Origin of the sequence: Tsukamurella ocularis (assembly GCF_965138335.1) — a bacterium.
Taxonomy (GTDB): Bacteria; Actinomycetota; Actinomycetes; order Mycobacteriales; family Mycobacteriaceae; genus Tsukamurella; species Tsukamurella ocularis_A.
The window spans coordinates 1-41,057 of the sequence record NZ_CBCSDV010000035.1; the positions used below are offsets into that span (position 1 = coordinate 1).

Genomic DNA, 41,057 nt, shown 5'->3' on the forward strand with positions numbered 1-41,057 from the left:
CCGCGCCCCCGCGGCCTCAGCCCCGCCCGCCGGTGTTGCCGGATCCGCCCGCGCAGGACCCCGCTCCGCGCCGCGGCCGGCACTCGGCGGACTGAGGCGCCCGGGCGGAGCGATCAGCTCTGGAAGTTGAGGTACGCCTTCGACGGCGTCGGGCCGCGCTGGCCCTGGTACTTCGAGCCCACCGACGAGCTGCCGTACGGGTTGTCCGCCGGGCTGGTGAGCCGGAACAGGCACAGCTGGCCGATCTTCATGCCGGGCCACAGCGTGATCGGCAGATTCGCGACGTTCGAGAGCTCCAGCGTGATGTGCCCGGAGAAGCCGGGGTCGATGAAGCCCGCGGTCGAGTGCGTCAGGAGGCCGAGGCGGCCCAGCGAGGACTTGCCCTCGAGCCGGCCGGCCAGGTCGTCGGGCAGGCTGCAGACCTCGAGCGTGGAGCCGAGCACGAACTCGCCGGGGTGCAGCACGAAGGGCTCGCCCTCCGCGGGCTCGACCAGCGACGTCAGCTCGTCCTGCCGCTGCTTGGGGTCGATGTGGGTGTAGCGGGTGTTGTTGAACACCCGGAACAGGCCGTCCAGCCGCACGTCCACACTGGACGGCTGCACCATCTGCGGATCGAACGGGTCGATTCCCAGGTGGCCGGATTCCACGTTGGCGCGGATGTCGCGATCGGAGAGCAGCACGGGTTCAGCGTAGGGCAGGCCGCGCGGGCCGCGAGCGTTGCCACGGGTAACGATCCCGGGCCGCGGACCGACCACAGAGCATGAAGCCCGCACGGATCGTGCTCCCCGCCCTCCTCGCCGTCGCCCTCTCCGCGTGCGGATCCGGGTCCGACGGTCCGCCGACCGGCACCGTTCCGCCGCCGGTCACGGCCTCCGAGACCCCCGATCCCGCGCTGGGCACGGCGTCGGACACCGTCGATCCCACCACCGCCTCCCCGCCGGCGCGGACCGTCGCCGACCCGGCCGATCAGTATCGGCCCGCCAACGGCCAGGGCGTGTACTTCTTCACGCCGACCCGCAACATCGCGTGCGGGCTCGACTCCACGACGGTCGGCTGCCAGGTCTTCAAGACCGGCGTGATCCCGCCCGGCGCCGATTGCGACCACGGGACCATGCCGCGCGACCAGCTGTCGAAGGGGTACGTCTCCCAGGCCGGCGGCGCGTTCACCCCGTCGTGCTTCAACCAGGGCCTGTTCTTCATGGTGGTCCCCGAGCAGAAGACGCTGGAGTACGGACACAGCGTGACCGCGGGCGGCATGACCTGCGCCTCCGAGGCCAAGGGCGTGACGTGCCGACGGGGCGATCGCGGCTTCTTCGTCTCGGCGCAGCGTTTCGAGCAGTGGTGACGGCCCGCAGGCACCGCCGGTGCCCGTGCTAGTGTTGCCGGTACGCGCGACGCCGTCGATGACGGGGCCGCGACTGCCGATGTAGTTCAATGGTAGAACTCCTGCTTCCCAAGCAGGTAGCGCGGGTTCGATTCCCGTCATCGGCTCCATTATCCTGAGTCGGCTCCACGCGATCAGGGCGTATCGCATCGGCGCCCCGCCGACTCGCCTGACACCCTCGAGATCATCTCGCGCCGGTCATCGCATGCGGGCGGCCCCCTACTGAACGGCAAGGTCTGGGCAAGTCGCGCTGTGTAACGTCGGCGCCATGACGGGCTTTCACCTTCGTCGCCGACCGATGATCCCGCTCGTTTCGGCCGCGGTCGCCATCGCCTGCTGCGGCGGATGCGGAAGTCCCATCGAGGGAACGCCCGTCGGCGACCCGTCGGCCACGCCCAAACTCGCCACAGGGAACTTCGCCACCACTCCGGCGGTGATCGGCGACGCGGCGACGACACCGGACGCGTGGCTGCAGGAGAGTTGGCGGATGGCGGACGGCGTCCCCACGCCGTGGTCGATCGACCCCGCCCTCACGGCGGCAGCCACCGGCTTCGTCGGCCTCGGCCTGGTCGCGCCGGTACAGCTGCAGTCCGTCGAGAACACGAAGGGAATCGCCGTCTTCAGCCTGGGCCAGATGCAGACGATGTACGGCATCCCCTTCCTCGGCGGGTTCATCACCGCGGGCGCCGACGGCACCCAGTCATCGAAGGTCTCCGTCGGCTTCCTCCATTACCCCGATGGGCCCACCGCGCGCCGCGCTGCGGATGCGCTCACCGAGAACACGCCCGTCCTGCCCGCCGGATTCGCCGCGCTCGAGGGCGTTCGATCACTCGGCGTGGACCGCGGCCCGGTGTCTCGTGTCGCTGCGGTTCTCCAAGACGGCGAGAATCTGCTTGTGGCAGCGGGATCGGCTCCAACCGTCGAGCGGGCCACCGAGCTCGCGGGGAAGGCCCTGTCGACCCAGCGCATCAAGATCCGCGACTACCGGCCCACCCAGTACTCGGGGATCCCTCCGTTGCGGGTGCCGATGGACCGCGACGGCGTCATGTCCCGCATTCTCACCGGCACGGGTTCGCCGCCGGAGGCGTACAAGCAACTGGGCCTCGCCCCTAATCGGTCGCCGTTCGACGGGTACCGATCGATCTACGCCCACACCATCGCCAACGTCGCCGAACGCGATCGCCTCGACCGATTCGCGACGACGTTCGGCGTCGACCTCATCTCCGTGGCGGAGGTCCCCGCGTTCGCCGTGTTGTACCGAACCCGGGAACCCGCCGCCGCGACGCTGCTGATTCGGGATCGTATTCCGGACGGTGAGTTGACCAGCACCGTGCCGGGCCTGGCCTCCGACGCCGCCCGATGCACGGTGGAGGAGAAGACCAATCGCATGACCCGGTGCTGGGTCGCGTGGGGCCGGTACGCCGTGACCGTGGGTAGCGGCGATCCCACTCTCGCGAAGCAGGCCGCCGCAGCGCAGTACTCGATTCTCAGGGCGGCGGGCTGAGCCCTGCCCGATTCGATCGCGTCACGCTGCAGCGGGCTTCGGGATCCCGCTCCGCGCCACCTGATCGGCGTAGAACTGGGCGTTGGTCACGATGAGGAAGGGCAGGATGGCGACCTGGCCGATCACCCACCCGACGGTCGTGAGCAGCAGGCTGGTGGCGGTCTGGGACGCGAGATCGGTGCTCCGGACACCGGCGGCGAGCGAGAACGGCAGGCTCACGGCCGTCGAGACCACGCCCAGCAGCAGGTAGGTGCAGATCACCCGCCCGAGCAGGCGCCAGTACCCGCGCCGCTGCAGGGCGAACGCGCGCCACAGCGCGTCGACGGGCCGCAGCTTCTCGAGCACGAGCATCGGTCCCGCGATCACCATCGCCGGCAGCGCGGCCATCACGACCACGGCGGCGAGAGCGAACAGCACCGTCGTGATCAGACGCGCCGACTCCGGCCCCGCTCGCACCGCGAGCGCGATCGCGGTCGCCGCCGCCAGCACGACCGGGGCGAGGACGACCGCCACGTCGAGCGCACCGAGGCCCAGGGCGGCGGCGAGGCGCGGCCGGGCCTGTCGCCACGCGAAGCGGAGCGAGGTCTTCTCGCCCGCGAGGTGCCGGGCGGTGACGACGGAGCCGATCGCCGTCACGGCGATGCTGACCACCATCCAGACGATCATCACCAGGAACGTGCCGGCCGGGTACAGGCCGAGCGTCGTGGCCACCTGGAGGCTGTCCCGGTCGGCGGCGGGCATCCAGCGCGGGTTACCGATGAGCGGCAGGCGGGCGAGCACGCCGAGAGCAGCGATCGTACTGAGGAGGACGGCCGAGAGCCCCAGCGTCGGTGCGGGATTCGCGCGGATCACCGCGAGGGAGGTGCGATAGACGCCGACCAGCCCGCGCGGCCGGGCGGCGTTCAGTCCTTGTCCTCGGCCGAGTCCGGATGGTTGCGCGCGTCCATCTCCTTGGCCCGGCGCCGCTGCTCGTCGGCGCGCTCGCGGCACCGCCGGAGGAACTCGTCGTCATCGTCCGGGTACTGGGCGATGTGCCGGCCCGGGCGCTCGTACTCGGGGAAGCCCGTGGTGCGCGACGGTCCGCCGCCGCCCGCGACGGCTCCGACGGGGCGCCCGAGCAGGAACCAGATCAGCGAGCCGGCGAGCGGGATGAGGATGACGATGATCAGCCAGCCGCCCTTCGGCAGGTGGCGCACCCGGTACTCGTCCGAGACGATCACGTCGATGAGCGCGGCGACCCACAGCAGCATGACGATCGCACCGAAATACGGCATCTTGAACCCCCACCCTTAGGAAAACGGATAGCCGATGCTACCGCGGACCTCGAATCCGAATCGACCTATTGTGGCAGCGTGAGTGATCTCAGTTGGCCCGCGGCCCGTGTCCTCAGCATCGGGAAGCGCTCCGGCGCCGTCCCCGGGCACCTCGAACTGACCGATACGCACCTGCGGTTCCGGCCCTCCGGGATCGCCGCGAAGCTGGAGGGCACGCCCTTCGCGGTCCAGCTCAAGCACGTCGCGGGCGCCGGGATCATCGAGGAGACGGTCGGCCTGTTCAAGCGGACCCGGCAGCGCCTGTGCATCACCCTCGGTGACGGCTCGGAGCAGCTCTTCGACACCGGCCGGCCCGACGAGGTGGCCGAGACCGTCCGCGCCCGCCTCGGAGGCGCGGCGTGATCGGCGTGATCGGCGGAACCGGGCTGTACCGGTTCCTGCCGGGCGGGAGCGAGCAGCGCACCGTCGACACCCCGTACGGGCGGCCGAGCGCCCCGATCACCGTCGGCGAGGTCGCCGGACGCGAGGTGGCCTTCCTCCCCCGCCACGGCCGCAGCCACGAGTTCTCGCCGCACTCGGTGCCGTACCGCGCGAACCTGTGGGCCCTGCGCAGCCTCGGGGTGCGCAAGGTGCTCGCGCCGTGCGCCGTCGGGAGCCTCGACGGTGCCGCCGGGCCCGGCACCATCGCGATCCCGGAGCAGCTCGTCGACCGGACGACGGGGCGGGCGTCCACGTACTTCGACGGTGGCGGGGTGCACGTGAGCTTCGCCGACCCCTACTGCCCCGTCCTGCGGGCCGCCGCCGCACCGCACGCCGACCGGGCCGCCTCGACGATGGTCGTCATCGAGGGGCCGCGCTTCTCCACCCGCGCCGAGAGCCGCTGGTACGCGGCGCAGGGCTGGGACCTGGTGAACATGACGGGGCTGCCCGAGGCGGCCCTGGCCCGCGAGCTCAAGCTCTGCTACGCCTCGATCGCGCTGGTCACCGACCTGGACGCCGGCATCGAATCCGGCGAGGGAGTCCGCACCGAGGACGTGCTCGCCGAGTTCCGCGCGAATCTGCCCCGGCTGACCGACGTGCTCACGAAGACCATCGCCGCCACCGATCCCGCCGCGCCGTGCGACTGTGCGGCGGGCGAGCACGACCTACCTGAGGGGCTCGACCCGGTCCGGATCTGATTCCCGCAGTTCTTGCAGGTTGGGGCGATGCGCGCACGGCGTGTCGCCGCCGCAACCCGGAGAAGTCGGGCGACTCAGCCGTGCGCGAGGATCTTGGCGCGGGCCGTGGCGCGTTCGTCGGCATCGATGACGCCGCGTCGCGCGAGGTCGTCGATCTCCGCGAGCCGCTCCTCGATCGACCGCTCCGCGCCGAGTACGCGGCTCTGCAGCGCCTGCACCTGCAGGTCCGTCTCGAGGGTGAAGATGTCCTGCCCCTTCTCCTTGGCCGCGCGGTAGTTCTTGACCCCGGTCACGATGATCAGCGTCAGAATGCTCACGAAGAACACCGCGAAGATCACCATGCCCGCGATGAAGAACCCCGGGATCCCCGGCGATTCCACGGTGACCTGCGGCGTGTACGGATTCATGCGCCGACTATAGCCCGAAATGCGAAATCCGCACGATCTGATTCGATAGTGCGGATTTCGCGGGACGGCTACGCCGAGCCGAGATAGCGCTCGGTGTCGCGCTGCAGCCACTTCACGACGAGACCCACCGGGAGACCGCTGAGGCCGATCACGCGGTCGCCGCCGATCGGCTCGATCAGCAGCGTCCACGTGAACACCGAGCCGCCCTCGGGGTGCGCCTCCACGCGGTACTTCTCCGCGAGCCGCGCCAGGCCGGGGGCGGTGGCGGACTGCACGTAGAAGGCCTTCTCGCACAGCGTCTCCGACTCCTCCCAGGAGTAGAAGAGCTCGTCGGCGCTGATCCCCGGGCCGAGGTGCACCCGGCGGGTGGAGCCGGCGGCGAAGGGCCGCGGGCTGGTCCACTCGATCTTCCGGATCCCCTTGCACCAGTGCAGGGGCCGGTCCGAGGTCAGCTCGCCCCACACCCAGGAGACGGGGCGCGCCGAGCGCACCGAGAACTCGTACACGCCGGGACGCCCGGCCTGCAGTTCGGCGGGGAGGACGGGCTTGAGAGCGGGCATGTCGGGCTCCTGGCTTCTACGGGGTCAGACGGTGTGCGCGTCCGCGACGTTGAGCGCCTCGTCGATGATGGCGAGGCCCTCGCGGGCCTCCTCGGCGGAGACGTTGCACGGCGGCACCACGTGGATGCGGTTGTAGTTCGCGAAGGGCAGCATGCCGCCCTTCTTGAGCGCGGCGACGGTCTCGTTCATCGCCGGGCTACTGCCACCGTACGGGGCCAGCGGCTCGCGGGTCTCGCGGTCGCGGACCAGCTCGATCGCGAAGAAGACGCCCTCGCCGCGCACGTCGCCGACGGACGGGTGCGAGGCCTTGAAGCCCTCGAGCGTGGGCCGGATGATCTCGTCGCCGATCGCCGCGGCGTTCTCGACCATGCCCTCCTCGGCCATGGCGTTGATGGTCGCGACCGCGGAGGCGGTGGCGAGCGGGTGCCCCGAGTAGGTGAGGCCGCCCGGGTAGGGCTTGTCCGCGAAGGTCGCGGCGATCTCGGCGCCGATGGCGACGCCGCCGAGCGGCACGTAACCGCTGTTCACGCCCTTGGCGAAGGTCAGCAGGTCGGGGACGACGGGGCCCGCCGCGGTGGCGGCGTGCTCGATGGCGAACCACCGACCGGTGCGGCCGAAGCCGGCCATGACCTCGTCGGCGATCATGACGATCCCGTACTTGGTGCACAGCTCACGGACGCCGGCCAGGTAGCCGGGCGGCGGCACCATGATGCCGGGGGTGCCGGGGATCGACTCGAGGATGATCGCGGCGATGGTGCCGGGGCCCTCGAGCACGATGGTGCGCTCCAGGTGCTCGAGCGCGCGCTGGCTCTCCTCCTCCTCGGTGGTCGCATAGAAGGAGGACCGGTAGAGGAAGGGACCGTCGAAGTGGGCGACGGACTCGCCGCCGAAGTCGCTCGCGAACCGGCGGGTGTCGCCGGTGACGTTGATCGCCAGCTCGGTGCCGCCGTGGTAGCTGCGGTAGCGGCTGAGCACCTTGCGGCGGCCGGTGTGCACGCGGGCCATCCGGATGGCGTGCTCCACGGCGTCGGCGCCGCCGTTGGTGAAGAAGACCTTGTCCAGGTCGCCCGGGGTGCGCTCGGCGATGAGCCGCGCGGCCTCGCTGCGGGATTCGTTGACGTGCTGCGGCGCGATGGTGCAGATCTTCGCGGCCTGCTCCGCGATCGCGGCGACGACCTTCGGGTGCTGGTGGCCGATGTTGGTGTTGACCATCTGCGAGCTGAAGTCGAGGAGCTTGCGCCCCTCGCCGTCCCACACGTACGAGCCCTCGGAGGCGAGGATCGTCATGGGGGTGATCTGCGCCTGTGCCGACCACGAGTGGAAGACATGGGCGCGGTCGAGCTCGTAGGCGCGGGCTCCGGCGGCGATGGCGTCGTCGAGGGCCCGGCCGTCGGGCAGCGTGTTCGTCATAGCTGTTACTCCAAGAAAATGTCTGCGGCAATGCCGGCTGGCGATATCCGCGGGTATGCGCTGCTCACCTGGTCACGTCACGGTGACTGCAACGATACTCGCCGCGTTCGGCCCGATTCCGGCGGCCGACGCCCCGGCGGACCGTCGGATAGCTTGGCGGTATGACCGAGACGAGCACGGACCGACAGCCCGGCGGGCTCACGGGTTTCACCGACAACCCCGTCAACGCGGCGATGGCCCGCGTGCTCGACGACGTGCGCCGCGAGGAGCATCCGGGCGCCGTCGCCGACTACATCCCGCAGCTGGCGACGGCGGACCCGGAGGCCTTCGGGGTCGCGGCGGTGTCCGTGCGCGGGCACAGCTACGGCGCCGGGGACTACCGCACGACGTTCACCGTCCAGTCGATGAGCAAGCCCTTCGTCTACGCCCTGGCGCTGGAGGCCCTCGGCGTGGAGGCGGTGTGCGCGCGGATCGGGGTCGAGCCCAGCGGCGAGGCGTTCAACGGCATCAGTTTCGACCCGTCGGGCCGACCGGAGAACCCGCTCATCAACGCGGGGGCGATCGTCTCGACGTCCCTGATCCCCGCCGCCGACGGTGCGGAGCGGTTCGCCGCGATCCGGGACGGCCTGTCGCGCTTCGCCGGCCGCGAGCTCGAGCTGGACGAGGCCGTCTACCGCTCGGAGTCGGAGACCGGCTTCCGCAACCTCGCCCTGGCCGCGCTCGCCCGCTCGACGGACGCGCTGCGCGTGCCCATCGAGGACGCACTCGACCCGTACTTCCGGCAGTGCTCGCTGCTGGTGGACGCGCACGACGTGGCGGTGATGGGCGGCACCCTCGCGAACGGCGGGGTCAACCCCGTCACCGGCGAGCGGGTGGTGAGCGCCGCGGTCGCGCAGCACACGCTCTCGGTGATGACGGGGTGCGGCATGTACGACCGCTCGGGGGCGTGGTTGGTGTCCGTCGGGATCCCCGCGAAGTCCGGCGTCGGGGGCGGCATCGTCGCCGCCACGCCCGGCGAGTACGGGATCTGCGTCTTCAGCCCGCCGCTCGACGAGGCCGGCAACTCCAGCCGCGGCGTCGCCGTCCTGCAGCGGATGAGCGGCGAGTTCGGCCTGCACCTCCTGAACCGGTCGATGACGCCGGTGAGCGCGGTCGCCTCCGTCACGACGGACCCCACCGGTCGCGTCGTGCTGCGGCTGCGCGGCGAGGTGGACTTCGTCGCGGTGGAGGAGGTGGTGCACGAGGCGCTCCGGCTGGGGCGCGCGCAGAGCGGCAGCACGATCGTCCTCGACCTCACCGACGTCACCCGCATGTCGACGGTGGCGGCCTACCTGCTCAACCAACTCGGTTCCGACATGGGCTACGGCGTGCGCGTCGTCGTGCAGGATCCGTCGAGCCTGTGCGTCACGACGTCGGCGTGAAAGCGGCGCTCAGCGCGCGGTGACGGTGACGCGGTGCCACCCCGTGGCACCGTCGGGGGCCGGCGGCGCCTTCGCATCGGTCTGGCCCCGCCCGGCCGCATCGGTGGCACGCACCTCGAGGACGTGCTCGCCGCGCTCGAGAGGCAGGGAGACGCTCCACTGCCGCCAGGTGTCCGGGCCGACGGTCTCGGCGAGCTGCGCGGTCACCCAGTCGCCGGAGTCGGCGCGGACCTCGACGCGGCCGATGCCGGTGTGCTGCGCCCAGGCCACCCCGGCCACCGTCACCGGGCCGGCGGAGACGGAGCCGCGCGGCACGTCGATGCGCGACTGCACCTTGATCGGGCCGCGCGCCGACCAGCCCCGCGGCGTCCAGTAGCCCTCGTCGGCGGCGAAGGTGGTGACCTTGAGCGAGGTCACCCACTTGGTCGCCGAGACGTAGCCGTACAGGCCCGGGACCACGAGCCGGGCGGGGAAGCCGTGGATCACGGGGAGCGGTTCGCCGTTCATACCGATCGCGAGCAGCGACGCGCGGGCGGGATCGCGCAGCACGTCCAGCGGTGTGCCCGCGGTGAAGCCGTCGACGCTGCGCGAGAGCACCATGTCGGCGCCCGCCCGCGGTCGCGCCCGTTCCAGCAGCGCCCGGATCGGGTAGCCGAGCCACAGGGCGTTCCCGATGAGATTGCCGCCCACCTCGTTACTGACGCACGCGAGGGTGGCGTGGTGCTCCTCCAGCGGCAGCGCGAGCAGCTCCTCCCAGGTGAGGGTGAAGGGCGCATCCACCATGCCGTGCACCTGCAGGGACCAGTCCTCCGGGGCGAGCTGGGGCACCCGCAGCGCGGTGTCGATGCGGTAGAACTGCGCCGTCGGCGTGACGTAGGGCGTGAGCCGGTCGATCGCCAGGTCGGCCCCCGCCGGGATCGGCGGTGCGACGGTGCGCGGCGCCGGCAGGCGGAGCGTCTCCCGTGCGGCCTTCACCGCCGTGGATCCCGCCGAGAGCAGGCGCGCCGCCACCAGGGCCACGACGGTGCCGCCTGCGGCCGCCCCGGTGACGAGGAGGAACCCGCGCCGGTCCACACCGCCGCCGCCCTTCGCCGACTCCGACTCCGGCTCGGGTTCCGGCTCGGGGGCGAGGCGCCGGATCGCGCTGCGCAGCAACAGAACCGACACGGCGATGCCCACGACGCTCGGTACCGCCCAGAGCGCCGTCGCGTCGGGGCGCAGTACCGCGAGCACCGCTCCGATCACGCCGACGACGCCGATCAATGCCGCGCCCCACGGCGGGCGGCGCAGTTCGAGCACGCCGGCGAGCGCCGCGCCGACGGCGATCACCACCGCCATCGTGGTGAGCAGGACCGCCTTGTCGGCGGTACCGAAGGTCTCGACCGCGAAGTCCTTGAGCCACCGGGGCGCGGCGTCGATGACGGCCGCTCCGCCCGCGAACAGCGTGCTGGCGCCGGGGGCGATGATCGCCGCGACCAGCTCCGCCGCCGCCAGGCCCGCCACGCCCGCGACGACACCGGCCAGCGCCGCCGCCCATCCCGTTCGCTGTGCGGTCGGGGTCTCGGTCTCCTCGGACACGTCGGTCATGGATCCAGCGTGGCACGCGATTCCCCCGTGCGGGCCGATCGCGCGGACAGCTCACGGTTCCGTAAGAATTCGCTGCGCCGCGAACGACGAGGGCCGCCGCAGCCCTTCCGGCTGCGACGGCCCCGTCGACTCGAATGCGCGGGTCAGCCGCGCGACTCCACCACGGAGTAGGTGCCGTCGGCGTATTCGGCACGGATGAGCTTCTTGTCGAACTTGCCGACCGAGGTCTTGGGCACCTCGGCGACGAAGGCCCACCGCTCGGGGATCTGCCACTTGGGCAGCAGGTCGGTCAGGAAGGCGCGCTGCTTCTCGGCGTCCGCATCGGCGGCGTCCTTGACCACGGCGAGCACGAAGGGACGCTCGTCCCACTTCTCGTCCGGCACGGCCACGACGGCCGCCTCGGCGATGGTGGGGTTGCTCATGACCGTGTTCTCGAGCTCGACGGAGCTGATCCACTCGCCGCCGGTCTTGATCATGTCCTTGGTGCGGTCGCGGATGGTCATGAAGCCGTCCGGGCTGATCGAGGCCACGTCGCCGGTGCGGAGCCAGCCGTCGTGGAACTTGGACTCGTCGGAGACGTTGCCGTCGGGCGAGTAGTAGGCGCCCGTGATCCAGGGGCCGCGCACCTCGAGCTCGCCGGAAGCCTCTCCGTCCCAGGGCTGCTCGTTGCCCTCGTCGTCGATGAGGCGAGCCTGCACCGACGCGGGGAAGCGACCCTGCGTGACGCGATAGCCGAACTCGTCCTCGGCGGAGATGCCGAAGGGCGGGCGCGAGACCGAGCCGAGCGGGCTGGTCTCGGTCATGCCCCAGGCGTGCACGATCCGGGTGCCGAGCTTGTCGAAGGTGCGGATCATCGACGGGGGCACGGCGGCGCCGCCGACGACGACCTCGCGCAGGTGCGAGATGTCCTGCGGCTTCGCGGCGAGCTGCGCGGCGACGCCGGCCCAGATGGTGGGCACGGCGGCGGCGAAGGTGGCCTTCGTGGCGTCCAGGATCTGCAGCAGCGGCTCGGGCTGCAGGAAGCGATCGGGCATGATCAGCGTGATGCCGCCCATCATCGCGGCGTAGGGCAGGCCCCACGACATGACGTGGAACATCGGCACGATGGCGAGCACCGAATCGGCGTTGCCGAGCGCCATGCCCGAGCTCGAGTTCACCTGCATCGAGTGCAGCCAGATGCTGCGGTGGCTGTAGACGACGCCCTTGGGATCGCCCGTGGTGCCGGAGGTGTAGCACATGACGGCGGCGTCGCGCTCCGAGATCTCGGGCCACGCGAAGACGGTCGGCTCGCCGGCAATCAGCTCGTCGAAGGAGTGCACCGTGATGCCCTCGGGCGCCTCGAGCGCCTCCTTCGGGCCGTTCGCGACGATGACGTGCTGCACGCCCGGGGTCGCGGCGAGGTACTTGCCGAGCAGCGGCGCCACGGAGGCATCGACGAGGATCACCTTGTCGTCGGCCTGGTTGATGATGAACACGGCCTGCTCGGGCGAGAGGCGCAGGTTCAGGGTGTGGAGCACGGCGCCCATCGCGGGCACGGCCGCGTAGGCCACCTGGTGCTCGTTGTTGTTCCACATGAACGTCGCCACGCGCTCGCCGCGCTGCACGCCCAGCTTGGTCAGGGCGTGCGCCAGCTGCGCGGCCTTGTCGCCGACCTCGGCGAAGGAGAGATCGCGCAGGCCCTCACCGGTCCACGTGGTGATCTTGGCCTCGGGGAAGACGCGGCGGCTGTACTCGACCAGGCGGGCGATCGTCAGCTCGCCGTCCTGCATGGTGGTCGCAATCACGGTGGTGGAGACTCCTTCTCGGATGGGAAATGCAGCCGACAGTGGCTACTGGCTGGTGATCTGGTTGATCAGGCGCACAACCGACCTGGGGGCGAACTTACTCGAATTGGACAGCAGCGTGGTCAGGGTTCCGACGGAATAGTGGACCCGCGGCAGGAAGGGCACCCGGATCGAGGGATGCACCGAGTTCCACACCTGATCCGCGACCTCTTCGGGCGTGATGTTCACGCCGAGCGTCTTCGTGCTCTTGGCGTCGGTCTCCGCCAGCGCCGTCTTGGCCCACAGCGGCCAGATCGCGACGACGCGGATGCCGTGCTTCTCCCACTCCAGCTCCAGCGCCTCTGTGAAGCCGGCGACGTAGAACTTGGCGGCGCTGTAGGTGGCGATGCCGGGCTGGCCGTAGATCGCCGATGCCGAGCTGATGTTCACCAGGTGTGCGTCCTTGACGCCGGTGAGGTACGGCAGCGCGGCCTTGGCGCCGTAGGTGACGCCGAGGGCGTCGATGTCGATCTGCAGCTTGATCTGCTCGGGCGTGATCTCGTCGAGGTCGCCGCTGAACAGCACGCCCGCGTTGTTGTCGAGCACCGTCAGGGTTCCGCCGGTGTGGGTGGCGAAATCGGCGAGCGCGGCCTCCCACTGGCCGTAGTCCGTCACGTCCAGCGTGCCGGTCACGATCGCGGGATGCTCCGCCTTCAGCTCCGCCAGCGCGGCGGCGTTGACGTCGTAGACGCCCACCGTCCACCCCTCGGAGAGGAAACGCAGGGCCGTGGCCCGGCCGATGCCCGAGGCACCGCCGGAGATGAAGATCGAAGGCATGGCGTCCAACCTACCCGCTGGTCAGGCCGGGGTAAAGAGCCTACTGAACGGCACTCAATTAGCGGTGCGTACCGACCGCTCGCCCGTTTTCGCAGGTCCGACGGTGCCGGCGCGACCGGCATGAAACCATCGAGGTACCGCACGCTTCACGAGAGGAACGAATGACCTCGCTCGTCGACCACGCCAACGCCGTCATCAGCTGGCTCAGCGTCAACCTGTACAACTGGGTGCTGATCTACCTGCTGCTGGGCATCGGCGCTTACATGACGATCCGCACCCGGTTCGTCCAGGTTCGACTGCTGCCCAGAATGTTCCGCGCGCTCGGCTCGTCGCGGTCGGACGCCGAGGGCGGCATCTCCTCGTTCCAGGCCTTCTGCGTGGGGCTCGCCTCCCGCGTCGGCACCGGCAACATCGCGGGCGTGAGCGTGGCGCTCGTCCTCGGCGGACCGGGTGCGGTGTTCTGGATGTGGGTCGTCGCGCTCGTCGGCATGGCCACGGCCTTCGTGGAGGCGACGCTGGCGCAGATGTTCAAGGTGCGCAACGAGGACGGCAGCTTCCGCGGCGGTCCCGCGTACTACATCCAGCGCGGGCTCGGCTCCCGGCGCTGGGGCATGGTGTTCGCCGTCCTGCTGATCTTCGCCTTCGGATTCGCCTTCAACATGGTGCAGGCCAACACGATCGGCGGCTCGCTCGCCTCCACCTTCCACCTCGACACCGCGTGGATCGCCGTGGGGCTCATGGTGATCACCGCGCCGATCCTCTACGGCGGCGTGCGCCGCATCGCGAAGGTGGCCGAGGTCATCCTGCCCGTCATGGCGCTGATCTACGTGGGCCTCGCACTCGTCATCATCGCCCTGAACATCACCGCCTTCCCCGAGGTGATCCGGCAGATCGTCGCCGGGGCCTTCGGCCTCGACGAGGCGCTGGCCGGCACCGCCGGCGGCATCCTGGCGGCCCTGCTCAACGGCGTGAAGCGCGGCCTGTTCTCCAACGAGGCCGGCATGGGCAGCGCGCCCAACACGGCGGCGACCGCCACCGTCTCGCACCCGGCGAAGCAGGGGCTGATCCAGTCGCTCGGCGTCTTCGTCGACACCATCGTCGTGTGCACCGCGACCGCCTTCATCGTGCTGGTCTCCGGCGTCTACACGCCGGGCACGGATCCGGAGTCCGGCGGCGCCGTGCTCACGCAGGACTCCGTCGCCTCGGTGCTGGGCGGATGGACGACGGTGCCGATGGCGCTGCTGATCTTCGTGTTCGCCTACTCGTCGATCATCGGCAACTACTCCTACGCCGAGATCAACCTCAACTTCCTCGGCGTCGAGGGCCAGCGGCTGCGCATCCTGCAGACGCTCGTCCTCGCCGCGGTCGGCTTCGGCACCCTGGCCCAGCTCGAGACCGTCTGGATGCTCGCCGACGTGGCGATGGCGCTCATGGCTACCGTCAACCTGGTGGCCATCGCCCTGCTCGGCAAGTGGGCCTTCGGTGCGCTCCGGGACTACGACGCCATGACCAAGCGCGGCGCCGACGACCGGTTCGTCGGGCGCGGCAACCCGCACCTCCCCGGCGACCTGCCGGGCGACGTGTGGGACCCGATCGACGACGGGGCGCTGCGCACGCACTGACGGTGCCCCCGCACCGTCGGGGACGACGTTTCCGACGGTCCGCCGTCAGGGCGCACCGTCGACCATGCGGGCGACGACGGCGAGGAGGCCGGCCATCTGCTCGTCGGTCGCGCGGCGGCGGCCGCCGCTGAGGGCGGCGTCGTAGTAGAGGCCGTCACCGAGGAGGAGCACCGCGCGGGCGGTGGCCTCGTCGGGCACCTGCCGCTGCACCGTCGCGAGGAAGCGGTCCTGCATCGACCGGATCGCGCGCTCGGCGCGGTCGTTCGCGGCCTGGCTCAGCCGCAGCACCGCGACGATCGCGCGGTCGAGCTGCGAGTCGTCGTAGTTCGACGTGCGCACGTAGTACTCCACAGCGCCTTCGGGCGCGGCGGCCATCAGCTCGACGTCGGCGGCGACGAGCTCGTCGAGCCAGTCGCACAGCCCGTCGACCAGCGCCTTCTTCGACCCGAAGTGGTAGAGCAGCCCGCCCTTGCTGACGCCGGCCTCGGCGGCGACGGCCTCGAGCGTCGCGGCGCGTTCGCCGTGCTCGATGAGGATCTTCACGAAGGCGTCCAGCAGTTTGGCGCGGGCGGCGGGAGGGGGCGGCACACCTCGCATCGTAGGGGTGATCGCGGTCTCTCGTTTCTATACCGTCCAGCTGGTACAGTAACGATGTTCTCGACACCACGACACCCCAGGAAGTGCCGCCATGACCACCACGCTCCCCACCACGACCGCGTCGTCCGCGCGCGCCACGGTGCGCGACTGGGGTGCGCTCGCGGTGCTGATGCTCCCGGTGTTGCTGGTCTCGATCGACGGCACCGTGCTCGGCTTCGCGCTGCCCTCGATCGCCGCCACCCTCGGCCCGACGGCCGCACAGCAGCTGTGGATCATCGACGTCTACCCTCTGGTGCTCGCCGGCCTGCTGGTCTCGATGGGCAGCCTCGGCGACCGCTGGGGCCGGCGCCGCCTGCTCCTCCTGGGCGCCACCGGCTTCGCAGCGATGTCCGTGGTCGCCGCCTATGCCCCCACGGCCGCTGCGCTCATCGCCGCCCGCGCGGGTCTCGGCTTCTTCGGCGCGATGCTGATGCCGTCCACCCTGTCGTTGCTGCGCAACATCTTCACCGATCCGCAGCAGCGACGGCTCGCCATCGCGGTGTGGGCCTCGTGCTTCGCCGCGGGCGCCGCGCTCGGCCCCATCGTGGGCGGCTTCCTGCTGGAGCACTTCTGGTGGGGCTCGGTCTTCCTCATGGCCGTGCCCGTACTGATCCCGCTGCTGATCCTGGCCCCGATCTTCGTGCCCGAGTCCCGCGACCCGAAGCCGGGCCGCATCGACCCGGTGTCGATCGTGCTCTCGCTGCTCGCGCTCACCCCGATCGTGTACGCCGTGAAGACCCTCGCCAAGGGCGGCGACCTCGTGGTCGTCGCGGCGGCCCTGGCGATCGGCGTGACGGCCACCGGCCTGTTCCTGCGCCGGCAGCTGCAGCGCCCGGACCCGATGCTGGACGTGCGGCTGTTCGCGGACCGTCGCTTCTCCGGCGCGGTCGCGGTGAACCTGCTCAGCGTGTTCTCGCTGGTCGGCTTCATGTTCTTCGTCTCGCAGCACCTCCAGCTGGTGGTGGGGATGAGCCCGATGGACGCCGGCTGGGCGCTGGTCCCGGGGCTGATCACGATGATGGTCGCGGGCCTGTACGTGGTGCGGGTCGTGCGGTGGATCGCCCCGTCGACCGTGGTGGTGGGCGGCATGCTCGTCTCCGCCGCCGCGTACGCCGTGGTGATGGCCTTCGCCTCCCCCGAGTCCACGCTCGCCGTGCTCATCGCCTTCGCGATGCTCGGCGTGGGCATCGGCGCCGCCGAGACGCTCTCGAACGACCTCATCGTCTCGTCGGTGCCCGCCGAGAAGGCCGGCGCGGCCTCGGCCGTGTCGGAGACCGCCTACGAGCTGGGCTCCGTGCTCGGCACGGCCGTGCTGGGCTCGATCCTGGCCGGCGCCTACGCCGCGAAGCTCGTGCTGCCCGCGGGTCTCACCGGGGAGCAGGCCGCAGACGCGGGCGAGACGCTCGCGGGGGCGCACCACGTCGCCTCGCAGCTGCCGCCCGAGACCGCCGACGCCCTGGTCCGGGCCGCCGGTCAGGCGTTCGACGCCGGCGTCTCGGTGACCTCCGCGATCGGCGTGGTGCTCATGCTGGCCGCGGCCTGGATCGCGCACCGCACGCTGCGGGCGCCGTCCTCGTCGGAGTCCGCGACCGCCGCGCAGTAATCCCGTAGCCGCCGCGCCGCGGCGCTCGCCGCCTCCGCGTGGCCGGTGAGCGTCGCGGCCGCGCGGGCGGCGAAGGCGAGCACCTCCGGCGGTCCCGTCGTCGCGTGCCACCGCGCCGCCTGGTCGGCCAGGCCGTCGGCCGCGGCCTCCCAGCTCGCGGCGACCCGCGTCAGCTCCTCGAGATCCACCTCGTCAGCGGGCATGCGGTCCCCCTCCCGTCAGGATGGTCGCGAACGCGTCCAGCGCCCGCGAGCCCTCGTCGAAGTACCCCGAATGCGCGGCCATACCGAGGCCCGTGGGCGCCTCGGCGTCCACCTCCGTCGCTCCGAACGACGGTGCCGCCGGGTCCATTCCGAGCCCCAGCTCCACGCCGAACAGCCGGCGCAAGCCCTGTGCGGCGCCATCGGTCGCGCCAACCCGCGCGACCGGGTCGTCGGAGTCGCGGGCCACGAAGACGGGCATCCCCAGTTCCGCCGCGGCGCGGACGGGGCCGGTTCCCGGGGCGCCGAACAGCACCATCGCGTCGACAGTGCCCGCCAGGGCGCCGCCCGCACCCGCCGTGGCCGCCGTCGTGGCGCCATAGCTGTGCCCGAAGACCACGACCCGCGGATCGTCGGGCCGCATCCGAGCGAGGTCGGCGAGATCGGCCCGCAGCTCGGCGGCGCCCCGTCGGGCATGGGCGCCGGTGAGGACCTGCGCGACGGCCGTGCGGCCGGACGGCGCGTCGTACCCGATCCACGCCAGCGTCGCGGTCGCCGTCGTCGGGTCCGCGCGGCGGGCGGCGGCCTGCAGGTTTACGGCGTTGCGGGTGACCGCCCCGATCGACGCCGCCGTCGTGCCCATGCCCGGAACCACGACGCCGATGGTGCGGGCGGTGTCGAGATCGCCGATCGCCACCGCCACCGCGCCGTCGCCGCCGAAGGCGCCCGGGTCGTACTCGAACAGCTGCACCGTGGCGCCGCCGCGGCCCAGGTCGCGCAGGCGCGCGTCGATCGTCTCGAGCGTCCGCCGCCGCGGCCCGGGCGGCGCGGCGCGCAGGTCCGCGGCGAGGCGGGCGCGGTTCTCCCGGTCCCGCTGCGCGGCCGACGCGGGGCGGTCCGGCGCGCGCACCGGGGCCGACGGTGCCCTCGCCGGGACCCGCGTGCCAGCGAGCGGCACGGCGGCAGGGAGCTCGATCGCCGCCAGCCGGGCCGCGAGTTCGCCACCCCCGCTGCGGATCTCCGCCGCCGCGCGATCCAGAGCGGCGTCCAGTTCCTCTGCGGCGCGGGTCTCGAGCCCCGCCCACCGCTCGTACGCGTCCGCGGGTTCACCCCGCCACGCCGTCGCCCGCACGACCATCATGGCGTCACGCTAGGCCGCCGCACCCCCTTTGCCGGGCCGCGAACCGGGTGCGCGGGCACCGTCATCCACAGGACCGCGGTCCTCCACAGGTACGCATCATCCGCTCGCGGCGTCCGTCGCCGCTCGGCGGGCCGGCGTCCCGTGGGGGAATCGGCTCCGCGCGGGGGACGACCGACCCCACACTCGACGCCGCTCCCGCGGTGGGGGACCGAACGCCTGGCAGGGGAACCGGCTCCGCGCGGGGGACGAACCGCGCGGGAAGCCGCAGGCGCACCGGCACGCCGGCGAGCGCGGCCCCGGCCATGCGTGCCACGCATGGCCGGATCGCTCAGATACGCCTCCCACCTGCGCTGATTCAAGCCATGCGTCGCACGCATGGCTCTGCCGGGAGGACACACCGACCCCGCCGCCCTCCGCGCGCGGACGCACTAGGCTGGGCGCATGCGCATCGGTGCCCATGTCCGCAGTGACACCCACCCCGTCGAAACGGCCGAGCAGCTGGGGGTGGACGTGATCCAGATGTTCGTCTCCGACCCCCAGAGCTGGAAGAAACCGGAGCCGCACCCGCAGACGCAGGCGCTCAAGGACTCGCCGCTGGAGATCGTCGTGCACTCGGCGTACGTCATCAACGTCGCGAGCCTGAACAACCGGCTCCGGATGCCGAGCCGCAAGGCCGTCGAGCAGCAGGCCGCCGCGGCCGCCGACCTCGGCGCCTTCGGGCTGGTGGTGCACGGCGGACACCTGCGCGACGGAGAGGACTTGCAGGCGGGGATCGACAACTGGCGCAAGCTCTTCACGCGCCAGGAGGAGAAGGGCGGCTTCGGCGTACCGATCCTCATCGAGAACACCGCGGGCGGCGACGGGGCGATCGCTCGCCAGTTGGAGACCATCGACCGGCTGTGGGACGCCGTCGGCGACCAGGGCGCCGGCTTCTGCCTCGACACCTGCCACGCCTGGGCGGGCGGCGAGGAGCTGATGGGCATCGTCGAGCGGGTCCTGGCGATCACCGGCCGCATCGACCTCGTGCACCTGAACAACTCCCGCGACGAGTTCGACTCGGCGCGCGACCGGCACGCGAACCTGCAGGACGGCACCATCGACCCCGACCTGCTGGCCGACGTGGCCCGCGCGGCCGGGGCGCCGATCATCCTCGAGACCCCGTCGGACGGCCTCGCCGACGACGTGGCCTACCTCAAGGAGGCCCTGCTGTGAGCACGCCCGACACCACCCCCGACGGCATCGACCGGACCGACGAGGAGCGCGAGGAGGGCGGCATCGGCCCCCTCTCTCCCGCCGAACTCGCGCACGGGGAGAAGCAGCTGCGCGGCGCGAAGGAGTGGGACGCCCGCTACCGCGCCACCGAACTGGTGTGGGGAACGCCACCCGACCCGTGGATCGTCGAGCAGGTGACCGTGCTCCCGCCCGGCCGCGCCCTCGATGTGGGCGCCGGCGAGGGCCGGCACGCGCTGTGGCTCGCGACCCGCGCGTGGGACGTGACGGCCGTCGATTACTCGCGCGTCGGGCTCGACAAGGCGGCGACGGTGGCCGCGCGGTCGCCGCGCACCGTCCGCGCCCGGCTGCACTGGACTCCGCTCGACATCACCGTCGACGCGATCCCCGACCAGCCCTACGACCTGGCCGTCTGGGCGTACGTGCATCCCGATCCCGAGGACCGGGCCGCCGCGATCGCCAAGGTCGCGCACGCGCTGGCGCCCGGCGGGCTGCTCCTGCTGCTGGCGCACGAGAAGGCGGACTCGCACCCCGGCCTGCCCACCTTCGGGGCCGCCGAGCTGTCGGAGGCGCTGCCCGAGGACATGGTGGTGGAGCACGTGGAATGGCGCGAGAGTGATCCGTACCACGGCACGGGCACTGACCTGGCTGTTCGCGCACGTCGTCGCCGCGAGGAGGCGATCGCGCCGTAGGGGTGCTTGCACTTGTTCGCACGCGGCGAGCGCGTTATCCTATTCATATTACCGAGCGGTAACTTACCGGCAGGTAACAGTCCGACAGCCTGATCTGAGAAGGTGGAACAGCCCCATGGGCCATTACAAGAGCAACGTCCGCGACATCGAGTTCAACCTCTTCGAGGATCTCGGCGTCGGCGAGGTGCTGGCTTCCGGTGCGTACGGCGACCTCGACGAGGACACCGCCAAGGAGATGCTGCGCGAGGCGGCCCGTCAGGCCGAGGGCCCCATCGCCGAGTCCTTCGCCGAGGCCGACCGCAACCCGCCGGTCTTCAACCCGGAGACCCACGAGGTCAAGATCAACGAGGCGTTCAAGAAGTCGCAGGCCATCTTCGCCGACGGCGGCTGGGCTTACCTCGGCCTCAACGACGAGCTCGGCGGCACCGACGTGCCCCGCTCGCTGTACTGGGGCATCGGCGAGCTCTTCCTCGGCGCCAACCCGCCCGTCTTCATGTTCGCCGCGGGCCCCGGCTTCGCGCAGATCCTCTTCGACGAGGGCACCGACGAGCAGAAGAAGTGGGCGAAGATCGCCGCTGAGCGCAACTGGAACGCCACCATGGTGCTCACCGAGCCGGACGCCGGCTCGGACGTGGGCGCGGGCCGCACCAAGGCCATCAAGCAGGAGGACGGCTCCTGGCACATCGAGGGCGTGAAGCGCTTCATCACCTCCGCGGTGATGGACGGCATGTTCGAGTCCACCTTCCACCTCGTGCTGGCCCGCCCCGAGGGCGGCGCGCCCGGCACCAAGGGCCTGGGCCTGTACTTCGTGCCGAAGCACCACTTCGACGAGCAGGGCAACCTCGGCGAGGAGAACGGTGTCTACGTCACCGGCGTCGAGCACAAGATGGGCATCAAGACGTCCACCACCTGTGAGGTCACCTTCGGCGGCCACGGCAAGCCCGCCAAGGGCTGGCTCGTGGGCGAGGAGATCAAGGGCATCGCGCAGATGTTCAAGGTCATCGAGCACGCCCGCATGATGGTCGGCACCAAGGCCATCGGCACCCTCTCGACCGGCTACCTCAACGCGCTCGACTACGCCAAGCAGCGCGTCCAGGGCGCCGACCTGACCCAGATGGCCGACAAGACCGCGCCGCGCGTGACCATCACGCACCACCCGGACGTGCGCCGCTCGCTGCTCACGCAGAAGGCGTACGCCGAGGGCCTGCGCGCCGTGTACCTGTACACCGCCGCGCACCAGGACGTCCGCACCGCGACCCCCGTCTCGGGCGCCGACGAGGAGATGGCGTTCAAGGTCAACGACCTGCTGCTCCCGATCGTCAAGGGCGTCGGCTCCGAGCGCGCGTTCACGCTGCTCGGCACCGAGTCGCTGCAGACCTTCGGCGGCTCCGGCTTCCTGCAGGACTACCCGATCGAGCAGTACGTCCGCGACTCGAAGATCGACTCGCTGTACGAGGGCACCACCGCCATCCAGGCGCAGGACTTCTTCTTCCGCAAGATCCTCCGCGACCGCGGCGCCGCGCTGGGCCACGTGGCCGGGCAGATCACCGCGTTCATCGAGGCCAACGCCGGTGGCGCCTTCGCCGCCGACGTCGCGCTGCTCAAGACCGCCGCCGAGGACGTGCAGGCCATGGCCGCCACGCTCACCGGTTTCGCGCTCGCCTCGCAGCAGGAGCCCAAGGAGCTGTACAAGGTGGGCCTCGGCTCCGTGCGCTTCCTCATGGCCTTCGGCGACCTGATGATCGGCTGGCGCCTGCTGCACCAGGCCGTCATCGCCCAGGCCAAGCTCGACGGTGGCGCCGCGGGCGCCGACAAGTCCTTCTACGAGGGCAAGGTCGGCGTCGCGAAGTTCTTCGCCGCGAACGTGCTGCCGCAGCTCACCGGCACCAAGGACATCATCGCCGCGATCGACAACCAGGCGATGGAGCTCGACGAGGCCGCGTTCTGATCGTCCCCTCCTAGCCACGAGTACCCGAGGGCGCCCCGACCACCGGNNGGGGCGCCCTCGCCCGTTCCCGGGCCCGACGGTGCCTCCGACGTGCGCGCTGCGCCGTCGGGCAGCCACCGTAGGATTGCTACCGACCTGCGCCGACGACCTCCGGAGTGCCCCGCATGGATGACGACCAGCCGAACGACGTACAGCTCGCGGCGGTGAACATCGGCGTCGACGGGGAGCACGGCCCCCTGTTCCGGGGCATCGACCTGGAGTTCGGCCCCGGCCTGCACGCCGTCCAGATGCCCGCGGGGCGCGATCAGGACGCCCTGCTGCTCACCCTCGCCGGGCGGCTCAAGCCGAGCCACGGCACCGTCGACGCCCTCGGGGCGACCACGCCCGGCGCCATCCGGAAGAAGTGCGCGATCGCCGCCTTCGAGGACATCGACGACCTGGACGAGTCGGTCACCGTCGAGACCGTGCTCGCCGAGCAGCGGCGCTGGCTCGCGCCCTGGTACTCGATGGTGCCGCTGAGCGCCGGCAGCCTGGAGATGGACCAGGTGTTCGGCGACCTCGACCGGCCCGGGCCACGGACCCGCATCGTCGAGCTGAGCGACCTGCAGCTGTTCCTGCTACGGATCACGTTGGCGTTGTTGGGGAACCGGCCGATCCTCATCGTCGGCGACCTCGAACAGGTCCGCGACAACCCGGGACGCGCCGACGCCGTCCAGCGCCTCGGCGCGATCTCCGCCCGCTACACCGTGATCGTCGGGGTCACCAACCCCCTCGGCGGCACCGCCCCGCAGCACACCCTGCACGACCGCCGCGCCCTGACCCGGAAGGACTGATCTCCATGTCCGACAAGAACTCCGACGAGACGACCGCGAAGCCCGCGAAGAAGTCCTCGACGAAGGGCAGCCTCGTCCCCATCGCCGCCGGCCTCGCCTTCGGCTCCGAGATCAAGCGCTTCGGCCGCAGCCGCCTCACCCGCGCCGCCATCGTCGTGCTGATGCTGCTGCCGCTCGTCTACGGCGCGCTGTACCTGTGGGCCTTCTGGGACCCGTTCGGCAACGTCGACAAGATGCCGGTCGCGCTCGTCAACGCCGACAAGGGCACCGAGGTCAAGGGCCAGAAGATCAACGCGGGCGCCGAGGTCGAGAAGTCCCTCGCCGACGACAAGAGCCTCGACTGGAACATCGTCTCCCCCGCCGAGGCGCAGCAGGGTGTCAAGGACGGCACCTACTACTTCATGCTGGAGCTGCCGGAGAACTTCTCCGCCGCGATCGCCTCCCCCATGTCGGGTAAGCCGGAGAAGGCGCAGCTGCGGGCCGTCTACAACGACGCCAACAACTACATCAGCTCCACCATCGGCCAGACGGCGATGTCGCAGGTCCTCAATGCGGTCTCCACCCGGATCTCGGGGCAGGCCGTCAACCAGGTGCTGTCGATGATGATCACCGCCGGCTCGGGGATCGAGCAGGCCGCCGACGGGGCCGGGAAACTGCACGACGGCCTGGTGACCGCGAACGACGGTGCCGCCCAACTCGCCTCGGGACTCGGGACCGCGAAGACCGGCTCGGCGCAGCTCCGCGCCGGCTCGCAGAAGCTCTCGGACGGCATCACCCAGGCCACCGATCCCCTTCTCGCCGTGACGAAAGCACTGTCGGGGCTGGGCGGGAACACCGCGCAGATCCAGCAGAGCGCCGCGGCGCTCGCGGACGCCGCCGACAAGGCGGGCGTCTTCATCAAGACCCAGGACACCGCCCTCGCTGGCATCGACGCCGCGATCAAGCAGCTCACCGCCAGCCCCGATCCGGCGGCGCGGCAGGCCGCCGAGGGGCTGCGCGCCGTCCGGGCGCAGCTGGCGCAGGCCTCCGTGCCGGCTGCGGCGAAGAACCAGGTCGTAGCGGCTTCGTCGGCCGCCGCGACGCTCACCGAGCAGCTCCGCACGCCCGGCAGTCCGCTCCAGACCCTGCTCACCCAGGTCGGGGCGACCGGCGGCGATCTCACCGCCAAGCTCACCGAGCTGCGGTCGGGCGCACAACAGCTCGCCGCCGGTAACGCCACGCTCGACGACGGCATCACCCAGCTCTCCGACGGTGCCACCCGGCTCTCGTCCGGAACGGTGCAGCTGCGCGACGGCAGCCAGGAGCTGTCCACCAAGCTGCGCGAGGGCGCCGGCGCCGTGCCCAAGTGGTCGCAGGAACAGACCTCGCAGGTCGCGCAGACCATCGGCGGCCCCGTCCAGTTGGACGCGCAGCACGAGAACCGCGCCCCGAACTTCGGCACGGGCATGGCGCCGTTCTTCCTCACGCTGGCGCTGTTCTTCGGTGCGCTGGTGCTGTGGATGGTCTTCCGGCCCCTGCAGAACCGCGCCATCGCCGCCGAGGTCCTGGCGATCCGCGTCGTGATGGCCAGCTACCTGCCCGCCGCGGCGATCGGCCTGTTCCAGGCCGTGATCCTGTACTGCGTCGTGCGGTTCGGGCTCGGGCTCGAAGTGGCGCACCCGGTGGCGATGATCTTCTTCATGATGGGGGTGTCGCTGTCCTTCATCGCTTTCACCCAGGCCGTGAACGCCTTCGTCGGGCCCGCGGTGGGCCGCGTGCTGATCATGGCGCTGCTGATGCTGCAGTTGGTCAGTTCCGGCGGCATGTATCCGGTGGAGACCACCGCCAGACCCTTCCAGGTGCTGCACAAGTACGACCCGATGACGTACGGCGTCAACGGTCTGCGGCAGCTGATCCTGGGCGGCATCGACGAGCGGCTGTGGATCGCGATCGGGGTGCTGCTGTTCATCTGGGCCGCCTCGATCACACTGTCGTGCCTGTCCGCGAGACGGAACCGGCTGTGGAACCTCGACCGGCTCATCCCCGCGATCAAGATCTGAGTCGTCATCGATTCCGCTCCCCGCTCGGCGCACGTCCCCGCGCTCACCGGCCTACGGGCGGTGGCGGCGTTCGGGGTGTGCGTCACGCACGCGGCGTTCTGGGGCGGCGACTTCACCCCCGATGCCGTGGGCGCCGCCTATGCGCGCCTCGAGACCGCCGTGCCGGTGTTCTTCGCCCTGTCCGGGTTCCTGCTGGTGCGGCCGTGGGTGCGGGCCCGGCCCGGGGCGGGGGCGAGTGCGGGGACGGGCCCCTGGGCGGACTCGGCGGGCGCGCCAGACGTGCGGCGGTACTTCGTCGCGCGGGCCTGGCGGATCCTGCCCGCGTACTGGACGGTGGTCACCGTCGTGTACGCGATCTACGTGTGGCGGCCCGACCTCTCCGCGCACGGGCACGGCTGGATCCCGTACCTGCGGCACCTGACGTTCACCCAGATCTACGGCGTGGGCGCGGTGCACACGGGGCTGACCCAGATGTGGAGCATGTGCGTCGAGGTCGCCTTCTACCTGGCGCTGCCCCTGCTGGGCCTGTGGCTGCTGCGCGCACGCCGGGCCTGGATCGTCCCGGCGGCGATGGTCGCGGCGTCGGTGGGCTGGCTGGTGCTGGTCACCGCGACCGAGGTCTTCGGCAAGACGGCGCGGTCGTGGCCGCCCGGGTTCGCAGCCGCGTTCGCCGCGGGCATGGCGGTGGCGCTGCTCGTCGACCGCGTGCGACTGCCGCGGTGGCCCCTGCTGCTCGCGGCGGCGGTGGCCTACGGCGTGCTGCTGACGCCGCTCGCCGGGCCGATCGACCTGCGGCTACCCACGCCGGCGCAGGGCGTGACGAAGTTCCTCCTGGAGGCGCTGATCGGCGGCCTGCTCGTGGCCGCGTTCGCGACGGGGCCGTCGCGCGTGCTGGGCTCACGGCCGATGGTATGGCTCGGCACCATCAGCTACGAGTTCTTCCTGATCCACGTGATGGTCATGGAGGTCGTGGTGCTCGACCTGTTCGGGTGGTCGCTGTTCACCGGCTCCACCTGGCCGATCGCCGTGGTGACCGCCGCGATCACCGTCGTGCTGTCGTGGGCGCTGCACCGGGGCGTCGAGCGGTTCCGCGCCGCGGTGTCACGACGGCCCGCAGTCCGCGTACGCCGGGAGTGATGGGCGGGGCCGCTGTGCGGTCGTGCCGTATACGTGCCCTGCGCCGTGGGGTTGGGCGTCGGCACTGTGTTGCTTCACGAGAGCCATGCGTACCGCGCATGGCTAGCAACTTCGCAGTTCAGGGGCATTTTCTGCTGTCGTAGCCATGCGCCGCGCGCATACCCCGGTCGACTTCGACGCTGGGGGCGACCGCGCCCCACCACACGCCGCCCCACACGGTGGCCTGACGTATGCCACGCGGGGCGGATCCGAAACTCTCATCCAGCGGCCCGGCGCGACGATATATGTCGCCCCGGCCGCCAGGACGAGAAGACGTGCGCCGTCACGCCGCCTGGCGAAGCGGATCGTGCGTGTAGCCCGCCGGGCAGCAATGCCGTGGGGCGAGCGGGTCGCCGGGTCCCCGGGGGTATGCGAGAAACGCATGGCCGCGACGTCGAAAGACAGCGTCTACCTGCATATTCAGGGGTATGCGTGGCACGCATTGCTGTTCCGAACGACGATCCCCCAAGCGACCGCTTCCAGCGGGTCAGCACAGCGAGTGGGCTCAGCGGGCGGGCTCAGCGGAGGAGGGTCGCGGTCGTCGCATCGATGAGCGGGCGGCGCTGGGCGGAGGGGGCGTCCCACAGCTTGCCGGTCAGGGCCTCCAGGGCCGCGACCTTGGGATCGAGCTCGCCCAGCGCCTTCGTGCGCTCCTCGCCGGACAGCTGCGCGGCGGCGATGATGGCGTCGTCGAGTGCGAAGACGGCGTCGTCGAGGGCGGCGAGGTCGGATTCGGGGCCCTTGATCGCGGAGTCCGCGGGCGGTGGCACGGCGGGCGCGAAGGCGCCGCGGTGCACATCGGCGATGGCGTAGCGGGTGCGCTGGTGCAGCAGGGCCTCGGTGGAGGTGGCGTTCGCCCATTCGGCGGGCGCGCGACCGGGCCGTCCGGGGATGAGGTCGCCGGAGTTCGCGAAGTCCTTGATCCGCTTGTTGGAGTCGCGGAGGAACCACACGACGCCGATCAACATGAGCACTGCCACCACCGCGACCACGGCGACGACCACGATGCCGAAACTCATGCGCTCCTCCTGGAGATCCGGGTGCGGCGCTGCTCGATGATGAGGCAGCGGTCCTCGACGTAGAGCAGTCCGGCGGCCTCGGCGATCTCGCGCGCCTCCGCCGAGCGGATCCCCAGCTGCAGCCACAGCGCCGTCGCCCCGGCCGCGACGGCCTGCCGGGCGATGTCGGGGGTGAACTCCGCGGGCCGGAAGACGTCGACCAGGCCGACCTGTTCCGGCACGTCGGCCAGGGTGCGGTACACCGGCTCGCCGAGGATCTCGTCGGCATGCGGGTTGACCGGAATGATGCGCCAGCCCCGGTGCTGCATGTAGGCGGGCACGTCGTGCGCCGCTTTCGCCGGATCGACGCTGGCCCCGACCACCGTGATGGTGTCGTAGTCGCGCAGGATCCTCTCGATCAGATCGTCCGTCGCGGTCATGACACCAGCTTAGGCGGCCGGGGCCGGCTGCATCGGTCCTCGGGGCGCGAGCCCCGCGAGGATCAGCCCTCGATGATGGCGGTGATGCCCTGGCCGCCGGCGGCGCAGATCGAGATCAGCGCACGACCGCCGCCGTTCTCCTTGATCTGCTTCGCGGCCGAGGCCACGATGCGGCCGCCGGTCGCGGCGAACGGGTGGCCGGCCGCGAGCGACGAACCGTTGACGTTGAGCTTGCTGCGGTCGATCGAGCCGAGAGGCTTGTCGAGGCCGAGGCGGTCCTTGCAGTACTCGGCCGACTCCCAGGCCTGCAGCGTCGCCAGCACCACGGAGGCGAAGGCCTCGTGGATCTCGTAGAAGTCGAAGTCCTGCAGCGTGAGGCCGTTGCGCGCCAGCAGCTTCGGCACCGCGTAGGTGGGCGCCATGAGCAGGCCGTCCTTGCCGCCGACGTAGTCCACGGCCGAGTATTCGACGTCCTTGAGGTAGGCGAGCACGGGCAGGCCGCGCTCGGCCGCCCACTCGTCGGAGGACAGCAGCACCGTCGACGCGCCGTCGGTGAGCGGCGTCGAGTTTCCGGCCGTCATGGTCGCGTCGCCCAGCGAGACGCCGAAGACGGGCTTGAGCGTCGCGAGCTTCTCGACGGTGCTGCCCGGGCGCAGGTTGTCGTCGCGGGTGAGGCCGAGGTACGGCGTGATCAGGTCCTCGAAGAAGCCGCGGTCGTAGGCCGCCGCCATGTTCGTGTGGCTCAGGTAGGCCAGCTCGTCCTGCTCGGCGCGCGAGACGCCGAACTCCTTGGACGTGATGGCGGCGTGCTCGCCCATCGACATGCCGGTGCGCGGCTCGCCGTTGCGCGGGATGTCGATGCCCAGGTTGCCCGGGAGCTTGCCGACCAGCTTGAGCCGGTCGACGGTGCTCGACGCGCGGTTGAGCTCGAGCATCACCTTGCGCATGCCCTCGGAGACGCCGATCGGGGCGTCGGAGGTGGTGTCGACGCCGCCGCCGATGGCCGCCTCGTAACGGCCGAGCTGGATGCCCTGGGCCGCGGCGTTGATCGCCTGCAGGCCGGTGGCGCAGGCCTGCTGCACGTCGAACGCCGGGGTGTACGGGCTCAGCGGGCTGCCGAGCACCGACTCGCGGATCAGGTTGAAGTCGCGGCTGTGCTTGAGCACCGCACCGCCGACGACGGCGCCCAACTGCTCGCCCTGCAGGTTGAAGCGGCTCACGAGACCATTGAGCGCAGCGGTGAACATGTCCTGGTTGCTCGCCTTGGCGTAGGCGCGATCCGAGCGGGCGAACGGGATGCGGTTGCCACCGAGGATGGCGACCGGGCGGGTTTCGATGTTTGCCACGGGTTTCTCCCTGGAATCGAGGGTTGCTACTACCGAGTATTCTTACTCTGGAGTAAGTTGCTTGTCGATAGCCTATCGGAACCCCACACGGATGAGGTACCCCACATGCCTGATGCACCCAGCACGGACTTCTACGCGGCCTTCGTGAAGTCGGGCCCCGGCTCCTTCCTGGCCAGCCGGCTCGGACTGCCGCAGCCGCCGGTCCTCCGCCGCTACCAGGCCGGCAAGCCCGCGCTCGCCGGCCCCGTCCTCCTCGGCGGCAAGGGCCGCCTCGTCGAGCCCGTACGCGAGCTGCTCGCGGACTACGACCTCGTCGTCAACAACGGCGGCGCCCGCGGCGCCGAGAAGCTGGGCGGCGCGGTCTTCGACGCCACCGGTATCACCAGCATCGACGACCTCAAGGGCCTGTACGAGTTCTTCGGTCCGCAGATCCGCTCGCTGGGCAACAGCGCCCGGCTCGTGGTGCTCGGCACCACCCCGGAGCTGATCGAGGACCTCGACGAGCACATCGTGCAGCGCGCCCTGGAGGGCTTCACCCGCTCGGTGGCCAAGGAGCTCCGCGACGGCGCCACCGCCCAGCTCGTCTACGTGCACCCGGACGCCGCGACCGGCGCCTCGGGCCTGGCCTCGACGCTGCGCTTCCTCCTCTCGGGCAAGTCGGCGTACGTCGACGCGCAGGTCATCCGCATCACCGACAAGGACGCCGCCGCGCCCGCCGACTGGGACAAGCCGCTCGCCGGCAAGGTCGCGCTGGTCACCGGCGCCGCCCGCGGCATCGGCGCCACCATCGCCGAGGTCCTCTCGCGCGACGGTGCCCACGTCATCGCCGCCGACATCCCCGCCGCCGGCGAGGCCCTGTCCGAGGTCGCGAACAAGGTCGGCGGCACCGCGCTGCCGCTCGACGTGACCGCGCCCGACGCCGGCGCGAAGATCGCCGAACTGGTGAAGTCGCGCCACAGCGGCCTCGACATCGTGGTCAACAACGCCGGCATCACCCGCGACAAGCTGCTCGCCAACATGGACGAGGGCAAGTGGAACTCGGTCATGGCCGTGAACCTCAAGGCCCCGAAGCAGCTGGTCGACGACCTGCTCGCCGCCGACGCGCTCAACGAGGGCGGCGCCGTCGTCGACGTCTCGTCGATCGCCGGCATCGCGGGCAACCGCGGCCAGACCAACTACGGCGCGACCAAGGCCGGCGTCATCGGCATCGTCGACGCCTACACCCCGGTCCTGGCGAAGAAGAACATCACCATCAACGCCGTGGCGCCCGGCTTCATCGAGACCGCCATGACCGCCGCGATCCCGCTGGCCACCCGCCAGGCCGGCCGGCTCATGAACTCGCTGCAGCAGGGCGGCCAGACCGTCGACGTCGCCGAGACCATCGCCTACTTCGCCGCGCCGTCCTCGGCCGCCGTGACCGGCAACGTCGTGCGCGTCTGCGGTCAGAGCCTGCTGGGGGCCTGATCATGGCCACCAAGACCACCGTCCTGCAGGCGCCGCCGTCGAGCCTGTCGGTGCTCACGCGCGGGTTGCGCGGCATCCTGCCCGTGATCGGCAAGCAGGGGCCGCTCAAGCCGGAGACCCCGCTGCCGGACCGCACCGTCGAGCTCACCGTCGACGTGGATCCCGCGCGGGTCGGCGAGTACTGCGAGGTCGTCGGGCTGAAGAACACCGGCGAGGTACCCGTGATGTACCTCTACGTGCTCTCGTTCCCGCTGATCATGGACCTGTTCCTCGCGGACGACTTCCCCGCCGCGGCGGTGGGGTCGGTGCACGTGGAGAACACGATCACGCGGCGTCGCCGGGTGGAGCCGGGCGAGAAGCTCACGCTCCGCACCTCGGTGGGCGACCTGCGCGAGCACCGCAAGGGCATGCTGATCGACTTCACGACGGAGTTCACCGATGCGTCCGGCGCTTCGGTCGCGTCCGAGGTGTCGACGATGCTGATCCAGCAGCGGACGTCGCTGTCCGGCGAGCCCTCGGGCCCGGCGCCCAAGGAGGGCCGCCCCGGCGCCCCCGACGCGCTGCTCTCGGCCGACGGCGGGCTCATCCGCCGGTACGCCGGCGTCAGCGGTGACCGGAACCCGATCCACATGTCGCCGATCGGCGGCAAGGCGTTCGGCTTCCCGTCCTCGATCGCGCACGGCGCGTGGACGGCCGCGGCGATGCTGCGCGTCGTCGAAGGCCACATCCCCGACGCGGTGGTGCACCACGTGCGCTTCGGCAAGCCGGTGATCCTGCCGGCCCGCATCGGCCTGTACGTGACGCGCGACGAGGCCACCGGCGGCACCGAGATCGTCGCCAAGGACCTCAAGAAGGGCTACCCGCACGTGACGGCCACCGTCACGCCGCTGTAAGCCCTGCTCTCCGACGGTGCCCGCCCGGCCTCGGCCGCGGCGGGCATCGCCGTTTTCGGGGTCGGGCGCGCGGGGCGGGGCCGGAACGAGAGCAGTAGTCGTTCAGAAGAGCGATGCGTACCACGCATACCCCCGTCATCGCAGGTCAAGCATGATTTTCGACCACTCGAGCGATGCGCCGCACGCATAACTCGCCGCTCAGCGGCGAGCACCGTCCCCATCCAGGTACGCGCGCAGCGCGTCCCGCCGGGCCGCGATGCACTCGACGCATCGGCACATGCGTTCCCACTCGGCCTCGACCGCCCGCCGCGCGCCGGGAGCGAGATGCACGGCGTCCACTCCGCCCGCGTCGGACGCCGCGTCAAGGAGGTCCGCGACGAGGCGCGTGGGTATCCCCGCCGAGACGAGATCCCTTACGTCCCCGGCCCTTCCGATCAGATCGCGCGAATAGTCCCGGTAGCCGTTCGCGGCCCGATCCGGGACCAGAAGCCCGACGTCCTCGAAGTGCCGCAAGCTGCGCTCGCTGATCCCCGTGAGCGCCGCGAATTCGCCGATCCGCACCCCGATCTCCTCTCCGTCTTGACCTTGACGCTAGTGCGAATGTCCGAGGCTCACCGCATGAGAACCACGAAGATCCGAGACGTCGTCCTCGGCGACCTGAACGGCACCCCCGTCCTGCTGATCCACGGCTTCACCGTGGATCACCGACTCCTCCTCCCCCTCGACGCCGCCTTCGCCCAGTCGGGTCGCCGGTGGCGGCGGCACTACATCGACCTGCCGGGCTTCGGCGCCAGCCCCGCCGGCCCCGAGATCGACGGTGTCGACGCGCTCGCGCGGGCGGTCGAGCGCTACGTCGACGACCGGCTCGGCGACGCACCGTTCGCCGTAGTGGGCAATTCCCTGGGCGGAGCCCTCGCGCGTCACCTCGCGTGTTCGCGGCCCGACCGGATCCTCGGCCTGTGCCTTCTAGTGCCGTCCGTCGTTCCGCTTCCCGAGCGGTCTCGGCCCGCGCCGACCCGTTTCGACGTCGATGCAGAACTGCTCGCGTACCTCTCGCCCGACGACCGTGCCGCCTACGAGGACATGGCCGTGGACCTGACCGCGGAGAACTGGGAGCGCTACCGCAGTTCCGCCCTGCCCGGCATCCGCGCGCACGACCGCGTGGCGGCCGAGCGGATCTGGGCCGACTTCAGCCTGTCGGTGGAGCCGGAATCGCTGCTCGCGGCTCCGATGACAGCACCGTCGCTGCTGGTCACGGCGCGGCAGGACGCGGTGGTCGGCTACGAGGACCAGTTGCGGCTGATCGCGCACTACGCCCGGATGGCGGTGGTGATCGCCGACCGCGCCGGCCACAACGTGCACATCGACCGGCCGGAGGTGGTCCGAGCGGCGATGACCGATTGGGTCGACCGGATGATGCACGAGGAGAGGGCGCAGCCGAGGATGTGAAAGCATGGGAGCCATGCGTCTCGCGCATGACTCGAGCGCCCCGAAACGCACCTGACCTGCGGCTACAGGGGGCATGCGTCCGACGCATGGCTCGTCGGAACGGACACGCCCACCGCCTCGCCCCGCACCCGCGCGCGGGCCGGGCACCGTCGAAGGGACTACTCCGGGCGTTCGCCGCGGATGCCGCCCCAGAGGAACGAGGTCATGATCTCGACGGCGCGGTCGAGCTCGACCTTGCCGGTGGCCAGGCGGTCCGCGATCGCCTCGCCGGAGCCGACCAGGGCGACGGCGTAGAGCTCGAAGTCGGTGTCCTCCGGCGCGTACTTGGCCGCCTCGCGGAGCAGCACCGCGGTCATCTCGACCACCCGCTCGCGATTGACCTCCGTGAGCGCCGCGAAGGCGGCCTGACCGGTGGCCTCCCGGTAGATGACCCGCCACGCGTCGCGGTTCTCGTCGACGTACTTCAGGAAGCCGGCGATCACCGAGCGCAGGCGCTGGAGCGGCGGCAGCGTGGGGCTGGCGTCGAACTCGATGCTGCGCATGAACCGGCCGGCCTCGCGGGTCACGCACGCGGCGAAGAGCTCGTCCTTGGAGCCGTAGTACAGGTACAGCATCGGCTTGCTGATCTGCGCCTCGCGGGCCACCGCGTCCATCGACGTCTCGTAGAAGCCGTTGCGGGAGAACACCTTGATGGCGGCGTCCAGCATCTGCTGCTCGCGCACCGCGCGCGGCAAACGCTTCGTACCACCGGCCATCGGCGTCCTCCTTACTCTCGAGTCAGATCCTAGCCCACGAGGTTACCCGCAAGTAAGTTCCGGCGAAATCCGTTCGGTATCAGCAGCGTACGGCGTGCTTCGCGCGCGCGACCCGCAGCACCGAATCGTCGAGCTGCTTGCGCGAGAGCTTCCCGGACGTGACGGACGCCTCCACCGCGTCGATCGCCGCGCCGAGCTGGTCGGTCGAGATCCACAGCGCCACATCGGCACCCGCCTCGAGCGACTTCGCGACCGCCTGCGGCACCGTGAACCGGTCGGTGACCGCCTTCATGCCGGATAGGTCGTCGGTGAAGATCGGCCCGTCGAAGCGCGGCGCGCCGTAACCGGCGCCGGTGCGCAGCAGGCGCATCGTGGCGGGGCTCAGACTGGTCGGCAGGCCGGGCTCGGTGAGCCCCGGCACCGTCAGATGCCCGACCATCACTCCCGCATCGCCCGCCGTGACCGCCGCGCGGAACGGGAGCAGGTCCTTCTGCTTGAGCGCGCCGAGCGGCGGCACGCTGACGCCGCCGCGGTGCGAATCGCCCGACGAGCTGCCGTGGCCCGGGAAGTGCTTGTACACCGGGTAGACGCCGCCGTCGCGCAGGCCCGCCGCGAAGGCCTGCGAGTACTTCGCGACCACCGCGGGATCGTCGGAGTAGGAGCGATCGCCGATCACCGAGTCGTCGGACTGCGCGGAGACGTCGGCGTCGGGCGCGAAATCGACGGTGATGCCCATCGATTTCATCAGCTTGCCGACGCGCGCACCCTCGGCCCGCGCCTGCGCGACCGTCTTCGTGCGCGCCAGCTCGCGCGCCGAGGCGAGGTTCGCGCCGGGCACGCGGGAGACGCGGCCGCCCTCCTCGTCGACCGACACCATGGCCGGCACCTTCCCGGCCTTCGCCACGGCCTGCAGGGTGCCGCCGGAGAACACCGACGCATCGGTCCAGCTGCCGATGAACACGCCACCCACGCCCTGCCGCACCGCGCGACGGGCGTCCGCGGCGTCCGTCACCCCCACCATGAGGAGCTGTCCGACCTTCTCCCGCACCGAGAGCTTCGCGAGGAAGTCCGTGCCGCAGCCCGCCGGGCGACCCGGGCCGGAGGATGCCGCAGCGGCCGTCGTCGACGGGGCCTGCGCGGCGGCCGTCGTGGACGGCGGGGCGTCGGGGGTCGACGGGCCGCACGCCGCCACGCCGGTCGCGGCGATCATCAGGATCGTGAGGTTCCGAAACTTCTGCATCGGGGTCAGTCTGTCAGATCGCGCCGGCTATCGGACCAGCCGAAGCAGCTTCCCGGTGAGCGTGGTCGCGTACATCGCGGCGCCGTCCCACCCCGGCCCGCGGCCGAACCGCACCGACGTCACGCCGCGGTGACCGGTGCTGATCGTGCACTGCGCGCCCGTCGCCGGATCGAGCCGCACCACGGTCCCGGGCAGGTCGAGCGCGGCGTAGACGGCACCGTCGGGCCCGACGGTGAGGTCGTCGGCGAAGTGGCCCGGCCCGAAACCGGGCACCTCGTAACGGCGCGGACGCTCCGGCCGGGCGGGGTCGATGGCGTAGAGCCGGGTGGTCGCGGTGGTGGCCGTCGAGGCCCACAGGCGGCCGGAGGCACCGTCGAACCAGAGTCCGTTGACGGGCTCGCCGCGCAACGCGAAGGGCACCGGCGTGCCGCCGGGGGCGGTCGCGACGATCCCCTGCCGCGCGCCGAGGACGGTGCTGGTCACGGCGCGGCCGTCGGGCAGGAGCGCGAGGCCGTTCGGCATGGTCAGGCCCGCGGCGACGGTGCGGACGGCGCCCGACGCCGGGTCGACGACGCTCACGGTGCCGTCCGTCCTGCCGAGCAGTCCCGACGGTGCGCTGTCGGCCGTGGTGACGTGCACCGCGCCGTCGCGGACGACGATCCCACCCGGGTTCGGCAGGTCGACGACGGTGCGCAGCGCGCCGGGCGCGGTGCCGGCGAGCAGCTTCCCCCGCCCGGTGACCACGTTCTGCCGCGAGAGGTAGACGGTGCCGGCACCGTCGAAGGCGAGGTTCTCGAGCGTCCCCATGCCGGAGCGCAGGACCGTCGTGCGCCAGCCCCCGCAGGCCGGGCCCGACGGTGCCGCCCCCGCGGTCGCGGGAGTCACCGCGAGCGCGGCGAGCACGGCCGCGGCGAGGGCGACGGGACGGAACGCGGTGCGGCTTCTTCGCATGCGCGCAGTCTGGCAGCCGAGCGAAAACCAGCCCATGACCGGCCTCGCCGCGCCCGGACACGCCCGCACTTGCATCTTGCAACCCAAGGCGATCGGCGTAATCTGGAGGTATCAGACAACCGCGAAGATCGAGGTGATCCGCATGAGTGTCCCCGTCAAGGTTCTGATCGCGTACGACGGCTCCGAGTCCTCCCAGCGCGCCGTCAAGTACGCCAGCAAGGTCCTCGCGCAGGGCCGAGACGCCGAGGCGATCGTCGTCACCGCGTGGGAGTCCACGATCCATCAGGCCGCCCGACTGTCCGCCATGTCCGGGGTCGCGGGGGCCGGCGCCGCCGAGACCGCGCTCACCCGCGAGAGCGACGTGGTGCACGCCGAGGCGAAGAAGACCAACGAGCAGGGCGTCGATCTCGCGGCCGCCGCGGGCTTCACCGCGCACGGCGAACTCATCGAGGTGTCCACCACCGTGTGGACCGCGCTCATCGCGGCGTCCGACACCTTCGACGTCGACGTCATCGTCTCCGGCAGCCGCGGGATCTCCGGCATCAAGGCGCTGTGGCATTCGTCCGTTTCGGAGCATGTGTTGCGCGGCTGCAAGCGGCCGGTGATGATCGTGCCGTCGGGCTGCGCCGAGTTGGACCTGTAGACTCGCCTGCATGGACCGCACCTCGATCATCGCCAGCGCCACCGCCGCGCTCGCCGGCATCGTCGTCGCCGTGGCCCTCGCACTGGTGAGCGGCTCGGCCGTCGCGCAGACGTCGCCGTCCACCGAGGTCGGCAAGGTGAACCCCGACAAGGGCTTCCTCCAGGGCTCGTCGAACTACGGCGAGCGCGACGACTCGGGTGCCAACAAGTAGCCCGCACTTCTCCGACGAACCCCTGACCCGCCGCGCAGGCGCGTGGGCGTTCGTCGCCCTGCTCGCGCTGAGCTTCCTCAGCGCGCCCGGGAAGGTGGTCGCCGACACCAAGCTCGACCTCACGGCGAACCCCATCGGCTTCCTCGCCCGCGCGGCCAACGTCTGGTCCAGCCAGTCCCCGCTCGGCCAGGTGCAGAACCAGGCCTACGGCTACTTCTTCCCGCACGGCGCCTTCTTCGCGCTGGGCCAGTTCCTGCACGTCCCGCCGTGGATCACGCAGCGCCTGTGGTGGGCGCTGCTGCTCTTCGCGGGCTTCTGGGGGATCGTCCGGCTCGCGGAGGCGCTGCGCACCGGCTCCCGCGGCAGCCGCGTCGTCGCAGCCGTGGCGTTCGTGCTGGCGCCGCAGGTGCTCACGACGCTGGGCGCCATCAGCTCCGAGACCGCGCCGGTGATGCTCGCGCCGTGGGTGCTGCTGCCCCTGGTCCAGCTGCTGCAGGGCGCGGACGTGCCGCTGCGGAACCTGGCCGCCCGCTCGGCGGTCGCGGTCGCGCTGATGGGCGCGGTGAACGCCGTGGCCACGGGCTTCGCGTGCGCGGTCGCCGCGTTGTGGTGGCTGCTGCACGTGCGCGTCGGCGCCGGGACCCGACGGTTCTGGACCTTCAGCGCCTGGTGGGCGGTGTGCGTGGCGCTAGCGACCACGTGGTGGATCGTGCCGCTGCTCATCATGGGCCGCGTCAGCCCGCCCTTCCTCGAGTTCATCGAGTCCGCTCGCGCGACCACGCAGTGGGCGTCGGTGCCCGAGGTGCTGCGCGGCACCACGTCGTGGAGCCCGTTCATCTCCGACGAGCGCGGCGCCGGCGCGATGCTCACCACGTCGCCCGCCGCCGTCGTCGTCACCGGACTGGTCGCGTGCGCCGGGATCGCCGGGCTCACCATGCGCCGCATGCCGAAGCGCGGAGTCTGGGCGACGGTGCTGCTCGTCGGGCTGGCGGGAATCGGCGCGGGCTACGCGAGCGGGCTGGGCTCCCCGTTCGCCGAGCCGGTGCGCGTCTTCCTCGACAGCGTCGGCGCGCCGCTGCGCAACGTCTACAAGCTCGAGCCCTTCCTGCGGTTGCCGCTGGTCCTGGGCGTGGCGCACCTGCTGGCCCGGGCGCCGCTGCCCGGCACCGTCGGCCTCCCGAAGGTGCGGCGGGCCCTGGCGCACCCCGAGCACGACCGGCTCGCGGCCGGCGCGCTCGCCGTGGTCGTGGTGCTCGCGCTCGCGGGCGGCATGGCGTGGACGGGCAAGCTCGCGCCCCGCGGCCCCTACGACCGGATCCCCGACTACTGGTCGCAGGCCGCGGACTGGCTGTCCGCCCACGCCGCCGGGACCGCCCCCGGCCAGGCCCGCGCCGAGCGCGCCCTCGTCGTGCCGGGCGCGCCCTTCGGCGCGCAGCTGTGGGGCCTCACGCGCGACGAGCCGATCCAGCCCCTCGCCGAGACGCCGTGGGCCGTGCGGGACGCGATCCCGCTCAATCCGCCCGGCGCGATCCGCGCCCTCGATTCGGTGCAGCGGCTGTTCAGCGCGGGTACCCCGTCGGCGGGGCTCGCCGCGACGCTGCGCCGCCAGGGCATCTCCTACCTGGTGCTGCGGGCCGACCTCGACCCCGGCACCTCGCGCTCGGCCCGGCCCGCGCTGGCCCGCGCCGCGATCGAGGGCTCGCCCGGGATCAGCGAGGTCGCCCGCTTCGGGCCGGACGTCGCGCCGCCGACCGTCGAGAAGGTGGTCGTCGACTCGGGGCTGCGGCCGCCCCTGCCCGCCATCACGATCTACCGGGTCGACGGTGCCGCCCCCACCGGCCCGTACGTCGCCGACCTGGCCTCGATGCCCCGCGTCGCGGGCGGGCCGGAGGCGCTGCTGGGCCTGCAGGCAGACGCCGCGGCGTCGGGCCGGCGCGAGCTGGGTGCGGCGCTTCTCGCCTCGGACGCGGAGGCCGCGGGCCTGCCCGCCGGTCCGCTCACCGTCACCGACACGCCCAAGCGGCGCGAGACCGACTACGGCCGCGTCGACGACCACAGCTCCGCCATCCGCACCGTCGACGACCCCCGGCGCACCCTGAACCGCCTGCCCGACTACCCCGCGGCGGGCCTCGTCGACGGGACCTGGCAGGGCGCGACGGTCTCCGCGTCCAGTTCCGCCGCCGACGCCACGCAGCTCGGCACGGTGCTACCCGGCGCGGGCACGGCCGCCGCGGTGGACGGCGACAAGAACACCGCGTGGGTCTCGTCGGGCCTCGACCACGCGATCAACCAGTGGCTGCAGTTCACGCTGCCCGAGCCCCGCGCGGACCTGTCGGTGACGGTCACCGTCGGCCGGGCGCTGGGACCGGCGGTCACCCGGCTGCTCATCACCACGGAAGCCGGCACCGTCTACTCCGATCCCGTCACCGCGGGCACGCCGATCACCCTGGTCGCGCCGTCCGAGCCGACGCGCTGGGTGCGGATCACGGCCGCCGAGACCGCAGACCGGAGCTGGGGCAACCAGTTCGCGATCACGGAGGCGGAGCTCGCGGACACGCGGTCCGGCACGGCGATCCCGGCGCGGCACGACGTCGCGCTGCCGGCCTCCGGACAGGCGGAGCGCTGGGTCTTCGGGCAGGACACGATGGGCCGCTCGGGCTGCGTCGTGACACCCGGCGAGAACGGCGAGCCCGGGCCGGTCCAGTGCGCCGACATCGCGATCGGGCCGGAGGAGCCGGGGCCGCTGCGGCGGACCGTCGACGGGCCGGGGGCTCCCGCGGTGACGACGTCGCTGACGGTGCGCGCGCGGCCGGGGCAGGCGCTGTCCGCGCTGCTCGCCGATCCGGCTGCACCGTCGGCGTTCGCGGAGTCGGCGGTGGGCGACGGCCGGGCGAACTCCGCGGCGGCCGTCGACGGGGATCCGAACACCGTGTGGTCGGCACCCCAGTCCGTCACCCAGTCCACCTCGCCGAAGCCGGTGCTGCGGCTGCGACTGCCGTCGCCGCAGGTCGTCGGCGGTCTCACGCTGCGACTGCCGCGTGGCGAGGCGCCCGCGCGGCCCACGCGGATCGGCGTCGACCTGGGGACCGGCCGGCAGGTCCGCGAGCTGCCCCCGGGAGACACCGTCACCGTGAAGGTCGATCCGGCCGTGACGGATTCGATCTCCATCTCGCTGCTCGACTGGGACGAGCGGCTCAACATCAACGACTTCGGCTTCCCGGAGAGGATGGCACCGGGCCTGGCCGAGGTGCGGGCCGTCGGCCCCGACGGGACGCCCGTCCCCGGCTCCGATCCCGCGCCCGCGGACCGCGCGGTCGTGGTGCCGTGCGAGACCGGCCCGACGCTGCGGATCGGCGACCGGACGCTGCGCTTCCGCATCGAGGCGGGCGCGCGGGAGCTGCGTGACGGCGCGCCCGTCCGCGCGGTCGCCTGCGATCCCGCGCCGGTGCCGCTGCCGGCGGGGCGGGCGCAGGTCGTCGCGTCGCCGGGCCCCGCCTTCAGCGTCGACACGGTCACCCTGGACACCCCCGCGCCCGACGCGGCCGCGCCCCGGGACGGGAGCGTGAAGATCCAGAGCTGGACCCCGGACCGCCGGGTCGTGATGGTCAGCGACACCGACGCCGACCAGGTGCTCGTCGTCCCCGAGAGCCGCAACTCCGGATGGTCGGCGTCCGGGCCCGACGGGACGCCGCTGCGCGCGGTGACCGTCAACGGCTGGCAGCAGGGCTGGGTGGTGCCGAAGGGCACCGACGGTGCCGTGACCCTGCGGTTCGGGCTCAATGCGCCGTACCGGATCGGGTTGTTCGGCGGTCTGGCGCTGCTCGTGATCCTCGCCGCGCTGGCGCTGGTTCCGGGCTCGCGCCCGCGCGCCGACGGCGGGCCGGTCCGGGCCTGGCAGCCGGGCGTGCTCGCCGGGCTGGGCGTGGGCGCGGTGGCCTTCGTGCTGAGCGGCTGGCCGGGGCTCGCGCTGTGGGCGGCCGCCGGGCTGGCGACGTGGGTGGTCTCCGGGCTGCACGTCTCTCCGGACCGTCGGGCGGCGGTGCAGGTGATCGCCGCCTCCGGATTCGTGCTGGCCGGGATGCTGCTGCTCGCGACGGGCCCCTGGCACGCCGAGGCGGGCTACGTGGGCCACGGCCCCTGGCCGCAGGGCCTCGCCCTGGTCGGCGTGCTGCTGATGGCNTGGTCGACGGTGCCGCCCGCTCGGCTTCTGCGCCGCCGCGGC

General features: G+C 71.7%; 36 protein-coding genes, 1 tRNA gene and 2 pseudogenes. 21 read left to right on the top strand and 18 right to left on the bottom strand.

The window, feature by feature from the left end; all coding sequences use genetic code 11:
- Positions 1-113: 113 nt before the first annotated feature.
- Positions 114-680: a dCTP deaminase gene (gene dcd, locus ACNAYW_RS21705; protein ID WP_415851714.1), complete on the bottom strand. Its 567-nt coding sequence runs from the start codon at positions 678-680 to the stop codon at positions 114-116.
- Positions 681-760: 80 nt separating this feature from the next.
- Here dcd and ACNAYW_RS21710 point away from each other — a divergent pair, with 80 nt between their 5' ends.
- The 3 genes from ACNAYW_RS21710 (at position 761) to ACNAYW_RS21720 (ending at position 2,888) form a co-directional block, all read left to right on the top strand.
- A complete protein-coding gene (locus ACNAYW_RS21710) occupies positions 761-1,345 on the top strand; it encodes a hypothetical protein (RefSeq protein ID WP_415851715.1) in 585 nt (194 codons plus the stop codon).
- Between the two features lie 75 nt (positions 1,346-1,420).
- Positions 1,421-1,494 (top strand) — tRNA-Gly (locus ACNAYW_RS21715).
- 188 nt (positions 1,495-1,682) lie between these two features.
- Positions 1,683-2,888: a DUF7373 family lipoprotein gene (locus tag ACNAYW_RS21720; RefSeq protein WP_415851716.1), complete on the top strand. Its 1,206-nt coding sequence runs from the start codon at positions 1,683-1,685 to the stop codon at positions 2,886-2,888.
- A 21-nt stretch (positions 2,889-2,909) separates the two neighbouring features.
- Here ACNAYW_RS21720 and ACNAYW_RS21725 read toward each other — a convergent pair whose 3' ends face one another.
- Together ACNAYW_RS21725 and ACNAYW_RS21730 are read right to left on the bottom strand one after the other, a co-directional pair.
- A complete protein-coding gene (locus ACNAYW_RS21725; protein ID WP_415851717.1) occupies positions 2,910-3,740 on the bottom strand; it encodes a hypothetical protein in 831 nt (276 codons plus the stop codon).
- Positions 3,741-3,790: 50 nt separating this feature from the next.
- Positions 3,791-4,162: a PLD nuclease N-terminal domain-containing protein gene (locus ACNAYW_RS21730; protein ID WP_415851718.1), complete on the bottom strand. Its 372-nt coding sequence runs from the start codon at positions 4,160-4,162 to the stop codon at positions 3,791-3,793.
- 78 nt (positions 4,163-4,240) lie between these two features.
- Here ACNAYW_RS21730 and ACNAYW_RS21735 point away from each other — a divergent pair, with 78 nt between their 5' ends.
- Positions 4,241-4,564: a hypothetical protein gene (locus tag ACNAYW_RS21735; RefSeq protein ID WP_415851719.1), complete on the top strand. Its 324-nt coding sequence runs from the start codon at positions 4,241-4,243 to the stop codon at positions 4,562-4,564.
- Positions 4,561-5,340 carry an S-methyl-5'-thioadenosine phosphorylase gene (locus ACNAYW_RS21740; RefSeq protein ID WP_415851720.1) on the top strand — a complete coding sequence of 260 codons (780 nt, stop codon included), beginning with the start codon at positions 4,561-4,563 and terminating at the stop codon, positions 5,338-5,340. The genes ACNAYW_RS21735 and ACNAYW_RS21740 overlap by 4 nt, the downstream gene beginning before the upstream one ends.
- A gap of 74 nt (positions 5,341-5,414) precedes the next feature.
- Here ACNAYW_RS21740 and ACNAYW_RS21745 read toward each other — a convergent pair whose 3' ends face one another.
- The 3 genes from ACNAYW_RS21745 to ACNAYW_RS21755 all read right to left on the bottom strand — a co-directional run bounded on the left by ACNAYW_RS21745 (position 5,415) and on the right by ACNAYW_RS21755 (position 7,717).
- Positions 5,415-5,747 (bottom strand): hypothetical protein, encoded by a 333-nt coding sequence (locus ACNAYW_RS21745; protein WP_415851721.1) that lies wholly within the window; start codon positions 5,745-5,747, stop codon positions 5,415-5,417.
- 68 nt (positions 5,748-5,815) lie between these two features.
- Complete coding sequence (locus tag ACNAYW_RS21750; RefSeq protein WP_415851722.1) at positions 5,816-6,307, bottom strand: SRPBCC family protein; 492 nt, start codon at positions 6,305-6,307, stop codon at positions 5,816-5,818.
- A gap of 24 nt (positions 6,308-6,331) precedes the next feature.
- On the bottom strand, positions 6,332-7,717 hold the full coding sequence (locus ACNAYW_RS21755; RefSeq protein ID WP_415851723.1) for an aspartate aminotransferase family protein: 1,386 nt from the start codon (positions 7,715-7,717) through the stop codon (positions 6,332-6,334).
- 161 nt (positions 7,718-7,878) lie between these two features.
- Here ACNAYW_RS21755 and glsA point away from each other — a divergent pair, with 161 nt between their 5' ends.
- A complete protein-coding gene (glsA, locus tag ACNAYW_RS21760; protein WP_415851724.1) occupies positions 7,879-9,138 on the top strand; it encodes a glutaminase A in 1,260 nt (419 codons plus the stop codon).
- A gap of 9 nt (positions 9,139-9,147) precedes the next feature.
- Here the strand turns inward: glsA and ACNAYW_RS21765 are convergent, their stop codons facing one another.
- The 3 genes from ACNAYW_RS21765 to ACNAYW_RS21775 form a co-directional block, all read right to left on the bottom strand.
- Entirely contained in the window at positions 9,148-10,725 is a 1,578-nt protein-coding gene (locus ACNAYW_RS21765; protein WP_415851725.1) for a molybdopterin-dependent oxidoreductase, read from the bottom strand.
- A gap of 143 nt (positions 10,726-10,868) precedes the next feature.
- The gene (locus ACNAYW_RS21770; RefSeq protein WP_415851726.1) at positions 10,869-12,509 is read right to left on the bottom strand and encodes a long-chain fatty acid--CoA ligase; all 1,641 of its coding nucleotides are present in this window, start codon (positions 12,507-12,509) and stop codon (positions 10,869-10,871) included.
- 45 nt (positions 12,510-12,554) lie between these two features.
- The gene (locus tag ACNAYW_RS21775; protein ID WP_415851727.1) at positions 12,555-13,325 is read right to left on the bottom strand and encodes an SDR family oxidoreductase; all 771 of its coding nucleotides are present in this window, start codon (positions 13,323-13,325) and stop codon (positions 12,555-12,557) included.
- A gap of 161 nt (positions 13,326-13,486) precedes the next feature.
- Here ACNAYW_RS21775 and ACNAYW_RS21780 point away from each other — a divergent pair, with 161 nt between their 5' ends.
- On the top strand, positions 13,487-14,947 hold the full coding sequence (locus ACNAYW_RS21780; protein ID WP_415851728.1) for an alanine/glycine:cation symporter family protein: 1,461 nt from the start codon (positions 13,487-13,489) through the stop codon (positions 14,945-14,947).
- A 45-nt stretch (positions 14,948-14,992) separates the two neighbouring features.
- Here the strand turns inward: ACNAYW_RS21780 and ACNAYW_RS21785 are convergent, their stop codons facing one another.
- Positions 14,993-15,544, bottom strand: coding sequence for a TetR/AcrR family transcriptional regulator (locus tag ACNAYW_RS21785; RefSeq protein WP_415851729.1), 552 nt, complete (start codon positions 15,542-15,544; stop codon positions 14,993-14,995).
- A 91-nt stretch (positions 15,545-15,635) separates the two neighbouring features.
- Between ACNAYW_RS21785 and ACNAYW_RS21790 the strand changes: the two genes are divergently transcribed.
- Positions 15,636-17,186: an MFS transporter gene (locus tag ACNAYW_RS21790; protein WP_415851730.1), complete on the top strand. Its 1,551-nt coding sequence runs from the start codon at positions 15,636-15,638 to the stop codon at positions 17,184-17,186.
- A gap of 192 nt (positions 17,187-17,378) precedes the next feature.
- Here the strand turns inward: ACNAYW_RS21790 and ACNAYW_RS21795 are convergent, their stop codons facing one another.
- Positions 17,379-18,527 carry an alpha/beta hydrolase gene (locus tag ACNAYW_RS21795; RefSeq protein WP_415851731.1) on the bottom strand — a complete coding sequence of 383 codons (1,149 nt, stop codon included), beginning with the start codon at positions 18,525-18,527 and terminating at the stop codon, positions 17,379-17,381.
- A gap of 441 nt (positions 18,528-18,968) precedes the next feature.
- On the opposite strand from ACNAYW_RS21795, the gene ACNAYW_RS21800 reads away from it, so the two are divergent.
- The 6 genes from ACNAYW_RS21800 to ACNAYW_RS21825 all read left to right on the top strand — a co-directional run bounded on the left by ACNAYW_RS21800 (position 18,969) and on the right by ACNAYW_RS21825 (position 26,406).
- Positions 18,969-19,739, top strand: coding sequence for a deoxyribonuclease IV (locus tag ACNAYW_RS21800; RefSeq protein WP_068523522.1), 771 nt, complete (start codon positions 18,969-18,971; stop codon positions 19,737-19,739).
- A complete protein-coding gene (locus ACNAYW_RS21805; protein ID WP_068523521.1) occupies positions 19,736-20,449 on the top strand; it encodes a class I SAM-dependent methyltransferase in 714 nt (237 codons plus the stop codon). The genes ACNAYW_RS21800 and ACNAYW_RS21805 overlap by 4 nt, the downstream gene beginning before the upstream one ends.
- A gap of 115 nt (positions 20,450-20,564) precedes the next feature.
- Positions 20,565-22,397: an acyl-CoA dehydrogenase gene (locus ACNAYW_RS21810; RefSeq protein WP_415851732.1), complete on the top strand. Its 1,833-nt coding sequence runs from the start codon at positions 20,565-20,567 to the stop codon at positions 22,395-22,397.
- 164 nt (positions 22,398-22,561) lie between these two features.
- Positions 22,562-23,230, top strand: coding sequence for a hypothetical protein (locus tag ACNAYW_RS21815; protein WP_415851733.1), 669 nt, complete (start codon positions 22,562-22,564; stop codon positions 23,228-23,230).
- Positions 23,231-23,310: 80 nt separating this feature from the next.
- Positions 23,311-25,269 carry a YhgE/Pip family protein gene (locus tag ACNAYW_RS21820; protein ID WP_415851744.1) on the top strand — a complete coding sequence of 653 codons (1,959 nt, stop codon included), beginning with the start codon at positions 23,311-23,313 and terminating at the stop codon, positions 25,267-25,269.
- 6 nt (positions 25,270-25,275) lie between these two features.
- A complete protein-coding gene (locus tag ACNAYW_RS21825; protein ID WP_415851745.1) occupies positions 25,276-26,406 on the top strand; it encodes an acyltransferase family protein in 1,131 nt (376 codons plus the stop codon).
- Between the two features lie 557 nt (positions 26,407-26,963).
- On the opposite strand, the gene ACNAYW_RS21830 is transcribed toward ACNAYW_RS21825, so the two are convergent.
- The 3 genes from ACNAYW_RS21830 to ACNAYW_RS21840 all read right to left on the bottom strand — a co-directional run bounded on the left by ACNAYW_RS21830 (position 26,964) and on the right by ACNAYW_RS21840 (position 29,229).
- Positions 26,964-27,464 carry a hypothetical protein gene (locus ACNAYW_RS21830; RefSeq protein WP_415851734.1) on the bottom strand — a complete coding sequence of 167 codons (501 nt, stop codon included), beginning with the start codon at positions 27,462-27,464 and terminating at the stop codon, positions 26,964-26,966.
- Positions 27,461-27,883, bottom strand: a complete 423-nt coding sequence (locus ACNAYW_RS21835) for a CoA-binding protein (RefSeq protein WP_415677992.1) — start codon at positions 27,881-27,883, stop codon at positions 27,461-27,463. Before ACNAYW_RS21835 ends, ACNAYW_RS21830 begins: the two co-directional genes overlap by 4 nt.
- Before the next feature lie 62 nt (positions 27,884-27,945).
- On the bottom strand, positions 27,946-29,229 hold the full coding sequence (locus ACNAYW_RS21840) for an acetyl-CoA C-acetyltransferase (protein WP_415851735.1): 1,284 nt from the start codon (positions 29,227-29,229) through the stop codon (positions 27,946-27,948).
- Positions 29,230-29,334: 105 nt separating this feature from the next.
- On the opposite strand from ACNAYW_RS21840, the gene ACNAYW_RS21845 reads away from it, so the two are divergent.
- Positions 29,335-30,693, top strand: coding sequence for a 3-oxoacyl-ACP reductase (locus ACNAYW_RS21845; RefSeq protein ID WP_415851736.1), 1,359 nt, complete (start codon positions 29,335-29,337; stop codon positions 30,691-30,693).
- 2 nt (positions 30,694-30,695) lie between these two features.
- On the top strand, positions 30,696-31,586 hold the full coding sequence (locus ACNAYW_RS21850) for a MaoC/PaaZ C-terminal domain-containing protein (protein WP_415851737.1): 891 nt from the start codon (positions 30,696-30,698) through the stop codon (positions 31,584-31,586).
- 198 nt (positions 31,587-31,784) lie between these two features.
- Here the strand turns inward: ACNAYW_RS21850 and ACNAYW_RS21855 are convergent, their stop codons facing one another.
- Positions 31,785-32,147 carry a MerR family transcriptional regulator gene (locus ACNAYW_RS21855; protein ID WP_415851738.1) on the bottom strand — a complete coding sequence of 121 codons (363 nt, stop codon included), beginning with the start codon at positions 32,145-32,147 and terminating at the stop codon, positions 31,785-31,787.
- Positions 32,148-32,204: 57 nt separating this feature from the next.
- Here ACNAYW_RS21855 and ACNAYW_RS21860 point away from each other — a divergent pair, with 57 nt between their 5' ends.
- On the top strand, positions 32,205-33,035 hold the full coding sequence (locus ACNAYW_RS21860; protein ID WP_415851739.1) for an alpha/beta fold hydrolase: 831 nt from the start codon (positions 32,205-32,207) through the stop codon (positions 33,033-33,035).
- A 158-nt stretch (positions 33,036-33,193) separates the two neighbouring features.
- On the opposite strand, the gene ACNAYW_RS21865 is transcribed toward ACNAYW_RS21860, so the two are convergent.
- The 3 genes from ACNAYW_RS21865 to ACNAYW_RS21875 form a co-directional block, all read right to left on the bottom strand.
- Positions 33,194-33,790 carry a TetR/AcrR family transcriptional regulator gene (locus ACNAYW_RS21865; protein ID WP_224647710.1) on the bottom strand — a complete coding sequence of 199 codons (597 nt, stop codon included), beginning with the start codon at positions 33,788-33,790 and terminating at the stop codon, positions 33,194-33,196.
- A gap of 79 nt (positions 33,791-33,869) precedes the next feature.
- Entirely contained in the window at positions 33,870-35,030 is a 1,161-nt protein-coding gene (locus ACNAYW_RS21870) for a glycoside hydrolase family 3 N-terminal domain-containing protein (RefSeq protein ID WP_415851740.1), read from the bottom strand.
- A gap of 27 nt (positions 35,031-35,057) precedes the next feature.
- Positions 35,058-35,981: an SMP-30/gluconolactonase/LRE family protein gene (locus ACNAYW_RS21875; RefSeq protein WP_415851741.1), complete on the bottom strand. Its 924-nt coding sequence runs from the start codon at positions 35,979-35,981 to the stop codon at positions 35,058-35,060.
- A gap of 142 nt (positions 35,982-36,123) precedes the next feature.
- Here ACNAYW_RS21875 and ACNAYW_RS21880 point away from each other — a divergent pair, with 142 nt between their 5' ends.
- From ACNAYW_RS21880 to ACNAYW_RS24725, 4 genes and pseudogenes are all read left to right on the top strand, one after another.
- On the top strand, positions 36,124-36,624 hold the full coding sequence (locus ACNAYW_RS21880; RefSeq protein ID WP_415851742.1) for a universal stress protein: 501 nt from the start codon (positions 36,124-36,126) through the stop codon (positions 36,622-36,624).
- 10 nt (positions 36,625-36,634) lie between these two features.
- Positions 36,635-36,835 (top strand): DUF2613 family protein, encoded by a 201-nt coding sequence (locus ACNAYW_RS21885; protein WP_415851743.1) that lies wholly within the window; start codon positions 36,635-36,637, stop codon positions 36,833-36,835.
- Positions 36,822-38,999 (top strand): annotated as a pseudogene (locus ACNAYW_RS21890) (DUF3367 domain-containing protein); the annotation flags it as partial. The gene ACNAYW_RS21885 and the pseudogene ACNAYW_RS21890, both read left to right, overlap by 14 nt.
- Positions 39,000-39,479: 480 nt before the next feature.
- Positions 39,480-41,014 (top strand): annotated as a pseudogene (locus ACNAYW_RS24725) (hypothetical protein); the annotation flags it as partial.
- Positions 41,015-41,057: the final 43 nt, after the last annotated feature.

Bases quoted from the DNA above. Each gene is read 5' to 3' on its own strand.
- ACNAYW_RS21710 (WP_415851715.1), top strand. From the start codon at position 761: ATGAAGCCCGCACGGATCGTGCTCCCCGCCCTCCTCGCCGTCGCCCTC.
- ACNAYW_RS21720 (WP_415851716.1), top strand. From the start codon at position 1,683: ATGATCCCGCTCGTTTCGGCCGCGGTCGCCATCGCCTGCTGCGGCGGA.
- ACNAYW_RS21730 (WP_415851718.1), bottom strand. From the start codon at position 4,162: ATGCCGTATTTCGGTGCGATCGTCATGCTGCTGTGGGTCGCCGCGCTC.
- ACNAYW_RS21745 (WP_415851721.1), bottom strand. From the start codon at position 5,747: ATGAATCCGTACACGCCGCAGGTCACCGTGGAATCGCCGGGGATCCCG.
- ACNAYW_RS21750 (WP_415851722.1), bottom strand. From the start codon at position 6,307: ATGCCCGCTCTCAAGCCCGTCCTCCCCGCCGAACTGCAGGCCGGGCGT.
- ACNAYW_RS21755 (WP_415851723.1), bottom strand. From the start codon at position 7,717: ATGACGAACACGCTGCCCGACGGCCGGGCCCTCGACGACGCCATCGCC.
- glsA (WP_415851724.1), top strand. From the start codon at position 7,879: ATGACCGAGACGAGCACGGACCGACAGCCCGGCGGGCTCACGGGTTTC.
- ACNAYW_RS21765 (WP_415851725.1), bottom strand. From the start codon at position 10,725: ATGACCGACGTGTCCGAGGAGACCGAGACCCCGACCGCACAGCGAACG.
- ACNAYW_RS21775 (WP_415851727.1), bottom strand. From the start codon at position 13,325: ATGCCTTCGATCTTCATCTCCGGCGGTGCCTCGGGCATCGGCCGGGCC.
- ACNAYW_RS21780 (WP_415851728.1), top strand. From the start codon at position 13,487: ATGACCTCGCTCGTCGACCACGCCAACGCCGTCATCAGCTGGCTCAGC.
- ACNAYW_RS21785 (WP_415851729.1), bottom strand. From the start codon at position 15,544: ATGCGAGGTGTGCCGCCCCCTCCCGCCGCCCGCGCCAAACTGCTGGAC.
- ACNAYW_RS21790 (WP_415851730.1), top strand. From the start codon at position 15,636: ATGACCACCACGCTCCCCACCACGACCGCGTCGTCCGCGCGCGCCACG.
- ACNAYW_RS21795 (WP_415851731.1), bottom strand. From the start codon at position 18,527: ATGATGGTCGTGCGGGCGACGGCGTGGCGGGGTGAACCCGCGGACGCG.
- ACNAYW_RS21800 (WP_068523522.1), top strand. From the start codon at position 18,969: ATGCGCATCGGTGCCCATGTCCGCAGTGACACCCACCCCGTCGAAACG.
- ACNAYW_RS21810 (WP_415851732.1), top strand. From the start codon at position 20,565: ATGGGCCATTACAAGAGCAACGTCCGCGACATCGAGTTCAACCTCTTC.
- ACNAYW_RS21815 (WP_415851733.1), top strand. From the start codon at position 22,562: ATGGATGACGACCAGCCGAACGACGTACAGCTCGCGGCGGTGAACATC.
- ACNAYW_RS21830 (WP_415851734.1), bottom strand. From the start codon at position 27,464: ATGAGTTTCGGCATCGTGGTCGTCGCCGTGGTCGCGGTGGTGGCAGTG.
- ACNAYW_RS21835 (WP_415677992.1), bottom strand. From the start codon at position 27,883: ATGACCGCGACGGACGATCTGATCGAGAGGATCCTGCGCGACTACGAC.
- ACNAYW_RS21845 (WP_415851736.1), top strand. From the start codon at position 29,335: ATGCCTGATGCACCCAGCACGGACTTCTACGCGGCCTTCGTGAAGTCG.
- ACNAYW_RS21850 (WP_415851737.1), top strand. From the start codon at position 30,696: ATGGCCACCAAGACCACCGTCCTGCAGGCGCCGCCGTCGAGCCTGTCG.
- ACNAYW_RS21860 (WP_415851739.1), top strand. From the start codon at position 32,205: ATGAGAACCACGAAGATCCGAGACGTCGTCCTCGGCGACCTGAACGGC.
- ACNAYW_RS21865 (WP_224647710.1), bottom strand. From the start codon at position 33,790: ATGGCCGGTGGTACGAAGCGTTTGCCGCGCGCGGTGCGCGAGCAGCAG.
- ACNAYW_RS21870 (WP_415851740.1), bottom strand. From the start codon at position 35,030: ATGCAGAAGTTTCGGAACCTCACGATCCTGATGATCGCCGCGACCGGC.
- ACNAYW_RS21875 (WP_415851741.1), bottom strand. From the start codon at position 35,981: ATGCGAAGAAGCCGCACCGCGTTCCGTCCCGTCGCCCTCGCCGCGGCC.
- ACNAYW_RS21880 (WP_415851742.1), top strand. From the start codon at position 36,124: ATGAGTGTCCCCGTCAAGGTTCTGATCGCGTACGACGGCTCCGAGTCC.
- ACNAYW_RS21885 (WP_415851743.1), top strand. From the start codon at position 36,635: ATGGACCGCACCTCGATCATCGCCAGCGCCACCGCCGCGCTCGCCGGC.